Source organism: Vibrio sp. TMPB1044, from assembly GCF_030442075.1.
Lineage (GTDB): Bacteria > Pseudomonadota > Gammaproteobacteria > Enterobacterales > Vibrionaceae > Vibrio > Vibrio satsumensis.
In genome coordinates this window covers 168,905-226,575 of record NZ_JAUJED010000014.1, presented here as the reverse complement: position 1 = coordinate 226,575, position 57,671 = coordinate 168,905, and the positions used below count along the sequence as shown (strand labels likewise).

Sequence of the window (57,671 nt, the reverse complement as noted above, 5' to 3'; positions counted from 1 at the left end):
ACTGACATCTCTATTCATGCAACGCAAGTGGCTAAGCGCTACTTAGATGATGGTTTTACAACCGTTCGTGACATGGGCGGACCTGCCTTCGGTTTGGCTCGCGAAATTGAGAGTGGCAATGTTGTTGGCCCTCGAATTTATCCGTCTGGCGCATTTATCTCTCAAACATCAGGTCATGGTGATTTCCGAGATAGAAGTGATCCCGGTTTCACGCCTAATTCGGTAGGGGATATTTCTAACTTCGAAAGAATGGGCATTGGCGCTGTAGCCGATGGCGTGCCTGAAGTACTCAAAGCGACAAGACTGAACTTACGCAATGGTGCTACTCAGATAAAGATCATGGCCGGTGGTGGTGGTTCATCTCGATTTGACCCGATTGATACAACTCAATACTCGGTAGACGAAACCTGTGCCATCGTTGAAGCAGCAAAAGATTGGAACACTTATGTTGCTGCGCATACATTCAATGACCGCTCGGTAAATCGTCTGCTTGATTGTGGTGTTAAAACCTTCGAGCACGGATTCTTTATTAATGATGACACGATGAAGAGAATTGCAAAAGAGGGCGGATACGTTGTTCCACAGATGTGGGGTCTATCACCAGATCTAGCAAAGAATCCGCTTATGCCTGCAGAAAAACTGCCTATGGTTGCTCAGCTTCAAGAGCAATATGGCGACTACGGTCAACGCCTACTGGAAAACAACGTGAAGGTTGTTTTTGCATCAGACTATGTAGGTGCAGATTCGGATGCTGAGCGAGCTCGTCGTTACGAAATTTACTGGAGAACACAAGCGTTTGGTAGCAACTTCGAAGTGCTGAAACAAATGACATCTACAGCTGGTGAAATGTTAGCGATGTCAGGTCCTAGAGGTACAACCCAAGGTAAGTTAGGTGTCATCGAAAAGGATGCCGTTGCAGATATTCTACTGGTAGATGGTAATCCACTGGAAGACATGACGGTATTAGGTGCGACCACCGAGTGGTTTGACGCTGACCCTGAATACAAGACTATCGATACGATTAAATTGGTAATGAAAGATGGCGTTGTATACCGCAACGAAATGTAATCTTTGATTTGATGTTTAATAGTTAGGTAGGGGATTTCCTCCTCTACCTAATTTCGCTTAACGATGTTTTTGTGAGGTAAAGTTTCATGGTTATTTTGAAGCCAATCTGTTCGCTGTTTGTATTGTGTTGTTTGTCGTTTTCATCACTAGCTAACGAAGTGAAGGTTACATACTGGGACGAGTTAATCCCAAGCATGGAGCTGATAGAAGACCCATTTCAAAAGCTCGACCGAAATCAGATGTTCGACATGGCGACTATTGCTCGTTTTAAAGACGCGCAAACTGAAGATGGTTTTGTCGCAAGTGACGAAGCAAAACAGGAAATAGTGGAAGTAACAGAAAGGCTCAAAAAACAGGACGTCGATGTTGAAGCGCTGTTTGTTGCTCGTGAGCAGATTATGAAGCAACGAGAAGCGTTAGGTTCTAAACCAAATAATGAGGTTGTAGGCAGTAAGCATCGAATCCCTGGCTATATCACTCCGATTGAAATGGATGGCACCAAGGTGACTAAGTTCTTCTTAGTGCCTTCTGCAGGAGCTTGTATCCATACTCCCCCCCCTCCTGCGAATCAACTGGTGCTGATAGATTACCCGCAAGGCATTGAATTGGTGAGCTTAATGACACCGGTTTGGGTTGAAGGGCAGTTAATAGGACACCAATCGAAAGAAAATGTGAATTACTCTGACGGTGCAGCCAACGTGCAGTCGGTATATGCGATGAAAGCGGACGGTATCGAACAATATCAGCCTTAACGAGTGTATTTAGTAGGCTCCAATATCTTGTAGGAAGTATTTAAATAGCTCCGTGTCATCAAATGACAATTTTCAATGTGAGTAATAACTAAAATAAAACTAACTTAAAAAGCATTGGTGACATGATGAATTCAAGATTATCTAAAGTAAGTATGGCAATTGTGATGGCGGTTAGCCCAATGAGCGGCGTTGTTTATGGCGCCAACTTCGAAGGCCCTGACTCTGTTGAAAATACAATTGCAGAACAGAAAGCACAAAAGAAATCTTGGAGGGAGTCGTTGGCCGATGATGGCATTACATTTGGAGCAGATTATAACGCTTTGGGTTTAGCCTCTAGCAATGGGTCTATGGGGAACGATGTTGATGCCTCTTCCGGTGTTGCGAGGTTTTATGGCTCTTGGAATTTGGTAGGCAAAGAGACGGGTAATACAGGCGGAATAGTATGGAAAGTCGAACATCGCCATGCCTATTCTGATTCAGCACCCAAAAATTTAGCCTTCATTGATGATACTGACCGATTGTTCAATAACGGTACCAAAGAAGGGTTAGGTTATGTAGGTATGATTGGCTCTGCCTTTAGCGACCAAGGCTTCCGCGTCACCAATTTGCATTGGAAACAAAAGTTTAATGGAGGTAAAACCTCAGTTATCGCTGGGTGGCAGGATGTTACCGACTATGTGGACACATACGCATTAGCGAGCCCATGGTCTGGCTTTAGCAACCTTGCATTTTCGACTGGAGCTGGAGCGATGGGGTTACCTGATGATGGTGTATTAGCCCTTTCTGCTGGGCATATGCTGACTGACAATTACTATGTGATTGCGGGTATCGCCGACGCCAACGGAAAATCAGACGATATCTTTGATGGCCTCAGTACATTATTTGATGAGAGTGATTTTTTCACCACGCTAGAACTCGGTTGGACAGCATCGCAAGACCAAATATTCACTGATAATTTCCACATTACAGCGTGGCACTTTGATGGTGGTACTCGTCATAGCTTGTCTGATGCGACAGGCGGAGGTGAATCTGGTAAAGGTATTAACTTCTCATGGAGTCAATTTGTCACACCTCAAGTAATGCCGTTTGTGAGAGGTGGTTTTTCTGATGGAGATGTTGCTCTGTATGAACGCTCATTGAGTGTCGGTGTTGGCTATTTTGGCCTAGGAAGCGAAAAGAACAACCTTGGTTTTGCGGTTAACTGGTCGGAAATAAATGAGTACGCACTAAAAGGCATTTCGACTGGTGTGTATGGTAATGACGGTGAACAGTTTACCGCAGAACTCTACTACAACATGCAACTCAACGATTTCATCCAAGTGACACCTGATATTCAATACATTAAAGATCCAGCGTTCTCCAATGAAAGCAGCGCGTGGGTGTTCGGTGTTCGTGCAAGAATCTTTATCTAATTCTCCTTGTTTATAATCAGATTTGGATATAGAAAAGTGAGCCTAATCAGGCTCACTTTTTTGTCTTTGGTTTTTAGACATAAAGGTTATGCTTTCTTGGTTTTCAGGGTGTCACCGAACAAGATATTTATGGCTTCTAACATCACAAATCTTAACCCGACGAGAACCACGTAACTCGACAGGTCTTAAAGTCGGTTTGGCGCATTATGGTAAGTAAGGGTTTTAAGAATGATCCAAGATAAGACTCCAATTTAGACAGAGGCGCATATGATTATTCATTTTAGAATCCAAGATGTAGAAGAACTTTGGGGAGCCATAGATTTGGCAACGCTCTTACAGTTGGAACTGAGATCAGTATCAACCACACCGTTAACTCTCTGATTGAAATAGTTAAGTTACCAATTACACTTGAAGCATAAGTTTGAATGGAGTCAACTTAATGCTTTCACCCCAATCGCCGTATTCCTCTTCCATTGCTCTGATCTTAACTGGTTTTTTTCATCCTCGGCCCATGCGTCGAATGAGGCGATTCAACATCGGTTAGAAAAGATATTCGCTGTTTCTATAGCGCTTACTGACAGTGATGCAGTCTCAATTGGTTTTGTGGATTTCGACCCAAACTCGTTTATTAACTTGAACGACAGTGGTTTTGGCTCTGATAAAACTATCGACACTCGAAGCCAAGTCAGTGTCGGCTCTATCCCTTATTCTTCTGTAATGAAAACCGATGATCCCGACCTTGATCTGATTTGGTCTGTGCGAGGGTCGTATGCGCTCTCGGAACAAAATATTGAAATATCATCGGATGTGACTCCTGACCGTCGTGTTAATCCGAATAAAGACTCGGTATTGGGCTTGTATGGTTTCTTCGGCGTTCAAAATCATTTAAACCAACACTGGTCTATTGCTTATGGTTTGGGCGCTCACTTGCTCTATTACCGCAATAAATATGAATATAACAACAGCTACTCTCAGGCATTTCAATCTCAGTTAGATGGATATGCGCTGAACACGTCTGCATGGGCGCTGATTGGCGAGCCGTCGGTGAAACTCCAATACCTACAGAAACAAGAGTGGGGAAGTTGGAATATCTCATCAAGAGCACGTTATTTCTATGGAACAGGCTGGGGCGAAGCCAATGATGGCGACATTGGTAATCCAGAAGGATTACGCTTTATCAATGAAATTGAATTCCGACAGAATGTGGCACTGGATGCTTGGTCGTTAAAGAACCCTCAGATTCACTATAACCTGCGAAGAATCGACGTGGCAGGGGATCTTACTGACCCACTCGATACACACTATTACTATGAGTTTGGTGCAGGTTTAGTGTTCAATGTGCCTTACGATTCTTACTTCTTTGATAATTTTGGTGTTGGGATTAACTTCAACTACGGCAGTTCGCTGAGCGGTGGTAGCTTGCTGTTCTTACTCAACAATTAACATAAATATTTAATCTTAAAAGTACTCATCTAATTTTAATTTGTATGTGTCGTGAAATGGTAAATATTCGCTCGTAAACTTGGTCATCATAGTCGCTCACCCATAGCACGAGCACTCTATGAACAAGTTAAGCTTTGACCGAAAAATACCGTTATACGTGGTATCGGCACTTGTCCTAAACATGGTATTTAGTTTGTGGTTGCTGAGTATCGCTTCTACCACAGCCATGTCTTTTTCGGTATGTATGCTCTTTTTGCTCAGTACTTTCATTACTGCGCGTCTTTATCGATATGAAATGACTCAAAGCAAGAATAGCTTGTCTGAGGCGATTATTGATGGTGTTGCCGGCTTTATTATTCTTGATAGCCAACTGAGGGTCATTCAGGTCAATCAGCAGTTTTCTAGAGTCTCTGGTTATGCGTTTGACCAAGTCGAAGCTCGTCCTATTTCTGACCTCTGTTTTATGAACAACAGTGGTTTGATATCGACCATTGCGACCTCGCTTAAGCAAAATCACAGATGGAAAGGTGAGTTGAGTGGTGTCAGCCGACTTGGTGAACACTTTACGGTTAATGCAGTTGTCGAAAAGCTAACCGAAATATTGCCGAACAACGAAAAATACGTTGTAACTTTTACCGATATTAGTCGACGTAAGGTGCTCGAACGCCAATTAAGAATACTGGTTGAAACGGACTCACTCACAGGTTGCTGGAATCGCCGCCGCTTTGATAAAGAGTTAAGTCACTACTCAAACCTAGCTGATCGCTACGGTCATACACACTCCTGTTTAGCACTGATCGATTTGGATCACTTTAAAGCAATTAATGATAACCATGGTCATGATCAAGGTGATACAGCTCTTAAAGAGGTGGCCGAACTGTTGAAGAAAAACATCAGAGATACCGATATCGTGGCACGAGTTGGGGGGGAAGAATTTGCGATTTTGATGCCAGAAACCAACCTGTCAGAAGCGATTGAAGCTATGTATCGGTTAAAAGAAGTGATTGCTAAAGACACAACACTAAACCTAACGGTAAGTAGTGGTGTGTCTGAAATACAAGCGTATGCCGAAGCGACGTATCGCAGCGCGGATAGGGCGCTTTACCGTGCAAAAGGTAACGGCCGAAATAGAGTGTGTAGTTCCAGTTAGGATTATCTGAAGCCAATTGCACTTGGTTAATCGGTTAGAACTGTTTTACGCGGAAATTGAGCGTTGATAAATCTTAGGCGTAAGGCCGGAAACTCGCTTAAATGCTCTAGAAAAGTGAGAGATATTGGTGTAACCCAATTGGCTCGAAATATAAGTCAGAGTATGGCCTTCTTCCATCAATTCACACGCAACGGAAAACATCAGGTTCTCTTTGATTTTTCGATAGGTGGTGTTTTCATTTTTGAGTTTTCGTTGAAACGTTCTCACGGAAAAATTAAGAAGCTCTGCAGCTTCTTCAAGCGAGAGGTCCTGCTCTTTCATATAGGGCTTGAGTAATTCGTAAACGCTGTCGGTAAAGCTGGTGTGCCACTCAATGATCGCGGGCTTATTGCTTAAGTCTTTGGCAGTAAGGCGAATGGGTAGTTGTAGGATCTCATCAGGGATCATCACAGCGGTTGAATTATGGTCAACAAAAAGCTGACAGTGACTTGGAAGCAGTGTTTTGACGATATCAGTGTCATGTCCTTGTAAACGTACTTTGCTTGGCTGCCAAGGTGACTGAGAGAGAATCGTTATTAGTTCAATAATGTAAGTGATAGCAAATACCTCTCCCCATTGGGACATGGGTGAATTATCTGCGGGGGCAGTTCGACAAAACCAACTCTGTCCGTGTTCTTGAATGAAGTCGACTCTACTGCCGGGAGAATCATAAGAGAAAATCGTGCTGATATGCTTTAGCGAATCTCCAATGGTTTCAAATTCGGTAAATTGATGCAAGACGTATGGGATGATTCTTCGCCTAAAGGCAAGGCCAAGTATGTCCGTAAATCGAGATACGCCTAGTTGTGATGAGGTCAAATAAATCAGTCGCTTGATTGATTCTGAGGGTACAAAGTCACTTTCTGATTCAATCAGATCGGGTGGTAAGCCCGAGTCTTCAAGTAGCTTGTGTAGGTCTAATCCATAGTCAGTGAAGATTTGGACTAAGATCTTAGCATAACTTGTTTGTATTACCGGTACTTGGTAGTGACTAGAGGTCATGAGAATACAATCCTGTATATATTGTCGCATTATTAGACGAGCATATCATTTGCAACGTTTTATTTACTAAATCTAACCTTATTTACTTGAGTTTTCCATTGCTAGGTTTATTTTTAAAGTATTAATTTTATTGATGTTAGTTATCTAGAAGGGAGTCCCATGTCAGAAGTTGAAGGGAGCAAGCAAGAAGCCAATGAAGAAGTTGTCGAACAAACAAATGGAAAAGACAAAGTAAGAAAGATAACAAATTACCTACTGTTATTTGTGGCGTTTATGTTGATCTTCAGTGTTATCTCAGATCGCATCATCCCTATTACTGACAATGCTCGTGTAAAGGGCTATATCGTTCCTATAAAGCCTGAGGTGTCGGGTAAAGTGCTAGATATCTTAGTTCAGCCGAACCAACTGGTTAATCAAGGCGATAAGTTAGCCATTTTGGATGAGTCTGATTACCGAATTGCCGTACAACAAGCAGAGCAAAATCTAGAGATTGCAGGCCAAAATGTGGGAGCTCAAACCGCTAGCATTGCTTCAGCTCAAGCGAAACTTACTTCAGCGATCGTTGAAAGACAAAATACTAAACTACAAGCAAAGCGTGTTTTAGAGATGGCCGACAAAGGTGTCGTTTCTAAATCAGACGCAGATAAAGCGCGAGCAGCATTAGCGACGTCTCGAGCAGCAGTTGTGAATGCGGAAGCTGACCTTGATCGTGCAAAGAAACAAATGGGTAAAGAAGGTGAAGAAAATAGCCAAGTGAAAGCGGCGTTGCTGGCTCTTGAACAAGCTCAATTGAACTTAGAGCGCACCGTAATTACCGCACCGACACAAGGTGGAGTTTCTAACTTTAGCTTATCTGAAGGTTTTTACGCTTCAGCAGGTCAACCGATCATGACTTTTGTCTCAACGGAAGATATTTGGATTGAAGCTTATTATCGTGAAAATAGCCTTGGCAACGTAACGGTCGGTGATGAAGTCGAAGTGGCATTGGATTTTGCTCCAGGACAAATTGTGAAAGGTCGAGTGAGCAGCATCGATTGGGGGGTTGATTGGGGGCAAAATGATCAAGCAGGTAAACTTGCTCAAGCTAGCCAACAAACGGGGTGGTTACGTCAAACACAGATGCTTCCTATCACCATAGAGTTTGAACGAGATGAGATGCAAGGTATGCTCCGAGTTGGTGGGCAGGCGGATGTGATTGTTTATAGTGGTGATAACTTTGTATTCAACGCAATAGGCAAAGTGTGGATTCGTTTGATTAGCGTGTTGTCTTATGTCCGATAAATCGATCCCTGACCAACAAACACAACAACGGATCCTGCGGTATACCGTTGGGGTTACGTTAGCTGTGTTTTTGGCTGCGTGGATTAACTGGCCGCTCGCATTTGTAGCGCCAGTGTTCACCGCTAAGTTTCTAATTGATAAACCAAGCCTTCATAAGGAGACGGTCTATGAACTGCTTTTGGCGGTAGTAGTGACCATGGGGTTAGGGTTATTGTTGTCGCGAGGAATTACCCATTATCCAGTTCCATTATTGATTTTGGTGGGGCTAGTGATGCTTTGGGGTTACTACTTATTTGTTGACCCTAAGTGGAATCTGTTCGCAACCATATTATTAATTGCTGTACTGATGTTGCCATTTATGGCGATTGATAACCCTGGAGTCTCGGTATTATTAGCATCTGGCTTGGCCACCTCTGGTGTGGTTTCGGTGACTATTTTTGCGCTGGTTCATATATTTTTCCCTGAACCGAAAACTGAATTCTCCGGCTTTGCGTCGGCGCCATTCAACAGAAGAGAGCGTTGGTATGCAGCTTTCCGCGCCATGATTATCTCTTATCCTGTTGTGTGTTTTTTCTTTATATTTCAGATATCTGAAGCATTGCTAACCATGATGTTTATTGCATTATTGTCACTAATGATTACTTCGGAAAAGTCGGTCAAGTTGAGTGCATTTCTGGTGATCAGTAATGGTATTGGGGGTTTACTCGCGATAGCGGCTTTTTCAATCCTTTCTATTGTTCCCAATATTATCTTCTACTCTTTATTCATAGGCTTGGTTGCTATTGTGATTGCCAAAAAGATCTACACGGTTCCCGAAAAAGCGCCGATTTTCGCCACTGCATTTAGTACGTTGCTCGTACTGGTTGGTAGCACATTGATGAGCTCAGGCGACATCGATAGCAACACTCTTATACGCATATTCCAATTAGTATTAATTGGCATATATATGATTTTAGCTTCTCTATTCCTAGAAACTCGGAATTGGAAGTTCCTACAAAATCAGCCTTAATTCTGTCTAACAAGGACGTCTCATGAAGTTAACCGATGATTTTTCAAAACAGGCGATAGACGCTGCCATAAAAATTGCAGCGATTGCCATGCTCGTGTATTGGTGTTTTTCGATTTTGCGCCCATTCATTCTTTTGGTGGTGTGGGGGGCGATCATTGCGACTGCGCTGTACCCTGTTGCTGTGGCGATTTCAAATAAAACGGGGATATCGAAAGGTAAAGCCAGTGCATTGCTGAGTTTTATTGGTGTTATTCTTCTGTTTATTCCTTTGGCCGCGCTTTCTTCCGGTATCTATACCAGTGCTTCTGACCTGATGACGGGGCTTCAAGATGGCACATTGTCCTTGCCTAAACCGAAAGAGTCTTTGCAAGAGATTCCGTTGATTGGTGAAAAAGTTTATGCGGTTTTAGTTCACGCTTCATCCAACATAGAAAGCGTGTTCATCAAGTATGCGGAAGAGCTGAAAATATTCGCGACCAAAGCAGCGTCGGTTCTGGGCTCATTGGGAGGTGGTTTCATTCAATTTATCATCTCGACCATCATTGCCGGTGCATTCATGAGTAATGCTGATAAATGCCAAACAGGTGTGACTCATTTAGTGGCGCGTTTAACGGGTGGTAAAGGTGAAGAATTGGTGCAGCTCTCTAAATCGACGGTGCGCAGTGTTGTGCAAGGTGTGATTGGTGTGGCTGTGATTCAATCAATTATGTCGGCAATCGGTTTGGTGATTGCAGGCGTGCCTGCCGCTGCCATATGGGCGCTAGCTGTGCTGCTAGTTGCAATTATCCAACTTCCACCGATTCTTGCTCTATTACCTGCGATTATCTACATGTTCAGCGTTGAATCGACGTTGGCGGCGAGCTTGTTCTTAGTGTGGTGTATTTTAGTCAGTGGTAGTGATGCTATCTTGAAGCCAGTACTGTTGAGCCGTGGCTCTCACATTCCAATGTTGGTTATCTTATTAGGTGCGTTGGGCGGAATGGCGATGTCAGGAATCGTCGGTTTGTTCGTGGGTGCTGTGATATTGAGTTTGACCTATGAGTTGATGATGGCGTGGCTAGGACTTGAAGATAAAAACCAAGCAGAAACTGAAAAAGACCAAGAAGAGACAGAGGAAAAATAGATGAAGCCAGTCTCGAAAGACGACAACTTCTACTTCTTGTTTTATGCATTGTTAGTGCTGTTTTTTGGTTGTGCGGTGATGCAGCAATTTTACCCACAAGGTCAGAAAACAATACTATTTCTCATCATAATTACTTTAGCGTGCTCAATTGCTGGTATCCATAGAGAGCGAGCCTTGTATCGATCTTGGTATGGTCTGTTGTTGATAACAGCGTCCGTATCAGGTGTATTTTCGTTTTTGGAAGGTTATAACCTGTCGATAGTGACGTTATTGGCGTTGGCTGTGTTCTTGTTCTCACACATTTACTCGGCGTTAAAACAGGTGATGAAAGCAAAAACGGTAACCCCCAATCACATTATCGGATCGATCTGTATTTACTTATTGTTGGGGTTTGCTTGGTCGATTATCTATTTGTTGATTTTGGAAATCTTTCCTAGTGCATTTTACGGTTTGGAAGAGCAAGTCTGGTTAACGAATTTGTTCAATGCGATGTACTTTAGTTTTATCACTCTGACCACCGTTGGCTATGGAGATATTTCACCGGCTTTGCCTATTGCTCAGTTCTTTGTGTTTATGGAATCCATTATCGGCAGCTTTTACTTGGCTATCATGGTGGCGAGTTTGGTGAGTGTTCGACTTACACAGTCTCAATCCCAATAGGTCACATACAAACAAGCCCGGCAATTGCCGGGCTTGTTATATTTTTACGATCTTAAAAATCTATATGGGCTACGAATCTTAAGCTTCAGAACCTTGAATCTTTTCTAATTCAGCGATAGTCGTTTGCGATACAAGCTGACCATCCATGTAATAGCTAACGTTTTGACCATCTTTGATGCCAGTCAGAGTTGCCGTTTCACCAGAGGTATATACGATGTCCATTTGAACTGTGTTCTCGTCGATCTTAATCATCTCACCTGTTTCAATTGTACGATTGTTTGAAATTGGCCCTACAGGCGCTTCTTTAAGGCTCGGATCAAGGTCATCGTTCACTTTGAAGTGAGTGTCAGTTTTCGTATCGAATACGTGTGGTGCACCGCTGATTGGGTTTTTACCTGTCCAGAACTCGAGGGAGTTGAATACTACGTAATCTGCTGCAGTTGTAATACCGTACACAGGTGCTAATAAGAAGTTTACACCTGCACGAGCATAGCGGTTATCGACAACTTCAACGTTAAATTTCATTACTTTCCCTGTTACGGCGTTACTGCCGATACAACCAGTTAGCGCAGAAGCCAAAACCGTTAGTCCTACAATTTTAAGTGCAATCTTTTTCATTTTAGTACCTGTATAAGTTAGAAGTCTGTTTCGTTGGAACAGGTGTAGTATGGTTTTTATTCGATTATGAGTTTTACCATTTAACGCCACTGATGATAGAAAGTTGGTCTCAAATTTTAGGTAAAGAAATAGACATAAAAAAAGCGCACCCTAATAGGGTGCGCTTTTTGGTGTTTAGATAAGTTGTAATGAAAACAACGACTCCAATAAAGGATCACTTCATCACATAGGTATAAGCCGATACGATAAGCCAGCGGAAAAATCGAAATAAAAGGGTAGTGGCTTTAAAGGCAAATTTGGTAATTGAGAGCATTGCTTCTGCACCAATGGTCACGCACTTATGCAAATCGGATTCTTTATATTCTGAATAGGTCATGTGTTTTCTCATTTCTCGCGGTTGTCTTTCATATGTAAGTAATGACTCCTGTCTGGCGATGTACCCTGTGCAACTAATGTACGAATATTCATCGATAGAAACTTACCATTTAGTGCCAAATAGTGTGAAAACCAGCCAAAAGATAAAGGGTAGAGATAAATTAAGTACGTACCTAGGTGTAACTCATCAAGTTACCTAAAAACTGTGACTAATAATGGTATGATCGTGGGTTCAGCACCATAAGTGATAAAAGAATAGGAAACAGAATGACTCACCTTACCGATCAGCAAGAAGCTGCAATGGCGACGTTTAAGGAAAACTTACACCTTCCAAATGGTGGTTTTCATAAACTGATTATCGAGCTAAGTAAGGAATATCAGCTGCCTTTCCAAAAGGTGCGTGCGGTTTTGAAGAAAGCTCAAAAAGACGTCGAACGTCAAATACGCGAAGATTTTGCGAGTATCGATGATGGGGTTCTTAGCCAAGAGAATTGGGTGAACATTATTAAGTCGAAGCTTGTTGAGTTAGCGGAAGAAAACCAAACGGTCATGGATAAGCTGCAACAAAATCTGAAGTATCAAAAAGTGTTGTCGGCAACCAATGGTTCAATCGCAAGTGAAGACGAACGTGATGAGTTGATTGAAGAATTGATTCAAGCTTATGAAAAAGAGGTATTCAAACCTTTACTGGCGATGCTGCATACAACAAAGCTGTATTGGAAATTAATGCTGGTGGATGAGACATGTAAGATGAATGAGGAGAATCGTGAGAAATTCAGTGATTACCCTCAACACATGCAAGCTGCAGAACACTTATATACTCTTGATCAGAAGTTAAGGTCGATGCCGTTAACTTATTAGTCCATGAGTGCACTGATAATGACTCATTGGTGATTCAGAGTTTGATATAAGTTGGTTTCAATAGAAGTACGATAACCTAGCTAGCGTTAGCCGCGTGTGAAATGCAAAAAGGGCTAGGTTTCTGTTCTGTTCTGTTTTACTTCTACTCTATTTTGTTCTGCTAGAGCGAATTGAGGGTGACATCTTTTACATCTTTGGGACTAAACGGTGTTTCTTTTTGTAGCCTATGGGAAATGCTATAGGAGTGTGAAATGTCCTAGGGTGTTTCCGTTGCCTGAAACAATAGTTCCGATGCTTTCTCGTTCATTAAATTCAAAGTCGATGAGATAACTGTGATGTTGTAGCTTGGGCAATATGTGGCGGTGGAGTATATCGCTATTGAGCTGTCGAATCTCTGTGACCCATGAAATTTCTTCTTTGTGTAAGTCTATTTTAATCTTGAGCATTTATTACCTTTTAGTTTATTGACTGATTTGTCGCGTGATAGTTGGTACCAATGGGTTTGTCGTGTTGTTCTGCGTGACATAACTGTGCCTTGTGTTTATTACATTTATATTTAAGTGATCGATCTATTTTGACTTCGCTAACAAAAGAGCGAATGACGATAGATCGGTAGTGAGGATCGAATTTAAAAGCTATTGAATGACTATCTAGGTGAAAGCTGACGCAGAGATGGTGTAACGAGGAAATCGAGAACTGTCTTTGAGGAACTTGGACTTACTTTAGCATTAACAGCTCTATAGATTAGAGCCAAGTGAGGCACTATACGCCTAGTTTTTTGAATTGCAACCCTATTTTTAATTTAATTTAAAAATATGTTTGAATGATTTTCCGTCGCTTATTGAGAGTTAAATGAGCGAAGGACAGGTAATTCACCATGATACCTGACCGATGTTTGGCTTTGCACCGCTTCGTGTTCTTTGTCATTAGTGGTTTTATTTACTCAGCTAATTTAGTGGTTGTTAAGTCTCTGTTATATATAATTTTTACATTGTAAATTGCAATTCGTAACTCTGAGGTTTAGCGTTGTGATTAGGAGATTGAACGTCGTAATTCTGTGATTTAGCTTTGTAATTACAGGGGGGGCGGGCACTTTTCCCCATCAGTTTATTCTTCAGATTGATGATCATTTTCCTCTGCACGTCCTTTTGCTATTTCTGATTCCTAATATCTCTCCTACGCATAATATGAATACTCACTTTTACATTTCTGAATAATAAAGTTGTTGTGTCTCCAGTTTAACGCAAATATAATTGATAATAGTTCTCACTTGCGTTACGGGTTTGTTATCAAAGTAATGACAGACTTTAAATTATCGTTATTTAGCCGTTGTGTACGCCTCATGCTCACCTATGAGTAATGTGACTTTCATTGTCATGAGTGGTGGTTAGTATCAATGGCAAAGGAAGAAACATGAAGAAAACAATCAATTCAGTTCGCCAGTTGTTAAGCGGGCTTGCCATCGTTCTTGCATCATCATTCCTGATGACCGCTCAAGCGAAAACCGTGACCATTGAACACGTAAAGGGCACGGCGCAGTTTACTGAAGTACCACAGCGCGTTGTAGTACTTGGCTTTGGTAGCTTGGATGTGCTTGAACAAATTGGTGTACAGCCAGTTGGTGCGCCTCATAGCTTGCTGCCTGATTACCTAGCTTCGTACAAAGAAACGACAGCAAATACAGGATCATTGAGTGAACCTGATTTTGAAGCTATCTACATGTTGAAGCCTGACATCATTATCGCGGAAAACCGCATGCTTAAGGTTTACGACAAGCTGGCACAAATCGCTCCAACGGTCATGTTCTCTATTGAAGGTGATAAATACTGGGCTGATGCTCAGCAAAACTGGCGCGCGCTAGGTGACATCTTTGGTAAGCAAGCTGAAGTAGAAGCGATCATTAAAGAGACTCAAGGTTCAATCACTGCTGTAAATGACAAAGTAGCGTCTGACGAAACTTCAGCAATGATGCTAATGAACAACGGTAACAACATCGCGATGTTTAACAAAGGCAGCCGTTTCTCAATCATCTTTGATGACTTTGGTTTCGTGGAATCAAAGAGTGCGACAGTGGCTCCAATTAAAGGGACTCACGGCAACCTAATCTCGTTCGAATACATTGCTGACGCAAAACCTGAAGTGCTTTACATTCTTGACCGCGAAAAAGCGATTGGCAAATCAGAAGGTCGCGCACAACAGCTGTTTGATAACCCATTAGTTGCGGCGACACCTGCGGCGCAGCAAGGCAACATCGTTTACCTTGATTCAAGTGCTTGGTATTTGGCTGGTGGTGGCGTGACAGCGATTCACCGAATGTTAGGTGATATTGAGCGTACGATTCAATAGTTACTAATCATCAGATTTTCGGGCTTATAAGAGCGTTCTTATAAGCCCTTTTTCACTTTTCATACGGACTCAAAGAGCCCTACCTTTAGTATTATTTCTATGTTGAAACCCATTGCCGCTGCTGTATTTCTTGTTGTGTTATGCGTTATGTCATTGATGATTGGAGTCGCTGAGATCAGTTTTAGCGACTTCTTCAATGGCAACCAACACGCCAACTCTATTTATGTTGTTAGTCGAATCCCTCGATTGTTCGCGATTGTGCTTGCCGGTGCGGGCTTGAGTGTCGCTGGCTTGATCATGCAACAGATCGTGCAAAATAAGTTTGCCGCGCCTTCGACTATGGGCACCATTGACTGCGCCATGCTTGGGTACATAGTCGGTATTCTAGTGCTAGGCAATGCAGCGCAATGGAGCTACTTAGGTTTCATTTTCGCGTTTGCGGTTTTCGGAACCATGCTATTGGTCCGTTTTCTACAACACCTGAAGTTCAAGAATGCGGTGTTGGTGCCTTTGATTGGCATCATGTATGGCAACGTTGTTTCGTCTCTAACAACCTTTATTGCTTATAAGTACGACTTAGTACAAACCATGTCGGCATGGACAATGGCGAACTTTGCGAGTGTGTTGCAAGGCAGCTATGAAATTCTTTACCTCGCAGTGCCTGCTTGTATATTGGCTTACTACTTCGCGAGTCAGTTCAGTGCGGCGAGCATTGGCGAGAGTTTTGCAAAAAACATCGGCCTGAATTACCAGAAGATCGTTTTCATTGGTGTTGCGTTGGTGGCTATCTGTGCTTCTTCTGTAGTGATGATTGTTGGTGTCATCCCTTTCCTTGGCCTTATCGTGCCAAACATTGTATCCCTGATGATGGGCGACAACATGAAGAAAATCCTACCTTGGACAGCCTATTGGGGCGTTATCTTGGTGTTGGCTTGTGACCTGTTAGCTCGAATCGTCATCTTCCCTTATGAGATTCCAATCTCGATGGTAATCAGCATCTTCGGTGGCTTGATTTTTATCTACCTAATCATGAGAGACAAGTCGAATGCGTGATTCAGTAAAAATTGCGATTCTGGCCATCGCGTCTTTGTGTATGGTGGCCGTTTTTGTGGGACAGGGGCTAACGTGGGATAACTACGAGTTCTTTTTGTCTCTGAGACTACCCAAATTGCTGTCGATTGTATTGGCGGCGGTAGCAATTTCAGCGTCGTCACTGGTTTTTCAAACCATCACTAATAATCGAATTCTAACCCCATCCATCTTGGGTTTTGACAGCTTGTATATGCTGGTGCAAACGGTACTTCTGTTTGTGTTCGGCAGTGCTGGTTTTTGGGTGATTGATTCAATCGCAAACTTTTCGATGTCTGTGACCGTGATGATCTTGTTCTCGTTTGCTCTGTTCCATTTCTACTTCAAGAGTAAGCGAAACAACGTGTTTACATTGCTGCTGATTGGCATCGTGTGTGGCAGCGTATTCTCTAGCCTTTCAAACTTCCTAGCGATGTTGATTGATCCGAATGAATTTGCAGTGCTGCAGAATGTGATGTTTGCAAGCTTCAATAATGTGAAAGGAGAACTGGTTTATCTCAGCCTTATTCCATTGGGTTTGAGCTTACTTGGCCTGTGGCTGTTGGCTCCTAAGCTTGATGTACTTTGGCTTGGTGTTGATAACGCAACAAGCTTGGGTGTGAACACCAAGCGACTGACTCAGATTACTTTGGTTATTGTGTCAGTGATGGTCGCGGTATCGACTGCTTTGGTTGGCCCCGTGCTGTTCTTTGGTTTAATCACCGTGAGCTTAGCTCGTCAGATATTCAAATCTTATCAACATCGTGTGCTTATCATCGCAAGCAGTTTGTTAGCGGTAGTGCTATTGGTTTCAGGCCAATGGTTTATCGAAAAAGTAATGGCGTTTGAAACCACAGTGAGTGTGATCATTAACTTGGTCGGTGGTTTGTATTTTATGTTCTTGTTGTTACGCACCAGAATTCAGTAAAGGTAGTAAGTAGTGATTAAATTAACAGGTTTAACTAAGAAGTATGGCAAGTCACTCGTGGTTGATGATGCCAGTGCTATGTTCCCGAAAGGAGAAGTGACTTCTATCATTGGCCCAAATGGTGCGGGTAAAAGTACGCTGCTTTCTATGGCGAGTCGCTTAACCGAAAGTGATGCGGGCGAGGTCGTTATTGGTGATAAATTACTGGCTGAATGGGATACCAAAGAGTTGGCGAAACACCTTGCCGTCTTAAGACAGTCAAACAACATCAATATGCGATTTACGATTCGTGAGTTGGTCTGTTTTGGTCGTTTCCCACATTCTCAAGGCCGCTTGAAAGACGAAGATCATAAGATCGTCGATACGGCACTAGAGCACCTTGGCATTACCGACATCCAAAACAAATACCTTGATGAATTGAGTGGCGGTCAGCGTCAAATGGCGTTTATCGCGATGGTTGTGGCGCAAGATACGGATTATGTGTTCTTAGATGAACCACTGAATAACCTAGATATCAAACACTCGGTTGAAATCATGCAGACGCTGCGTCGTTTAGCGCATGAGTTTAATAAAGCGGTGGTTATTGTGATTCACGACATCAACTTTGCTTCTTGCTATTCAGATAACATTGTCGCGATGAAGAAAGGAAAAGTGGTTAAGTCAGGTAAGGTTTCGGAAGTGGTTGAAAAGTCCGTGATGGAATCGATCTACGAGATCCCATTTGAGATTCGCGAGTTCGATGGTGTTCGAATCTGTATGTACTACTCAGGTCGTTAGGTTCCTGAGTCGATAGATTGTTCTAGTTTCGAATGCCGATATGGACATCCATCTAGCGACCAAAATGAACACTAAGGTAAGTTACTCGATGAATTGTATAAAGTTTGTACGACGAGTTTCTGACATGCATATCAACTCACCGTTAGTTTGATGTCACTCGAAGATCTATCCTTCATTTTTAACAAACATTTGTCTTTTTCATGTTGAGAGGTACGAAAAGCCATCTACACTATGATTATAACTGTTTGATTTTTATATGAGGTATCAATGAGTCGTAAGCCTATAGTGTTAGTCGTGGATGACACCCCGAGCAACTTGGACGTGTTAACTGCAATACTCAAAGATACTTATCAAGTAAAGGTTGCGATTAACGGTACCATCGGTATTAAGATTGCCAAGATGGTGCCTCAGCCTGATCTTATTCTCCTTGATATCATTATGCCTGACATCGATGGCTACGAAGTGTGCCGTCAATTAAAAGCTCAGCCAAATACTGCGCATATCCCCATTATATTCGTTACCGCGAAGATTGGCCCTGAAGCTGAAGTGAAAGGCTTGTCCTTAGGTGCAGTTGATTATTTAACGAAGCCAATTACACCTGAAATTGCACTACAACGTGTAAAAACCCATATTGCTCTTTATGACCAGCAACGTGCGTTGTTTAGTCAGGTGAAAGAGAAAACTCAAGAGATCAATCTGGGTAAGCTAGAGACCCTTAACATATTGGGTAGGGCGGCTGAATTTAAAGATAATGAAACCGGCATGCATGTAATGCGTATGAGCCATTATTGCGAAATATTAGCCAAGGCGTTAGGCATGACAGACGAAGATGCTGAAACCCTGCGTGACGCGGCTCCAATGCACGATATTGGCAAGATTGGTATTCCAGATAGTGTGTTACTCAAGCCTGGTAAATTGGACGTCGACGAATGGACCATCATGCAGAAGCATGTCGAGTATGGTGTTGAGATCCTTGGAAGACAGAGCGACTCCAAGTTGATGCGAATGGCTATTCAAGTCGCGCAGTATCATCATGAAAAATGGGATGGCAGTGGTTATCCAAACCAGATCGCGGGTGAAGAAATTCCTTTAGTAGGAAGAATTGCTGCGGTGGCTGATGTATTTGATGCACTGACGGCAGAGCGTCCTTATAAAAAAGCGTGGAGTGTCGATGAAGCGCTCGCTTTGTTTGAAGAGCAAAAAGGTAAACACTTTGACCCTCGAATTGTCGATTTACTGTTTGAAAACCTACCTCAAATATTAAGTATCAAAGAGAAGTTTAAAGATGAGTGAGCGCTTAATGTCGTCGCTATATCGTTTTGTTGTTTCTCTTGTGCTCGTGCTTTTGGCGTGGCCACTGCTTATTCGTAGTGCTCATGCTGATGAAGCGACGGACGCCCAACTAAACCAGTGGTTAGCAGATAAGCCAACCGTAACTTTTATTACCCTTACCGACCATTACCCATATTCCTTTATTGATGATGACGGACAAGTGTCTGGGATCATAAAAGATTGGGCATTAGACCTTGAGAATAGGTTTGGTGTTCATGCTCGATTTATCAGCGTGGGATCTCGTGTTGAGGCGAAAGAAGCCTTGTTAGACGGACGAGGAGATATCTTCCCATTTCAGCAATTTGACCCTAGTGAAGGTGGACGGTTTCTTGCGAGTGAACCGTATATTCCTTATCAGGTTGCTGTGATTGTTCCTATTGACAATAAGATTGATACTAACTTAGATCAAAATCATAAGCGTCGTATTGCCATGGTTAATGAAAACATTGATTTGGAGCGCGCAGGAGTGAGGTTGAGCTCTGTTGAGAGAGTCGACTTTGAAAATGTTATTGATGCGGTACGAGCTTTAGGGGAAGGCGATGTTGAAGGCATTGTAGGTGAGCCAATTACCACCATGGATCTGGCAAAAAAAATTGGTGTTCATGATTTAGCGGTCAATTATGTTCTGGAGCACTGGAAAAGGTTAGAAGCATCAATGGTGGTCCGAACCGATGAAACAGAGCTGCTGACGCTAATAAACAAGCAGATTGAAACCTTCGATGTGGACAATAAGAACCAGATTCTATCAAAGTGGTTAGACAGTTCTCCTTATCGAGTGCCATTAAAGGGCGTATTCGGCTTTGGTAACCCTCCGTATATGTACCCAGACAGCACCGCAGTCGGACTAGAACACGACATTCTTCAGCGTGCACTTAATGATATGGGATATAAGCTAGGTGACGTTGTCACTCTTCCTCCTAGCGCCGCTAGAAAGGCCATCGATAACAATAATTCTATAGCCTTTGTTTCTGGTGTTCAGTTTGATGATCCTAATGTGCACTTTTTAAGTGATAACGTTCTTAATGTTGAGTTTGTTCCTGTTTCACTCGCTCGACGCAAACTTAACCTCCAATCCCAAAAAGAGTTGTCATTGGGGGCGCTACTGTTTGACGAGACCTCCCCAATTAAAAACTCTGTTGAAGTATTGAAGGGCAAGTTAGACATTGATCGTGTCGAAGACTACGAAGATCTTGAATCGGCATTCTCACAGCTTAGGGCTCAAAATGTTGACCTGTTAATGGTTGAACGCAGAGTACTGGAATGGTTTATCACCAATACTCGTTTTATCGAAATGGCAGAGCTAACGTTACATGACGATTATAAGATTGAGTATCCGATCTATGTTGACTTTAAGAGTGAAGAAATCAGAGATAGTTTCAATGCCGCGATTAAAAGGCTTAAGCAGGCGGATGACGGCTTAAACCAAATTATCGAGATGCAGGTGCAGAGTGATTTAAGCCAAGTCCTTAAAAAAGCGAATATTATCGCGCAAATATCTGCGTATTTTATCGTCAATGACCGCTTTGAAGAGTTGATGGAAGTGTTTGAAATTTTCGACACGGACAGTTCTTTTCAGGTGATCACCGCACAAGCGGATAACAATAGTCGCCCGATCAAATCTTGGTACATAGGCAACCTAGTTGATGAATATGGAGAGAAGAAAAATACCTCTCACTTTTCATCAGTCACCAAGGTGGCGAATTATAGAACCAAGGGAGGGAGTACCAACTCTGGTTCGATGACTTTCTATTTTGATACTAAATCACTAGAACGAAACCACGTTTATTTTCCTGCGGTCGAGCAGTTTGATTCGTTTGGTGAATCGGCCAAACGCTATATCGCAGATGTGTATCAAGCAAACAATTTAATTGGCGAGATTTTAAATTTAAGCCCAAAAGAAAGACAATGGATCAAAGATAACCCAGATGTGAGGATAGGTATCGATCCAAACTCTCTCCCTTATGAGGCGGTATCAAATACCGGAGAGTATATCGGGATGATTGACGATTATTTAACGCTTATTGAGCAAAAAACAGGGTTAAGTATTAACCATGTAAACGTTGAAAGTTGGTCTGAGACTCGAAGCTTGGTTGATCATCATGAGGTGGATCTGGTCTCTGCTGCTCAAGAAAATCGCTCGTTAGGGGATAACGTCAAAGCAGCTAAAAGCTTGTTTTCAAGTCGTTTGGCCATTGCATCGAGAAGAGACGTTAGTAGCTTGGTACTTGAAGAAGCTGATGGTTGGAAAATCGGCATCTTGAAGAATGCGGCAAATACTAACGCGATTTTAGATAAGTACCCGAACGTTGAATGGGTAAAGGTAGATTCTACGGAAGACGGGCTCAACAGATTAGATAATAAAACCTTAGATGGCATGATCGATACGGTCGATGTCCTCAACTATCTCATTGACTCATTTGGTCACCGAGAGATTGGAATTATCGGTCGACTCGATTTTTTCCTCTCACCAACTTTACATGTCACCAAGTCTCAACCTTTGCTTTTTACTATTGTAAATAAAGCGATTGAGGGTATTTCTGCTGAAGACCATCAGAAAATCTCCGCAAAGTGGGCGGCACCAAAGGCAATAGAAAGAGTTGATTACGAGTTGGTTTACACCATCTCGGCTTTTTCTTTGATCATTGTGTTACTTATTGTTTTTTGGAATCGAAAGCTCGCTAAGCAGATCAGCATCGCCAATGATGCAACAGAGGCGCTTAAGAAAGCTCAGGAGCAACTTTACAATATGTTGAACAGCTCTCCAATTGCCGCTGCTGTTGTACTTGAGGAGAAGGCTCGTTATGCAAACGACACTGCGAAGCGCTTATTTGGGGTTGAAGATCGAGAACTGTCCTCTATCGATGTGGCCTCTATTCACGACTCTTTAGATGTTCGTGACAAAATCCATAATGAGCTTAGCCTCAATGGCAAGGTTGAAAATAGAGAGTTGGTACTTAGGAAGTCTGATGGAACCCGCTTTGTTGCGTTAGTCAGTTACTATTTGTTTGAGTTAGATGGTGAATTAGCAACACTGTTCTGGGCTTTTGATATCTCTGAGATGAAGCGTCTAAATGAACAACTGGAAGAAGAAAAAGAGAGAGCCGACTTGGCTAGCCAAGCTAAATCTGAGTTCCTAGCCAATATGAGCCATGAGATAAGAACACCAATGAATGCCATTATTGGCTTGTCTTATCTGGCTATTGGCGAAATATCTAATCCTGTCGCTCGAAATTATATCGAAAAAGTGCATCGTTCAGGTCATTCGTTACTCAGCATAATCAATGACATCCTTGATTTCTCTAAGATAGAAGCAGGGCAACTTGTTATTGATAACATCCCGTTTGACCCCGTGACGACCTTTAATGATGTGATTGAGCTGATGGAGTCGAAAGCGGCTGAGAAGCAACTCAATTTGTCGATGGTTATAGACCCGGAGTTAGACTCGTCGTTGCGAGGTGACCCATTGAGGTTGTTCCAAGTCATTCTTAACCTTGTTGGTAACGCGATTAAGTTTACCGAAAAAGGCAACGTAGCGTTAACTGTGGACCTTGTCGAGTCTAACGATAACAGCCTAACCATGAAGGTGAGTGTGGTGGATACCGGGATAGGCATCTCGGATGAGAATCTGCACAAGCTGTTTGAAGCCTTTAGCCAAGCGGATAGCACAACGACCCGTCGGTTTGGTGGTACGGGGCTTGGGCTTAACATTAGCCAGAAATTAGTGCACGCGATGGGCAGTCAAATTACTGTGGAGAGTGTTTACGGGCAGGGCAGTGAGTTCTCATTTGTGCTGACATTGCCACGAGTAAGCGCGGATGAGTTAGCCGACTTTAAAGCCCAAGAGCTGCAGTTGGATTATCAGGTTGAGTTCAAAGGGCAAAGAGTACTATTGGTTGAAGACAATGAGCTGAACCAAGATCTAGCCTTAGCATTTTTCAGTCGTTCTAAATTGAATGCGGATCTTGCTGAAAACGGAAAGGAAGCGCTGGAATTAGCTCAAAATAACGACTACGAGATAATCTTTATGGATCTTCAAATGCCGATTATGGATGGCTTTGAAGCAACCCGTTTGATTCGCGAGTTTGATACAGATGTACCGATTGTTGCAATGTCGGCCAATGTGTTTGCCGATGCGAAACAACGAGCGAGGAAAGCGGGTGTAACCGACTTCTTGGATAAGCCAATTGTTATTGATAAAGCGATGTCTTTGATTACGAGGTACATTGTTCCTGAGGTGCTAGTAGAAGGTCGAGCGCCATCTGACTCGTCTTCACATACGAAACAGACTGTTGATTCTAATGAGAGTGCGGTATTAAGCTCTGATGCCTCAATTGAGCCACCTATTTTCTCTCAGTCGAGATTTGAGCAACTGACTTATCATGATGTGAGACTGCAAGCCAAGATGCTTAATAGGTTCTGCCAAGGCGCGCCAGATACGATGTCGGAAGCTTCTGATAACTTAGTACAAGGCGATTGGGAAACGTTAGAGCGTAATCTTCATACTTTAAAAAGTATGGCTGCTTCGATTGGTGGATTACGATTAGCTGAACGACTCAGTGATTTAGAACACAAGGCTCATAATAAGGCGTGTAATGAGCAGGATCTTAAACAAGGTGAACTTGAGCTAGTTGAGCTGATTAAAGAGCTCGAGAGCAGCTTTGATATGCCTTGCGCTGAAGACGCTGATGCGGCATGTACTCAGGAAACCGAGCTAAGTAGTGATGAAGCATTGGATTCACCTCTTATCACGCAAGAGCAGCGCACTAAATTGTTATCACTGCTCGAGGCTTATGATAACGATGCAACTCAATATGTGACTGAGTTACAGGCACAGTATCCGCATTCTGTTGTTCTTAAAGATGTTCGAAGTGCGTTAGATAACTACGACTTTGAAGGAGCTAAAGAGGGGCTTGGCGCTTCTGAGTAGCGGTCTTTTATAAATATCACTTCAACATTAAAGCCTTTAGCTCTTACAGTGAAATAACCAACTAGCTAAAGGCTTTAAGTCTATTTGTACCGAACTAATTACTGACGTTTTGTTTGATTAGCTCGATCACTGTGTTGTATCTGTGTGGTAGTTTTCGGTTCCGCTTCTGAACCAAATACAGTGTTTCTTCAACTTCCACTTTTGGCGGGACAACATACAACTTATCGCGTTCTGGAAAATGCTCTACAGCGCCCGCAGGTAAAACCGTAAACCCAAGCCCTTTCGATACTGGCAGCAAGATCTGGTGAAGCTGATTGATGTAGCCAGATCTTGGTATTTCATTAACGTTGATGTTCGCGAGATCCTTGTCTCCACACAGATCGAAATACAAAGACAGGTAGTGAGCAGAATCTGGATGCGCAATAAGGCCAATGTCGTGCAGTACTTGTGGTGTTATCTCTAAGTGAGCCAGACTGCTGTGAACGATGAGGCAGAGTGCTTCTTTACCAATGACTTGGCTCTGATAGTAACTGTCGTTTGGGGAGTGCCTAACAATGCCGATATCGGTGGTGCCTTGGATCAGGTCATTCAATATCTTTTTGTTTGGAGCCGCTTCTAAGTTAATGCTCAGATCTTGGTGTTGCTGCTGAAGTTCAAGAAGCTTGGGGTACAGACGTAAAGAGAGTGAACCAGAGCAAGACAGGTGACATTGTCCAGCATAAGGATTATCAAAACTCAGAGATTCGAATAAATCTTCTTGGTCTTTTTCTAGCTTGAGCGCATAGCGATACATAATCCGACCCTGTTCGGTCAGCTCGAAGCTTTTATTTTCCCGAGATAGCAGGTCACAATTGCAAGCTTGTTCAAGCTTCTTGATGTGCTGGCTCACTCCTGGTTGTGTCATGTACAACTTTTCTGCGGTTTGGGTGAAATGTCCAACTTCAACCAGAGTCTTAAATGTCTTGAGCCAAAGTGGATTAATCATACTCACCTTTAAATTCCGTAGCTCATAAATCAAAGAGCTTCTAAGTAGCAAAGCTCATGAACAACAAAGCTTATGAATAACAAAAAATTATTATTATCTTAAGTCATGATAATTTCAACGTTCAGAACGTCAAGCCGAGAAGAACACGGTATCTTTGGTGGAATATTGTTCGAGTTATCAAGAGAATGGCCATTTACTTGAATTCATCACACGTAACAAAGTGTTGCGACTTTGTTGGATTTTTGGTCTAGTGACCCACTGTGCTCATATTTAGGAACGAAGATGAATAGAAATGTTTGGCTGCTCTCACTGTGTCAGGCCTTATTGATGACAGGGAATATATTACTGATCTCGGTGATTGGCTTGATAGGCAAGCAGATTGCACCCAGTGTCAGCATGATTACTCTGCCTGTTGCCTTACAGTTTTTGGGCTTAATGGCAGCCACCATTCCTGCATCTTTAATTTCAGGCAAGTTAGGGAGAAAGCGAGGATTTAGTATCGGTAATGTTGTGGGTATTACCGGAGCAAGCCTTGCTACTTACGCGTTATCTCAGCAACATTTCTATCTGTTTTGCTTCGCCACATTTTTGCTCGGGATAGGTATAGGTTTTGGTACGCTTTATCGCTTCGCTGCAATTGAAGTGTGCGACGAAAACGCGCGACACCGTGCGATTTCAATATCAATGGCTGGTGGAGTATTGGCGGCGGTACTCGGGCCTAACTTAGCGATCATGTCTCAACAATGGTCAGCAGATGGTTTGTACATCGGTGCTTTTGCTTCGCTGATCGGCTTGAACATCTTAGCTTTAGCCTTGTTACAAACAATTCAGTTTCCTAAGGTCTCTTTTAATCGCCAGGCTCCCAAAGCCGATCCTTTAAGTGTGATCGTTAAAGCGCCGAACTTTATTGGTGCTGTGTTTGCGGCCATGGTTGCTTACGCCGTAATGAACATTTTGATGACTGCAACGCCATTGGCGATGATTGGTTGCGGATTCGATTTTACTAAGGCTGCTGGTGTCATTGAGTGGCACGTGTTGGGTATGTTTGTACCTGCTTTCTTTACGGGTTCCCTCATCGAGAAGTTCGGCTCAAGAATGATGATCCTTGCGGGTGGTGTGTTATTTGTGGTGAGCATTGCCATCAATATCCATGGCGTATCAATTTGGCACTTTAGGGCGGCGTTGGTGGTACTTGGAGTAGGTTGGAACTTTATGTTCATCGCTGCAACAGGGTTGTTTAGCCAGTCTTACCAGCCTCAAAATAAAGCTAAGGCGCAAGCATTTAATGAATTCGTTGTGTTTGGTTGTGTCACCGTTACGGCATTGCTTTCTGGTTGGCTAGAATCGACCGCAGGGTGGCAGAACCTAAATATCTACGTATTACCATTCGTGTTAGCGGTTATCTTACTGTGCGCGTTCAGCGCACGTAAATCACGTATTCAAAAGCAGCCTGTATAACGAGTATCGAGTGTGAATCAGTAAATCTATTGCTGCGAGCAAATTACGATTCCTTGGAATACAGACAAATAAAAAGCCCTACCATGTCGGTAGGGCTTTTGCTTACGGCTTAAATAATAACGTTTTCTTAAAACTGCTGTCTTGGCTTATATCCTATGACAACAGTACTTAAGCTTGGTTTATCAGTACGTACGTTATTGGCGACGTACTTGTTTCAATGACTTGAGGTTGGAGCAACTTACAGGTCGACCATAATGGTCTTCGTCGTAATCCCGCCTTGGTCATCGATTATCTTCAATGTCACTTCGTGCTTTCCGTATGAAGGAAAGATAGAAGTGAATGTGCGACCTCGTTTTACTTTTCCATTTGGAAGCGTCCACTCGGTATCAACAATACGACCATCACTGTCTGAACTTGTTGACCACATGGTTACCCAGCGTCCCAAGTGGATGTACTTAGCGCTTGCTTCCGGTAGGGCGTTTGGAGATGCAACACTCACTACAGAACTGAATGAACCAGTGGCACCTTTGTCGTCAACAACGGTCAAGCTAACCGTGTATTCACCGGCTTGCTCGTAAGACCAAGTAGGTGCCACTTCGTTGCTTGTTGTGCCGTTACCAAAGTCCCATAGATAACTGATGATCTCACCATCTTGATCAGAACTGAAGTTACGTGAAGAAACGTTCAGGCCAGTAACATTGAGCTCGAAGTTCGCAGTAGGGGCGACGTTATGTTGGCTTACTTTAGATAAGCGCACCACACCGTATTCGTTGTCGTTACTCTGATTCAAAATATCAACGGCTAAGCCAAACTGCGTCAGGATACGTCCTGAATCAGGCGCTTGAGGAGACGTGTAGTCTTGGTCGTCAGAGAAGCTAGCGTTACCAAGCAAACTGGTATCTTTAAGTACATCATTGTCGCTGTTCACAAGACGCATTGGGGTATGATCTTTGAGTGAGAACGCAGCATCTCGAACTTGGTAGCGTGTTTGAGCAATTTCGCCTGAGTTTTCCCATACCATGGCGTTTTGGTCTGCGTCTACAACACCTAACCAACCTTCACCTGGGTGCTTGCCAACCCAGTTATCGGTAAGAGATTCGTCTACATACCAAATGATCAGACCCGGGTCGAATGACATCAATTGACCCATGCGTTTGATGTTAGCTAGGCCTTCATCAACGTCCATGTGGCTGCGCCATTGCAGTAGGTAGTAGTGCTGAGCTTGATGGAATCCATTACTCAGTTTGTAGCCATTAAGGGCGAAGGTGGAGTTGTTTTCACCATCGTCTATCTCAGTCACTTCACCATCGACAACCAAAGTAAGGTTATCCAGATAGAAACCTTCCATCGCCAAGCCACCATCTGTGATGTACTCAAATGAAAGCTCTACTTCTTGGCCTGTCCATTGTGAAACGTCAAACTCAGCATCAATCCAACCGCCAGACTCACCACCAATCGCAGGGACTAGGCCCGTATTGTATGGATCATCCATTGAGGTGATGTTGCCTGCGATGGCTTGTTCATTCACGAGCACGCGCGCAAAGTCGTAATCTTTCTCAATCTCATACCAAGTTTTGAACGAAAGCAGTGCAGAATCACCGGCTGGAATCACCAACTTACGTGTCATGCTGTTTTTCAGGTCATCGCCTTTTTGAGAGTGGAACGAATACTCACCAGCAAACGGTTTTAAACCTTCGATCTGTTTTTCTGGAAGATCCACTTTAATCATGTTCGGACGGCTGTTATCCGTGGTTTGGAACAGCGTATAAACCTGTGGGTTGTCTTCTAGGTCATCAATCGAGATTTGATCATCGTTAATCCAACGACCGCCAATCGATTTTTGTAAGAAGTGTTTTGCCCAAGAGCTGAATGCTGTTGGTTGTGTGCCACCGATTTGACCAGCCCAGCTGCCTGAGGACATGATTGACCAGTAAGATACTGGTTCACCCTTGCCTGTGTATTGTGTGTCGTATTCGTCTGGCAGACCTAAATCATGGCCATACTCGTGAGCACAGACACCCGCTGCCGCGTCAATCGGTTGAATGGTGTAATCAAATGCTGCGTATTGGCCACCAAAGCGGTCAGGAAGAGAGCTAGAGGTGCCTTCAAGTACATGTGTGCGACCAAGATTGAATCGGTGAGACCAGATAGCATCTGGGCCTAATATGCCACCACCGGCTTCTTCGCCAACAGATGCGTGGAACACCATTAGGTGATCAATCACACCATCGGGTTCACGGAAGTTTCCGTCACCGTCGTAATCGTAACGATCTTCGATGTCGTAATCGGCTAGGTTGATACTAGGATCTTGAGCCAATTGATTCAGCGCTTCGCGAACCAGTTCTTGTGCGTTGAGATCGTTGTCGGTCGTCGGGGAATTACCACCATAGAATGACGCAGGCTTAGAGGCGCGATACCAACCAGCCGCTTGACCTGCAACGCTGTAACTGTCACCCGATTCGCTTTGGTAATACTGACGCATCGAGATTAGGTTTTCGCCGTTTGGCCCTGTGTAGCCAGAGTTTGAAAACAGCAACTCTTGATAATGTTCTGGGTTGTAGCTCTCGTAGAGCATTTGGGTGTGCTCTTCGGTCAGCTTGTTGTCATCCCAGTTTAAATCAGGGAAATCGACCAATAGAGCGAGTACTTTATCGGTACGCTTGGTGCCGAGCTCTAAAGCAAATACGCTTGCTTTTTTAACGCCAGACCCTTTTTCGATGGCTTTGAGTATTTTCGCTCGTTGTTCTAGCGCTTTTTTACCGAATTGAGCATCGCCTTTAAAACCGGAATTGATCTTATTTTTCAAGTAACGGTCAAGAGCATCGTGTTTTGCAACATTGGTTGCATCTTGATCGACTAAGCCTTGTCTAACTAGCATTTCGATAAGTTTGTCTTCATTAACAACGCCTAAATCAATAGGTGTTTTTGCATAACTACTGACGCTAAATTGAGTAAGCATTGCTGAAGCCAACAATGTTTTTCTCATCATTTTCATTATATTTCCTTTTTATATTTCCATGTCGATATCAGTATCAACTGCCTTATTCGAATCAGCTGTCCGAGTCTGGCCTAATACACTCTTGTGGTGTCTTATTTAACTGACGTGTGTTTGCTGTATGTTTCGTACTTTCTATTTCTTTTGTATTGGTTGTCTCTTTTATATTTTTTGAATCAAACTGAGTGCTCTTTACTTTTTTAGCGTTGAGATAGATACGCAAAGCTTTTTGATTGTCTTCATAGGTTAAGCCAGGACAGATTACGCCTCTTTCAATCAATGACTTGAGTAACAGTTCATCATTCTCAAAGGTGGAAGCCTGTGACAGTGAGGAAAAAGATAAAACCATTAAAGCCATTGTTTTATGTGACATTTTTATATCAAGCCATCGGTTTTGATTATGCAACAAAATATATTTATAAAATTAACTAATCAAACTAATAATCATTACAAATAATTATCCGTTCCGGTTTCAACATTAAGAGTTAATATCAAATAAGGATTGTTATTTATATTATTGTTAGTTATTTAGTAAGGTTGGGTGCATTAATAGCTGATAGTATTAATATTTAATATCAGTATTGGGTAAATGGTTATTATACTTCAGAGCGCTTTATGTAAGGCGTGGGGTTATAATTAATCAAATGAATGTTTTATTGTCGGTGTTAAAAAAATTCATGTAATAATTGAGTGTTTAGTAAATATCCAGTCTCAAATTATTTTCACTCGAAATATCAATAATTAGGGTGCTGAGAATGGTTTTCAGTGTTTCAAGGGCGTGAAATTTAACAATAGCAGAGTTGGTCGGGTTGTCACCGCCTGCTTGCTTAAAGCGAGTGAAACGGCTGAGAGAAGAGGGCGTGATAGTTGGTGATGTATCTATCATCAACCCAGAACTGACTGGCAGTAAGATGACTTTGGTTGTATCCGTGGAAATGGAGCGTGACCGAGGGGATATTTACCAAATCTTTCGCCATTCTATTTCAAAGGCAGAAGAGGTCACGCAGTGCTATCAGATATCAGGCAGCTTTGACTTCATGTTGATTGTGACGGTCAGAGACATTCAAGCCTACGAAGACTTTGTGGAGCCAGTACTGCGCAAAGATCTGAATATTCGTAAATTCCATACATCTGTCTCAATGAGAACCGTGAAGTTTACCACTGCAGTAAACTTAGATGAGTCGTGACTGTTAGCTTGAGAAGGTATGTGAAGTTATTAGCTTTGTGAGGTACTTAGCTATTGTTTGTATAAATAGCAGGCATTTACACAAAATGTGACGTTCACATTTTGTCATAACTTTAATAATTGTATATATTCCTCGCCTAAAATAATAATTAACCTAAGTTAATATAATGACTGTCAGCTCATCTTCTCAATCTCGTGAAACGCTTCTAAGCGAAAACGAACAACTTGTCTCTACCACTGACTTAAAAGGCGTGATTACGTACAGTAATGATGCTTTTTGTCGCATAGCGGAATACAGCCAACAAGAATTGCTAGGGCAACACCACAATATCGTAAGACATAACGATATGCCGAAAGCCGCTTTTGCAGATATGTGGGTCAACCTAAAACAAGGTAAAGCGTGGCGTGGCATCGTAAAAAACAAAACCAAATCCGGTGGGTTTTATTGGGTCGATGCTTACGTTACCCCAATCTACGAGGGCGGCAAGGTGAGTGGTTATCAGTCTGTTCGTGTTAAACCGAAGAATGAGTGGGTGCAGATTGCAGATAAGGCCTACCAAGGCTTATTGAAAGCTGAGAAATCTGGCCGCCAATGGTCATTACAGATCAGTGACAGTGTTCGTTACGCAGTTTTGTTAGGCTCTTTGGCCGCACCTCTGGTTTCAAACCTAGTCGAAGTAGGGCAAGTGTCGCAATGGCTTCTGAGCTTGCTTCCAGTTTCAGCATTAGCACTGCTTTTCCGACAAGAGCTCATTGATACTCCACTGCAGTTAAAAAAGCTGCAATCGAAATTCGATAGTGTTAGTCGCCTTGTCTATTCAGGTAATAGTCAGTTCTCTGTTGCCGATTTTCACTTAAAACTGTTGTCTGCACGTATTCGCACTGTACTGGGTCGTATGACAGATTCAGCTAAGCCATTACAAGATTTGGCAGATAATTTAAATGCCACGTCATATGAAGTATCAGAAGCCTTAGATCAGCAAACAAAAGACATTCTTCAAGTACGAGAGGCGACTGAAGAGGTTGAAGTAACCGCAAATGAGGTCTCTTCTCGCACAGAAGAAGCACACCAGATTGTTGATGTGACTTTGCGAACCTGCGCTGGCGCTAAAGAAAGCATTAATCAAACTCATCAAAACTTAGAGAGCCTAGCTTCTCAGGCTGAAAAGGCGACTCAAACGACTTACCAACTGAGCGACCAAGCACAGAGCGTGAGTAAGATAATGGAAGAGATTGGTGGAATCGCCGAGCAAACCAACTTGTTGGCACTGAACGCTGCGATTGAAGCGGCTAGAGCGGGCGAGCAAGGACGAGGCTTTGCTGTCGTTGCAGACGAAGTGCGCGCGTTGTCGGGTCGAACCTCAAAGGCTACGGTTCAGATCAAAGAGAGTATTGATACCATGCTGGCAACAATTGAAGGCTGGCAAAAAGATATTCTGGCGAACCGTGAGCAAACGGACGCATGTGGTGATGTTGCGAAGGTGAGTGCAGAGCGCTTGTCTGAAGTCGAAAACCTAATGCAATCCATGAACGAATTGATGCAGTCTGTTGAAAACTCAGCTCACAAGCAACGTACTCTTTCGAGTGAAGTTAACCTTCACATGCAATCTATCGCATCGACCGCAGAACAAAACTTGGTTGCCACACATTCTGTTAAAGATCATTCAACAGAGCTAAAAGAGCAAGTGAATGAGTTCTACCAACTGGCGAAGCGCTTCGAAGAAAAATAGAATCGCTGCCACAGATAATCTGAATCAGACTTAACAGAAAGCCTTGTATAATATGCAGGGCTTTTTCATAGGTGAAAAGTGGCGGTTAGAAAAGCTTTGAAACAAAAATAAAACATCGTTCAATTGTGATTAAGTTACACTTCCCATATTCCAATTAAAAGACAGAGCATCAGCATGCGCCCCCTTATTGTTACCACCATTTGCTTAAGTTTTATTAGTGCTCCTTGTATAGCCTCAAAAGGAGCGAATTACCTTTATACGGGGTATCAGAATACGAGGGTGAGTGACGATGGCTTTCAAGATTACTTTGATGGTGCCTACAATAACTCAGGAAGTAAGCAACTTTATGGTGGCTATTTCGGTGGAAACTATGCATTAAACGATGCTTTCTTCTTAGGTTTTGATTCGTCCGCGACGACACGCTCTTCAACGACATTGTCTGACCTATCCATTCACTTGGGTCTGTACCATTCTGTCAGCCAACAAGTTGAATTGTATGCCTCTGGTGGTGTGAATTGGGTAAGACCGGAAAGACGCTCTTCGTGCCGTAATGACACCATTTGGGATCCGTGTGATCGAGAGACTATTAAAAATTACGATGAGGGTTTTATTGGTGAGGCGGGGGCTGTCGTATCACTCAATGATCGTTGGTCACTGCAACCTTTTTATCGCTATTCAGATACCCATCAACATGGTCTAAATAACTTCGGGATTGTGAGTTCGGTTGATATTCTTTCTTGGCTCGCTGTCGACGCTGGATATGACCATACTTATAGCAAAAACCTAAAGCAGAATACGATTCGAGTGGGTGCGCGGTTTACGTTTTAACGGCTAAAAGCGCAAAGATACAAAAAAGCCCCGCATTTTCATGCGGGGCTTTTAGTATGCTTCAACCTATTTAAAGGCGAGACAGTGTCTTCAAGATTAAGCTAGAAGCTCTTTCGCTGTGTTTACTACGTTTTCAGTAGTGAAACCAAACATCTTGAATAGCTCACCTGCTGGTGCAGATTCGCCGAACGTTGTCATACCGATGATCTTGCCACCGAAACCAACGTACTTGTACCAGAAGTCAGCGATGCCAGCTTCTACTGCGATACGAGCAGTAACGTCAGATGGAAGTACAGACTCACGGTATTCAGCGTCTTGCTTATCAAACGCGTCGGTTGCAGGCATAGAAACTACGCGTACTTTCTTACCTTCAGTTGTTAATTCAGCAGCAGCGTTAACCGCTAGTTCAACTTCAGAACCTGTTGCGATAAGGATAAGCTCTGGCTTGCCTTCACAATCTTTCAGGATGTAACCACCCTTAGCGATGTTAGCAACTTGCTCAGCGTCACGATCTTGTTGTGCAAGGTTTTGACGAGAGAAGATAAGTGCAGAAGGACCATCTTTACGCTCGATTGCCAGTTTCCAAGCCACTGCAGATTCAACTTGGTCACATGGGCGCCATGTGCTCATGTTTGGAGTTAGACGTAGAGAAGCGATCTGCTCAACCGGTTGGTGAGTAGGACCATCTTCGCCAAGACCGATAGAGTCATGCGTGTAAACTTGGATGTTCTGAGTTTTCATCAGAGCTGCCATACGCATAGCGTTACGAGCGTATTCCATGAACATTAGGAACGTTGCGCCGTATGGTACGAAACCACCGTGCAGGGCGATACCGTTCATGATAGCTGTCATACCGAATTCACGTACACCGTAGTGGATGTAGTTACCTGAGAAGTCGTTTGCTTCAAGAGACTTAGAACCAGACCACATGGTTAGGTTAGAAGGCGCAAGGTCAGCAGAGCCGCCCATGAATTCAGGTAGCATAGCACCGAACGCTTCTAGTGCATTTTGAGATGCTTTACGTGATGCGATGTTTGCTGGGTTAGCTTGAAGATCAGCGATGATTGCCGATGCTTTCTCTTCCCATTCTGCAGGAAGATCACCGTTTACGCGGCGTTTGAATTCAGCTGCCAGCTCAGGGTATGCTGCTTCATAAGCTGCAAGTTTCTCGTTCCACGCTGCTTCCTTAGCTGCGCCTGCTTCTTTCGCATCCCACTCTGAGTAAACTTCCGACGGAATTTCAAAAGGACCGTGCTCCCAACCTAATTCTTTACGTGTTGCTGCAATTTCTTCAGCGCCTAGTGGTGCACCGTGACAGTCGTGCGTACCTGCTTTGTTTGGAGAACCAAAGCCAATTACTGTTTTAGTACAGATTAGAGTAGGGCGAGGATCTGCTTTAGCCGCTTCAATTGCTGCGTTGATAGCGTCAGAGTCGTGACCATCTACTGCTGGGATTACGTGCCAGCCGTAAGCTTCGAAACGCTTAGGTGTATCGTCAGAGAACCAACCTTCAACTTCACCATCGATGGAGATACCGTTGTCATCCCAGAAAGCAACCAGCTTACCAAGACCTAGCGTACCCGCTAGAGAGCATGCTTCGTGAGAGATACCTTCCATCAGACAGCCGTCACCCATGAATGCATAAGTGTAGTGGTCTACGATGTCGTGGCCTTCTTTGTTGAATTGTGCCGCAAGCGCTTTCTCAGCCATTGCCATACCAACAGCGTTAGTGATGCCTTGACCTAGAGGACCAGTAGTCGTCTCGATGCCTGGTGCATAACCGTACTCTGGGTGACCCGGAGTCTTAGAGTGAAGTTGACGGAAGTTCTTAAGATCTTCAATTGAAAGCTCGTAACCTGCTAGGTGAAGCAGAGAGTAAATCAGCATAGAGCCGTGGCCGTTAGACAGGATAAAACGGTCGCGGTCAGCCCACTCTGGGTTTGCTGGGTTGTGGTTTAGGTGAGAGCGCCAAAGTACTTCAGCGATGTCAGCCATACCCATAGGTGCGCCAGGGTGACCAGAGTTTGCTTGTTGTACGCCGTCCATGCTTAGAGCACGAATAGCGTTAGCTAGATGTTTGCGGTTCATAGAAACTTCCGAATAAAAATTAAGATAAACAAATTGATAAAAGTAGGGGAACTGAACGTTCCCCTATTTGAATTTGGTAAGAGTGATTACAGCTTAGCTGCAATCATTTCTTCTAGTTTGCCTTGGTCAACTGCGAAGTTGCGGATGCCTTCAGCTAGTTTCTCAACAGCCATTGCGTCTTGGTTGTGATCCCATAGGAACTCAGCGTGAGTCATCGCTGCTGGACGCTCTTTAGTACCGTTAGAGTCGATTAGCTTCTCTACTACTTCACCTTCTGCTGCTTCTAGGTCTGCTAGAAGTTGAGGTGCGATAGTTAGACGGTCACAACCAGCAAGTTCAAGGATCTCGCCGATGTTACGGAAGCTTGCGCCCATAACAACAGTTTTGTAACCGTGGTCTTTGTAGTAGTTGTAGATATCTGAAACAGAGATTACACCTGGATCTTCTGAAGCTTCGAAATCACGACCTTCTTTCGCCTTGTACCAGTCCATGATGCGACCTACGAAAGGAGAGATTAGGAATACTCCAGCTTCAGCACAAGCACGAGCTTGAGCGAAAGAGAATAGAAGCGTTAGGTTACAGTTGATGCCTTCTTTCTCTAGGATTTCAGCAGCGCGGATACCTTCCCAAGTTGAAGCCAGTTTGATAAGGATGCGGTCGTTCGTGATGCCAGCGTCGTTGTACATTTTGATAAGCTGACGAGCTTTAGCAACGCTGCCTTCCATGTCGTAAGAAAGACGAGCATCAACTTCAGTCGAGATACGGCCTGGAACTACTTTAAGGATTTCTTTACCGATGTTTACGTTAAGCATGTCACAAGTGTCTTGAACTTGCTGTGCTTTGTCATCGCTTTGCGCTTTAGCGTATTCGATAGAAGCATCGATTAGAGGAGCGTACTCAGCAATTTGAGCGGCTTTAAGAATTAGAGATGGGTTAGTTGTTGCATCTTCAGGAGTGTACTTGCTGATAGCTTCAATATCGCCAGTGTCAGCTACAACAGTTGTTAGTTTACGAAGTTGCTCTAATTTATTGCTCATTTTGATCATCCTATGTATCGCATAACACCCCTTTAATGGGAGAGGTGCGGGCATTTGCAAGCTAACTAATGAAGTTCTCAATGGTTGTACCAGTGAGCCAAACTTACATTAATTTAAATTTTTCTCCGAACGAACATTTGCACAGAACATTTGATCGCTCGATGAGTAAATGATGTAGCCATATTTATCCGATCTAGCACCAAAGTCAACGGTAAATAGTCCTGTATGGTGACTTCAGTCAAATATATTTCGCTCTAGTAATCATGGGGTATGCGGGCAAACGTTTAACGGGCATGGGAAGGTGAATTAATCAACAATAAAACCAAGGCTATCACCGTGAACAAATGTTCCTTGTCGTTACATATGTTCGCAGTGTAAACTTGTGTATCACTTGCTGATGCATCGAACATTTGTTCTCAAAGTAGGTAAAATAATTGTTAAATATAGGTTGCGTGGTATATGAGTAAGAATATCCAAGATGTTTCCGAAGAAAACACTGATCTCCTCACTGAAGTGGCGGTTGCTTATTATCAGGATGGCGCGACACAAGAAGAGATCTCTAAAAAGTACTCTATCTCTCGTGCAAAGGTTGGTCGAATGCTCAAGCAAGCCCGAGATGAGGGCATTGTTGAGATCACCGTGAAATACCACCCAGTATTCAGTGCCAAGATAGAACAACGCTTAATTGAGCGCTTTGGTGTGAAACGCGCACTTGTGGCACTAGATCAACCGAATGAAGAGAAGCAGCGACTCCAAGTTGCAGGCTTAGTGTCTAACTATTTAACCAGTACCTTGAAAAATGGCATGGTGGTGACAGTAGGCCAAGGCCGAAACGTATCGTCTGTTGCTCACCATACTGGTGTAATTACCCCTCGTGATTGTAAGTTCGTGTGTGGCATCGGCGGTATTCACCCAAGAGGCGGTATGTTTAATGCCGACCACATATGTAGGCAGCTAGCCAAAAAGTACGGTGGGTCTTCTGAAACCTTATACGCGCCCGCTTATGCAGAAAACAAAGCACAAAAAACGGCATTCATGGAAAACAGCACCGTTAAGCAAACACTCGATCTAGCCCGAAAGGCCGACGTTGCATTAGTCGGTATCGGTGACATGAGCGAAAACAGTTACATGGTTGACCTAGGTTGGTTTACCGCAGGCGAAGTGGTTCAATCTCGTTTATTACAGGGCGTTGTTGGTGACTTTGCTGGCTATGACTTTTTTGACGTTCACGGTAAAGCGGCAAACACCGTTATGAGTGATCGAGTGATCGGTTTGGGGTTAGAAGAGTTTCGCCCAATCGCAGAGGTGATTGCGATAGCTGCCGAGAACAGTAAACCATTAGCTTTATTAGGTGCGCTAAGAACGGGCGTGGTTGATGTTATAGCAACCAGTGTGAGCAATGCTTTGACGGTTTTAAACTTAGATGAGCAGATGAAGCACGCTGAGTTAGACGAAAATCGTTAAGGTACAAGTGTTATTGATAAGCGAAAGGGAGCCCGTTTGGGCTCCCTTTTTGATTCATCGTGTTATTCGTGAGCTTGGTGAGATCAACTGACAGCTATGCCGTTGATTCTGGTAGCTCTATTGTCTCAACCTGAGTTGGTGCTAGATATTCACACAGCTCATCATAAGGAATAGGGCGAGAGAAGTAGTAGCCTTGCATCAAATCACATCCACAGGCCTTTAGAATCGAGAAGTGTTCGTTTGATTCTACGCCTTCTGCCAATACCACCATGCCGAAGTTTTTACCGATTGCGATAATGTTTTGCACCATAGTCAGTGACTGCTGGTCTATAGTTATGTTCTCAATGAAACTCTTATCAATCTTAAGTTCGTCGATAGGGAGTGCTTTCAACATGCTCAACGATGAATAGCCGGTACCGAAGTCATCCAGAGAGATCTTAATATCGTTTTCTTTGAGTGCTTCAAACAGTGGTTTCACTATAGCTACATCTTCAATGAACAAACTCTCCGTTATCTCTAGCGTTAAACAGCTTGGAGAGAACTGATACTTTTCAAGCGTAGCGAATAAGTGGTCAGAGAACGACTTATGGGAAAACTGACGAACAGATATATTGATCGACAGCCCGATCTTTTGTTCGGTTGTTCGGTGCAAGTGGGTGATCTGCATAATGCTGGACTCAATAATAAAAGTACCCAGTTTTTGCATTAAGCCTGTGTTCTCTGCTATCGGTATAAAGACATCCGGCGGAACAAAACCCAATTCGTCATCAATCCAGCGAACGAGTGCTTCTACACCGTGAATACTCTCATTTGCACGAACCAGTGGTTGGAAAACCATGAACAGTGTTTGTTTCTCGATAGCGATGCGTAGCCTTTGTTCTACTTTCATTCTGTAGAGGTGAGCGTCTTGCAGCGCCGTGGTAAAAATACTGTATGAGTTCTGTTGTTGCTTCGCTTTGTACATTGAAATATCGGCAGAACGGAGCAAGCTATCCAAATCTTTTCCGTGTTCGGGGAAGCGAGCAATACCAATACTGCAGCCGAGCAAGAACTGGGAGTGTTCTACTTCATAAGGTTGAGAAAGTACTTCAATAATCCGCTCGGCGAGTCGTTTAATCTCAGATTCGTTCGTTAACGGTGTTAAGAATAGAAACTCGTCGCTGGATTCACGCACCAACAAACTGAGTCGAGAACGGAATCTCATCAAACGTAACGCAATCTGTCTGAGTACCTTGTCCCCGAAGTCGTGCCCGTGAGTATCATTAACACACTTAAAGTTATCGATATCGATAAATAATAGCGAAAATGGCTCTGAGTCATCGTCAATCCATTTGCCAATATTTTTACGCATGTACAAACGGTTTGGTAGAGAGGTTAATGGGTCATGGTTCGCCTGATAAATGAGTTGGCTACGAGTGCGTTGTTCATTCTTGGCAATCGACTTAACCAAAAAGTAGAAACCGAACTGAAGAAAAATAAAGGCAACGAACAGAATGCTGAACTCTTGTATGAATATGCTATCGACGTGAGTTAGGTCCGTACGCCCTACCACCCATAATTTGTAGTTTGGGATGTATTTCGCGCTTATTAAAGAGTGGTATTGTTCATCGTCTACGACAAAAGAGTAGGTTTCTTGCCCATTCATCGCTTCTTGCACGCTAATTCCGAAGTGGTCGGTAAAGGTGCGTGTAATACGCTGTATGACATCTTTGCCTACTGGAGAGGAATACGCACTCTCAGATTCGATATCACTCGAATAAAATTGGCGATAGCTGTCTGTCCTGAGCAGGCTTAGTGTATTGAAACTTCCGGCGTGAGCATTATTTTCAAATACGATCGTGGCGTCTAATCGTAGCCCGGCGGTCATTACTGCATCGGCTTTCTTGCCATCGATTGAAATGGATTTTCTCAGTGGGATAACCAAGCTATTCAGCGATTCTTGAAAATAGGTACGGCCAAGCACCATGCTACTGCTAGATAGGGCGTCTAAAAAGGAGTCTCTCGTTGGTGCGTATTGCAGCAAATTCCTTTGATTCGCAAGTTGGAGATTTGAGCTGATCGAGAGGTAGTCACCGTCGGTGTTCAACAAGCCAAACGCTGCTATCGCAGGGTGGGTTTCAAGTAGTTTGTCTAAAATGGGCCTAATTTGGATAGACGCAGTACGTGTGAAATCAGACTGTTGAGCCAGTTGATGGCCGACCACTTCTAACAAGGCTTCTTGACTGGTCAGCAGTGAGTTGACTGAGCTAGAAAAAAGCTCAACTTGAATGTGTTGCTGCTCTATGAAGTCGTCTCTGTTTGCTTTCCAGTTTGTTACTCCCAACACGGAGAAAAGTATCACGGTAAGCAGCACGATCATAGCGTACAGCGACCAGATATTTTTCTTAAATAGAGCCATGAGATGCCTTTTGTTGGTTACTACTATTAACAGAGAGCAAGTGACAAACTATTGGGTCGTCAGCGTGATTCATGCAACGAAGGATACAAATATCCACAATGAAAGTATTAATGATTAAATAGTGTAACGACTATGAGCAGAGATTCTTGAGTGAAATATTAGTATTCATAATTTTGATAACGATTAGTTTATGATTAATCACAAGTTATGGTTAGCAAGTTGATGTGGATTACCAATCAAACAGTGTTAATCGAGTCTTAGCCTCGAGCGAACATAGTGTTAACTGCGGCACAAAGGCTTACTTCATGAGATGTGAGGTCATCATTATCAGCAAGCTCTTTATGCATGCGCAGTATATTCTAACAGTGGCAGTAAGCGAAGTTGAATTACTGGTTTGTTACGGCGATAGGCAGGCTTTCGTTAGCGCCCCATTCTGTCCATGAGCCATCGTAAACTCCCATTTCACCCGAGTATCCCGCCAATTTAGCAGCCAACAAAATGATGCAGGCAGTCACACCTGAACCACAGCTAAAGAACATCGGTTGAGTTGGCGTTAAGTCTAACGTAGAAAAGATTTCTGTAAGCTCGCTCTGTGGTTTCAACTTACCGTTGTTCAGCACTTGTGCGAATGGTAGACAAACTGAGTTTGGAATATGCCCGCTGCGTAATCCAGCTCTTGGTTCAGGCACTTCTGAATCAAAACGAGCTTGAGATCGAGCATCTAGAATATTGGCACTCTTGTTTTCTGAATAGCTTAGGACTTGCTTTGCATCCACAAAGTAGTTTTCTTGAATGTTGCCTTCGAAATTGCCTGGTGTTACTTCAGCTCTGTACGATGTGTCCGTCGCGTAACCCGCTTCAATCCATGCTTGCAAGCCACCGTCTAAAATGTGTACGTTGTTGTGTCCCATTGCCATAAACATCCACCATGCACGGGGCGAAGCGAAGGTTCCGGAGTTATCGTACACCACAATCGTGCTGTCTTGGTTGATACCAATTTCACGTGCACGAGTGTTGAAGTGTTTTTCGGAAGGGAACATGTGAGGAAGTAGGGTATGTTTGTTGCTGAAGTCTTTGTCGTAGTCGAAACGAATTGCTCCAGGAATCATTTGTCCTTTGATCTTTTCAGACTCACTTGGAATTTGAAATTCGATACTGGCGTCTAAGATGATGATGTTGTCTTGCTCTAACAAACGTTGTTGAAGTTGTTCTGGAGAAATGAGTGGCTGATTCATTCTTATTGTATCCATTCTTGTTGTAGTTATAGCTGTTGTTATATCGGCGGCTAAGGTGCAGCTCTACAGTGGATGAACTGATAGCTGCTTTGTCCGGTGATTTGGTTACTTAATGTATCAAGCGAGACTACAGAATCAATAGGGCAGTCCGTGGTCGGTGCAATAGATACGCGGAATACACTGTTGTCTTGAGTTTGAACAGTAAGATAACGCCTGTGTCCATCTAATGACTGAGTGAGTGTATTCGAAATCACTTTGGCTTCAATACGTTGCCCCGTCTGTGACGTCAGCGGAAAATGGGTAAGGGCAACTAATACGCCGACACCGCACATTAAGATAAATAGACCTATTTTTAACTGTTTCATGAGAGTAAGTCTTTGAAGGTTATCTTGAAAATATAAGTTAGATTCGAAGTAAAGTGAATGAACTCTAATTAGATAATTTTCACTTTTATTGGTTTGGAGCGATCAAAAAAGTGAGCATTGCTGCTCACTTTTGTCTGTAGATATTCGAATCTAAACTTTCATTACCACACAATCTGAGAATTGCTGCTCGATACTACTTTTTGTAGAGGTGGCTGACCATCGTAAAACCAAATCTCTACGAGAAGTGAATCGTGGCTGACTGGGCTCGTGAAATTAGAGGCAAACACACCATTGTTTAATGATCCTGCAATCACTTTGCTTGAGTAGTCTGGTTTCAATGTCGAGTCGTCACGAGCACTAAAACGGCTATACACGGTAACAAATGAACGGTCTATTGAAATACTACTGATGTCGATGTCGATATCAAACTGCTCTATAGAGCTGTAATCAAAACCGTCGGGTACAACTAAATCACTCATAGTGTAAGTGGGTACCGCTGCTGCACTGGCTACTGGAGACGGTGATGGCGTTGCTGGTGTTGCTAGCGTCGCCGGTGAAGACGGTGAAGGAGAAGCCGTGCTGCCGCCCCCGCCACCTCCGCCCCCACCACAACCTGCTAGTAGGAGTGGGGCTGTAGCTAAAACTACGGTCATTGTTTTCTTCATGTTCCAAGAGCTTTGTGCAGACATATTATTTTCCTTAGAGAGGTTGCTTCTCAACTCAACGTTATGATGTTCGCGATTATGTTTATCTTTGATACTCATGACGTCTCTCCTTATGGCTCGTAACATTGGTTGTCTGCTGGTGATGCGTACCAAGTCTGGTTATTTTTACCGCTTGACTCTGCCCACTGCTTAAACTCTGGGTAAGCAGTTACGATATCCACGTATTCTTGCGGCCATTCCCATTCATCGTCTGAAGTTATTATCAGTGCCCATGGATGATTCTCTGTCGTTTTAAAATATTTTCCTGTTGCTGGGTTGCTATCATCGACGCCTAATCCTGCCTCAAAGAGGTTTATGGTATCAAAGGCCTCGGTTGGCGCTTGGTCTGGCAAATGAACCTCCCAGCTGCGTCCTGGATGTAGAGGTAGGTTTTCACCGTGATAATGTCCAGGTGTTGCAAAGATGAATGGGTCGTAAGGCATATCAGTCCAACTTGCTGTGCTAACACCATCACCCGCTAAGGTAATACCAACTTGGAAGGAGAACTGCTCGTCTTCTTTACATCCATTGCTGGTACGGTAGAAGTTACAAGCGGTAGTGATTTTCTCAGTTAAGTCGTTTGCAATGACAAATATTGCCTCGCTGCGTCCTTCTTCAAGATCTAGGTCTGTGAATACCCCGTTGTGTTTCATGTAAGAGTTACCACTACTCACTAAACTTGGGTCTAGGTTCGGAAGTCGAACAGCAAAACCGTTTCTATAGGTAGCGCCAACAGCAGCTAGGCGACCGTCGATGGTGGATTTAACTACTTTGCCATCTTTAAGGATTTCCGTTATGCGATAGAATAGGACTGCGTCATTCATATCGTAATCGGCTTTGTACGGCCAGTTATCTTCGTAGGCGAGTGTTGCGTAGCCAGAAGCACTAGGGAAGTAGCGAGCTGTCGCACCATCATTCAATACGTCGACTTGAATATCCACTACCTCACCGGAGGTTGAACCGCCGAAGTAGCTTAAGTTGGTTTGTTGACTGAATCTGAATCGAGCCCATGTGGTACCAGTCAGTGCGTTGATATCGACATTTAGGAATAACTCATTTTCACCAGCATCTAACAGGTAATCTGTAAATACTTGTTCGTTGGCACCATCGAAGCTACCGTCTTGGTTCCAGTCGATCCAAGCCGAAAGGTAACCGGTTGTTGAAGCTTCAATTACCACTTTTGAATCAAGCCCGGCTTCAAGCGCAGTAACAAAACCGATACCACCGTTAGCCCACTCATCGTCCACTCCAATAGTTTCATCTGATTGTGGAGTGACATAACCATCCAAGTCTGCATCTGGTGGTGTTGTACCCAACCAAGTGATGCCATCAAGCTCATGTCGAGGACCATTACTCGCCAGTAACGTTAGGTAGCTGTCTGGAGCATCACCGAAGTCGATGTTTGAGTCTTCATCCACAACAGGTGCATTAGCACAACGAGCACCATCATTTTGACCAGAAATTGGGCCATTCGGTACAAATTCATCGGCTGGAACAATACCTGCTGCGATATTGGCAGCGTTGTCGGGAGATAGGTTGATTCGGTAGATCTTACCGTCTTGGTTTCGAGATACGTAGTAGTAGCCATTGACATCAAAATAGCCAGCACCGAACGTACCTAACTCACCGGTATCGCCGATGTAGGTTTCGGCTCCTGTGGTTGGGTTGAATTGGTACAGGCCGCCCGAGTTATTATCAATACCATATAGAGAGCCATCGCTTGGGTGAAAGGCGAAATCAGTCAATTTTACGGTTGCTGGGCTGCCTACAATTTTGTTAACGGTAACAGTCGCATTTGGATCGGCATCTAAAGGCGAAAGGTCAACGGTGAACAGCCCCTTACCTGTGCGGTATAGGTAGTAAACATGGTCGTAGACATCGCCTACATAAAAGGTGTGATCGGTTGGTAAGCCGCTGGTGTTGATGACCTCTGCTTGGAAGTCTTGGCCAAGACGCACTAAGCGTTTGTTGGTGGTGTCATAGCCATAAATATATCTGTCTTGAAAGTCAAAACCGACACCATTGATGTTGGCATTCATGCCTGTATCGTCTTCTAACAGGGTGGTTGAGCCGGTAACTAGGTTAACGCCCCAAACCTCAACGGGTTTCGACTGAAATAGGTATGCCTTACTAGGGCAGGTATCGAATGGCGCTGCGTTGGCGACCAATGGCGCACTTAATAGCAAACTTAACGTTGTGATTCTCATATCTACATCCTTGTCATGGAAGGTATAGATACTTTTACAAGTTACGTGCCAATTTTAAGTTATTGATTTTAGATAGTTTTCATTCTTAACTCTTCAGCGGAAATCTGTTTTCTCAAAATGAGAATTCAAATGAAACTGATTCCTCATGAAATGTTTCAATTTGAAATCAGGAATGTTTGGACTCAAGTTCAAATATAAAAAGCCCCGACATTGGTCAGGGCTTGAGGAGTTATAAAGTAGCTATCTTACTCGTGATTAGCTTAACCACACACCGAACAATTCGGCATCTTCATTAAATTCATCTCACGCCAACTGTGAGACATGGCATCGAGAATCAAAAGTTTGCCTTGCTTTGGTTGTCCAAACTTAGCAATAACTTTAATCGCTTCCAAAGCCTGAGCCGCGCCCACCATACCAACTACTGGCGCCATCACACCGGCTTCGACACAACTTAGTGCCGCATTGCCGAACAGAGCGCTTAAGCATTGGTAACACGGTGCATTTTCATCTTGATAAGTGAATACGCTAATCTGACCTTCCATACGAATCGCAGCACCAGAAACCAATGGCGTTTTAGATGCGTAGCATAAGCGGTTAAGTTGATTACGTGTTTCAACATTGTCGCTGGCATCAAGCACTAACGAATGCGCTTCGATTAGGTTCGCAAGCGTTTCGTCATCGAGCCTGTGATCGACAGTCTCAACTTTTAGGTGTGGGTTTAACACCTGTAATGATTCGGCGGCTGAAACGACTTTCTTTTTACCAATATCAGCATCGGTGTGAAGCACTTGTCGCTGCAGGTTTGAAAGCTCGACAATATCGTCGTCGATCAGTGTCAGCTTACCAATGCCCGCAGTCGCGAGGTATTGAGCAGAGGCACAACCAAGGCCTCCTGCACCCAACACTAAGATTGAGCTCTGTTTCAGCGCTTCTTGGCCTTCAAAATCAAACTGCTTAAGAATGATCTGGCGATTGTAACGAAGCATCTCTGCGTCAGACAGTATTTCCATCAGTAAGCCTTGTTAGTAAAGCGTCGAGTTAAACAATTGAATCTGAACTGTTTCGCCCACTTCAACACGGCCACGCTCACGCTCAAGTACCACAAAGCAGTTTGCTAGGCTCATTGAACGGAAAGCGCCAGAGCTTTGGTTACCTGTTGTTTCTACTACAAATTGACCGTTTTCAATCGAGTAGATACCACGTTGATAGTCAGTACGGCCTGGGCCTTTTTTAAATGCAGATTTAGTAATAGCAGGGATCGATTCTGGCGCTGTCCATGCAGTGTGACCTGCAAGTTTAGCAAGCATAGGCTGAACCAAAACATACATCGTCATCATCGCTGATACTGGGTTACCCGGTAGGCCACAGAACCAAGCGTTGTCTAGTTCACCAAATGCGAACGGCTTACCCGGTTTGATAGCTAGTTTCCAAAAGCCGATTTGACCAAGTTCTTCAAGGATGTCTTTGGTGTAATCGGCTTCGCCAACACTTACGCCACCGGAAGTCACGACAACGTCTGCCAATTCTTGAGCTTTCTCGAAGGTTTCTTTAAGCGTCGTAGGGCAATCAGGGATGATGCCTAGGTCAATCGCTTCGCAACCAAACGCTTCAATCAGTGGTTTGATACCGTAGCGGTTGCTGTCGTAGATCTGACCATCTTCAAGAGGCTGACCTAGCGGTTTTAGCTCATCGCCAGTAGAGAAGAAAGCGACTTTAGGTTTGTGTGCAACAGTCACATGGCTCACACCAAGTGAAGCGATCATTGGAATGTCGCGAGGCGTTAAACGTTCACCGCGGCTAAGAACGATGTCACCTTGTTTGATGTCATCACCGGTAGGGCGAATATTGTTGTTCAGTCTGATGTCGTCTTGCTGAATTTCGATGCCCGCATCGGTTTCGCGAGTATTTTCTTGCATGATGACTGCATCGCACCCTTCTGGGATTTTAGCTCCTGTCATAATGCGAATACAGGTGTTGCTTGGCCATTCGCCTTCAAATGGCTGACCTGCAAAAGATTTGCCTGCTAAGGGCAGTACTTTACCGTTTTCTAGGTCCGCTAAACGTAGCGCGTAACCGTCCATTGCTGAGTTATCAAAAGGAGGTACGAAAATAGGGGAGAGGATATCTTCAGCAAGTACGTAACCTAATGCATCTGCCAATGGCAGCGATAAGGTCGTTTGAATAGGTTTAATTGGTGATAGTAGCTTATCTAGTGCTTCTTCAATTGGCATCAAGCCCGGAGCGTCGCAACAGCCCATAATTGAATTCCTTTGATCGTTATTATTTTATTTGATGGTTGGCATCAGAATCGGTTTTGAGACTAAAAAGTTCGCCAACGAAATTGCAGTCACTTTAGCATAGTTTAAGGTCCGTAAATAATGACCTCCCTTAAAATATGGGTGTAATTATTCAAAATTCCGAGTATCCTTGTCTGCCATCCAAAAGGGGTAATAAAAGAGGAAGTTCAATGTCAGGTCTTAGCGAATCAGCGAAGTTGGTTAAAGATGCGCTAGCAAGCCGCGGATTAGAGACACCAATGAGTCCTAACCAGGTTAGCCGAGAAGAGAAAAAGGAACGAATCGAACACCATATGCGTGAGATTCTAACTCTCCTTGAACTTGATCTTACGGACGATAGTTTGGAAGAAACACCGCAACGTATTGCTAAAATGTACGTGGATGAAATTTTCTCTGGTTTGGATTACGCCAATTTCCCTAAAATTACCGTAATCGAAAATAAGATGGGTGTTCGTGAGATGGTACGTGTAAAAGACATTACCGTGACCAGTACTTGTGAACACCACTTAGTGACGATTGATGGTAAGACAGCGGTAGCCTATATCCCTCGTGGGAAAATCATCGGCCTTTCAAAGATTAACCGTATTGTTCGATTCTTTGCTCAGCGCCCGCAAGTTCAAGAGCGTATGACACAGCAGATCCTTGTTGCATTGCAAACGCTATTAGAAACCGATGACGTTGCTGTAACCATGGATGCGGTTCACTACTGCGTGAAATCACGTGGTGTAATGGACGCAACCAGCGAAACGACAACAACAGCACTGGGCGGTATTTTTAGATCAAACCCAGCAACGCGCCACGAATTCTTGCACGGCCTGCGTTAATACGTTTCGTTATTTGATAAGCTCGATTTAGCCTCAGAAAATCGACAACCAAGATTTTAAGCCTCGCACTCGCGGGGCTTTTTTGTACTTGTAGTAAAGTTAATTGCAATGACTGAGAATGTCGTCATTCCCTAGAGTCAAGAATGAGCGAGTAGGGAATCTGCTTTTATGCTCAGAGGTGATAGTGCAAGCGGTGGTTGGAAATAGATGCGCTCTACACGGTGTAAAGCGCAAATTTGGTTTCAGCTGGTGGAATGCTTAAGAAAGGTTAAACAAACGCTTTAAGTGGTGAACAATACCTGACGGTTTGTTCTCTGCTTGGTAGATGTTCAAGCCATCATAAAAGCTCGCCATGAACTCTACGCGAATCTCATCGTCAGTGCTTCTCGATAAGCGAGACAGCAGTGTAGCGGCTACAGCAGCATGATCATTGGCTAGGCTGTAATCCATTCCTAGCCGTCCTTGAATGAACAACCACAAATGAGTCACTAATTTTAACTGTTGAGCGTTAGAGTTTTGAAACTTGTCGCTGTGCTCTGTGCCTACTGTGTTATCGAATACATTTTGCATCGCCTCATTCGCTTCTTTATTGCTTTCAAAGCGATAGCTTGCATCGATATGTACCTTGGTTAACAGACCAAGCAACGTCTGACGTGCAGAGTTGTCCGGCTTATTCTCACAAGCGTGTTTAAACAGAGCGTGGTTTTCGTCGATAAAAGTCGTTAGCTCTTTCTCGAAACCTGTCGCAATCGCGGCTACTGAGTCTAAACCAGACTCTTTCAAACAAGAGTGCAGCTTGGTTTTTACTTGCTGATTTGCTTCAAGTTTCTGCTGATCACTAGTTGGAAGCTCAGTCATTACTCTGTAGCTCTTCCCACGTTACTTCAGCCGATTGAGTATCGCTGTTAACGAAAGCAGAGTTGCCAGTCAGCATCACTGAAAGATCCATCGTGCGTTGTGTCATCGCTGCAAGCTGCTCAATACCATCGTTGTCTAGACGAACGATCTGAGCTTTCAGGTAACCGAATTTACCTTTGTTCTGCTCCCACCACACGTTTGATTTAGTGTTGAAGCTGAATACACGCACTGATTTAGATAGGCGAGTTGCTTTCTTAACACGCTCTGGATCGGGTTCGCCGACATCAACCCATTCTAGGATTTGATCATCTAACGATTTCTGCCATAAATCGGGTTCTTCAATGCTAGACAACCCTTTAGTGAACTCAAGTTCAGGAGAGGCATTGATACAGAAAGCCATGATTCTAGCCATCATTCGCTGTTCTGTTTCAGAAGGGTGTTGTGCAACCGTTAGATTAAAAGAGTCGTAATAGTCGCGATTCATATCAGTTAAAGAGATACGAAACTTGTAGATTGTGGGTTTGAGAGCCATGTGATGTAAGGGTTCCAATCGGATGAGGTGTACTATAGGTGTACCAATGAGTTTTTTGAAATCACAGCCTATAGGTAAGTTGTGCCTAGTATAAACGAAGTAGAGCAGTTAGCTAGCAAGATGAGGCTTTCGGTACACCCCAATTATTTTAAGCGCTTATGGCGACCTAACAAGAAGGGGATCACATGACAGTAAGGTGAATTTCGTCAATCAAGTCTTGGGCTGAAAGTAGTACTTCTGACTCTTCGGTACTTAGTGGCGTGTTTGCTTGCTGCAGCGCGTACAAGTAATCGAATTTTACGAAGAAGTCGTAGAGTAACGGAGTGATTTTGCTATTGGTTGCGTTTATATATTGCTCTAGTGTTTCGTTCGAACAGTATGCTTCTTCATCGCCTCCTAGTGCTCTGACAATAGACACACGAACGAAATGGAAAAACGGTTCTAATTCTGGTGGGTTAACGACCATTCTAGCTCCTCTTATTAATTCAGTTTCATTCTTAAATGGGCATTGAAAAATCTGCAAGCGCATCTACTCCAGGAGGCGAGTGACTTAACAAAGATCGAGCCTTAGTACAGTGCGCACTTTGTCTGCTTGTGTTCAATTGTGCATATCTCCTTGGATCAGTGCAGCCTCTTGTATTTAGAGGTTTTATCATTGAAGTATCGCGAAATGAGTAAGAATTACATTTTTCGAGAGTTAGATTGCAAATGACAAGAACTGAGCATTAGTGAAGATTGGGAATAGTTCAAAATGTTATACGACACTATGGAACTACCGCCAGGACAAGTGGTGAGGCCACAACAAATATTTGCAGGAATAGCGCTCTTGGGCATTCAATCCGAATTGGAAATTAAAAATTCTACGTATCTACTCGGGTTAGCTAGAGCAATAGCAAACATCAAAAAATAAGATTAGAAAAGTATGGCCATTATGGGGTGCGCTAAAAGTTTAATCATGAACGACTAACGGGACATAAGTATTGTTGATAAAGTAGCTTCGACTGGAGCGAGAAACGCCTTGTTGGATTAACCAGTCCTCCTTTTGGGTCATATCAAGGGAAAGAAGCCGGACTTATTTAGTTTCGGCTTTCTTTTTCATAATGGGTTTTGAAACGCTTTGTTTGGATTGTGATAGATGATTTTGTAGGTTTTTGATATGTATTTTAATAAATTATCGTAGTTCTGGTTGATATGTTCTTCTATATCCTCCGCCGTTATAGCCAGCGAATCTTCAACACTTTTAATCACCATTGAATTATCCCAGTTCATGTGAGAACTACTCAAAGTTATAGCAAATGCCTGCATTCTACTATGTTGCCAAATAATGAAATTGCATGCGTTTATGCAATCTTCAAAACCGAGTGGTTGATGAAGCTGAAGACGAACCAATAAAGACTTTATACGACTAGCATTTTGACCACTAGGTTCAAGCGCTGCAATTATCTGTTTTGACAAGTCATCTCCAAATTCATTTATTACATAAACAACTTCTGGATGAGGAAGTGACTTATCTAGATAAATATAGTCTTTATGTGATTCAAACCGGATATGACTCAACTTTACAAACTGTGTAGGGACTGCAATATGACGGATATATTCATTGACTTCCGCAATCAATTCATCGAACAAAGCGTTTACTTTCGCCGATTTCTGTTGAATTTTCCAAGATGAGAGTGCCAAGTAAGCTATAGTCGCGGTAATTAACCCTGAGACGGCTTGAACGATCCCATTCCAATTCCATTTTAAAACCACCAACCAAATATCTTGCATGTTTTTCCTAATTTTGTCCCGATTTTAAATTCGCCCCAGAAGAACTAAGTCGTTCCATTGTTGCCACTTGATTCATCTGAATAGAAAGTAATTCAGCTTGATTAGCTCTAATTGAATCCACGTTATCAACTAAGCTTTGTTCAATTTTAACCATGTTTCCTATTAAATTTACCTGTTGTTCATCTTGAGTAGTTAGTTGCTCAATAGATTTAACCAAACTAGATATAGTATCCACATTTTCACTCATACGGTCGACAATGTCTTTTTGACCTAAGTAAAGATTATTGATACTGGAATAGATAAGATCATTTTGATTGTAGAATGTCATGAATTGTTGAGAACTTGCATGTAACCCATGTAAGTTCATAGTGACAAAAAGCATCAGTGTAGGATTAAGGCATGAAGCTAGGTTGTTTTGAAACCTAACAAGATCTGAATGTCCATTATAAGTTGTGCGTTGCTTCGAAATGCGAAAAAGTATGGTTCCAAAATTAATTAGATAGGCTAAGTACGCAAGCAAATATAAATTGTTAAAAATGCACACTACACCAATGAGGTTTGCTATCAATGCTAAGTGCGTAGGGTCAGAAAGTCGAACTACCTTAGTGTGGTTTTTGAGCCAATCAAAGATCGTTGCTAAGGCTCCAATTACCGGTATTAAAATTGTTAATGAAGTAAAACTGTCGGTAAACAGGAAAGATAAATCATCTAAAGTCGGCACAGTCGGTTGTCCTAATTAAAGTTGCCTCGTTGGTACGCTATATTACAATGCTTTAACTCCGCTAGCATCATAGAAAGAGTTATAAAAATATGAGCTATTGAACCAGAGTAAAGAAACCCAACGTTGGTCTAATACGGCCAAGCATTGGGAGTTTTTTAAACAGTTCCCTACTAAAATTCAGCCTCTTGCGTCACGACCGTCTTCATCTTCAGCGGTACGGAATCGCCAGTATTTATCTGGCTTTACCCAAACCACTGTATCGGCATTTAACTTTTTGAAAGCAGACAGTATCTGTCGACTAAGAACAAGATTTCCATCTGCATTTTCCCGCAATAAGCCCTCAGCATTAGATTTAACAAGAAAATCGACAGCATCATCTTGGTACAGACACCCTTGACCTTCTAGCTCTAGCTGCATCCAATCAGCAGCTTGCTGAACATTCATAAGCTATTCACTCTTGTACAACTTTGATTAATGAATCATGCGGAAAAATACCATTATCAAGTTTTTTGCCAGCAAACCACTGGCAACGATAATCTTTATCAGCAGTGTAAACTTGTTTAATTGTCATATCTGGACCACCAGATTTTAACTTTACGATTTCACCAACTTTGTATAATGAACCATTAGACATAATCATCTCCTTTTAATGCAATTGATTACACATTATATATGGTGGCGGAATAAAAATTTTCAAGTAGTTACTTAACAACTGCTATTAACTAGAAAGTTTGGATATATTTGAAAATATGGAACTATCGCATAGGCTTGCAACTAAAGCAGGGTCGTGTGAGTGTTGATAGCTATGTCGAATTTGCCTCCGTGATACAACTCGGGGATTTACAGCGAACTGCATTCGAAAAGTGGATAACTTTGAGTAAGGCAAACGGTTATGAACAGATGCTACTTAATCTGACCAGTAAGAGATTTTTTATGTAATCTCAAACATGGAAGCTAAAAGCTTGTTGCCATATTCCCCACATCTAAGTTCAAATCTGTGCCTTTTTCACTTTGCGCTTTCTCAATTGCAACCGGCTTATCCGATTTGATGGTGAGTGACACTTCAGATTTACTTTTCACGGTTTGGTTACCTAGAGGACTATAAGCTGTGCTTTGCTTAATAGGCTGAACCCCTCCAGCTTGATAAGCGTGGTATCCCTGCTCGGTTTGGGTTCGCTCAGTTTTGTTTTGGGTTTCATTGGTCGTAATGCCAAGTGTTGCGCTTTTATCTTCAATACGGTTGAGTTTAGCGGCTAAGTTATCGACTTCTTGACCAGCTTCATCAGTTTGAATTTTCCACCCATCGGGGATGAGCGCATCTGGCAGTTTGTTGATCAGCGCTTTGAATTTACCCCATAACCAGCCAATGCCGTCACCAATCCATTTAATGACTTTGTCTAAGCCAATGAACTTATCGATTAAATAAGTAATCGCGATTACTGCAGCAGCAACAGCGGCCACCATAAGCCCGATAGGGTTTGCCAGAACCGCCGCATTTAAAGCAATCAGAGCCACTTTCAAAATGGCGACCGTCGCCAGAATCCCTTTAAAGTTTTGCGCTAACCAAATAAGCCCTTTACCTAGCAGTTCAAAACCTTGATAAAGACCATCTACGGTTTGGATAAGCTTTTCGATGAAGTCGGTTCGCCAAGCTGCGTTCTTAAACTTCTCAGAAAACTGGGTGAATGCTTTAGTCGCTTTTTCCATGATGGGGGCAAGTGCTGCAAACTTCATAGAGCGAACGCTTTCTTCGATTTTTTGCAAAGCATCGTTGTAGGCTTCCGCTTTCGCCGCATCTTCTGCAGTCACACCGCCACCCAATGCATTAAGTTCTTTTCTTGCTGTCGTTAACCCTTCAGTGCCTTCACGTAACATGATCAGCATTTTACGACCGTCTTGTCCAAAGGCCGCGTCCGCAAAGGCCATTTGCTCTTGCGGCGTTTCAAGCTGAGAAAACTCTTCAAGGAGCATTTCATAAGCCTGCTTAGTGTCTTTCGCGCCTTGTAAATCTTTATGCAGCGCGTTCTCACTCTTCTTGAGGTAAGAGCCTAACGCACCAGCCCCCGTTTTTTGCAGCACGCCAAGCCGCTTGGTAAAGCGAAGCATAGAGTTAGACAGGGCATCAGAGCTTACCCCCGCATGTTCAGCTTGGGACTGCATGGCTTGGAGTTCTTGAATGGGTAGGGTTAGGGTTGCCGATGTCTTTGCTAGGTTATCCATTTCACCTGCCGCGCCATTCACTTGTGTTACTAACCCAGCAAAGCTCAAACCACTTAACAGCGCGGCTCCTTTTCCTGCCGCTGCAGCGCCGACCTTGGGAAATTTGATGGAACGGCTCAGCTTTTGAATCGGGATCATGACTCTTTGTAAGGTGGTATAACGCTTACTGAGCCTGCCAATTTCCTTACCGTGTTTCTTATAACTTCGATTCAGTCGGTCGTACTCATCATCGAGATTCCCTGTATTTACTCCTGTCTTTTTTAACTGGGTATCGAGCTTCTCTAAATGGGATTTGTAACCCTCTTGCTCAGTGTTCAGTTTGCTCAGCTTAGCTTGCTGCTTTGTGATTTTCTCCGTGAGCGCAGCGCTTGGGGATTCAACGCCTGCTGCTTTTACTTTTAACTCCTCAAGCTTTTCGCTGACTGCAGCAACAGCAATGGCGTTCTTGTCCATTGCTTTTCGTGACGTTTTTAAAGAATCAATCATCCCCATTGCTGCAGAGTCATCAGCCTGTGTTCTCTGTACCTTTTTGATGGACTTGGCGTAATAGTCACTCTCGCCACTCATCCCTTTGAGAACAGCTGAAGTTTTATCTTTCATATCCATGAGAACAGACAGTTTCATTTTCATTCTGGATAGCCTTTTGTTGATACAAAAAAGAGAGCTCATTCGCTCTCTTGTGGTGTTTGTTCGTGCCTTTGTCTGGCCAGCTCTCGAAACAGTAATAGATCGTCGTAGCTGAGTTTGTCTATTTCGCTTGGGGGCCAATGAAACACAAGGGCGATATCTGCGTAATAGTCTTCAACTCGATCTATTACTATTCCGTCGCGACGAAAAAAGAGGCAAGCGTCGTGAGCAAAGGCGCCCAGTTCTCTGGAGGCATATTGATAATGTCACGCTCGTTCAAGCAAGAGATGCGAGGTAATAGGGTTTGGCCCGCGTCAAACTTCATGCCGCATACATCTATCAAGCTTAATCCGCGCAAATGCCCAGAGTGTGGCTTGCTGATATCAATATGCGTAAGCGATTTACCATCTTTTTCAATAGGCGAGGCCAACTCCGCGACCTTGACTTGTGACTCGTCTTTAATGGGGTTGGTCATAGCCAAGCTCCTTTTGTAATACTTCAAGTTTCTTCTTCACGCCGCCTTTTTGTGGGTCTAGCTTCATCACTAGCTCAAACAGGTTGTGCGCCTTTTCTTTGTCGCCTGCTTCAAAGTGCCAGTCACCGACAAGGCGGAACATTTTCACTTTGAGTGGGGCGTTAGTCGCGAGTTCGCCAGCCAGTAAATCACTCACGGCTTTGAACAGGTATTCACGCTTGTACGCTTTCTTTTCAGTGTGCGCTTTGTGCGTGTACTTAAAGACGTAATCACAAAAGCCTGTTTGACCGTTCACTTTAAAGTTAGCCGGTGTTTCTAATCCGCCATCGATGGCCGCTCGAAAGTCATCGTGGATCTCTTCAAACTGGCCAAGGTCAAAGTGCCACATATAAAAGCACCACATCACATCGAGGTTACCGTAGTCGCCTTGGTGGGTATCCAGTAGCTTTTCAACCAATGGTCGGTACTTGTTAATGAGCGCTTGTTTGTACGGATCTTTCTCTTTCGAGCCAGACAAGGTGCGCAAGTAGCTTTGGTCTTGCTTAAACACGAGTTGCGTTTCTTCCCAGGGCTTATCAGCAAAAGCGGTGCGAACGGCTTGGCTTACTGTTGACTCGTTCATAGCGTCAACACTGTCGATAGCTTCAAAGGCTTCAACCGGTTCTGGCTTTGCCTTCTGAGCCTCTCGTTTCATCAGTATGGATAACATGGTCTTTCTCCTTACTGTGGGATGAGCTCGTCGCCGTTAAAAAGCACTTCAAGCTGGCCATCTTTTACCGCAACGGTAAGCGGGTCGACTGTCCACGCGCCTTTCAAGGTGTAAGCGCGGTTCGTGTTCGTTTCTAAGGTGATGTCTTCACCCACAAAATCAGCAATGGCTTTCTCATCGGTGTCTTGAGCGTGAATGATGGTGCATTTGATGAAAGGCGCATCCGAGAATTGTTCAGAGAAACCCAAAGGGCCATCGTCACCCATTATGGTTTCGCGCTTCATGTTGCCGAGGCCATATTCCGCACCTTCTTTGATGGGAAGGCGTCCCAATGAACCGGCGTTAAGGACAGCACGGCTAGTAATTTTTGTTCCCATGACTTACTTCCTAAATTGAATTTTGCCTGCAACGATAATCAAACCGTTCACGAACTGCGGTGAATCTTGGTAGTTGACGCGCTGCTTGTTGGTTTCATCGAGCTCGACAATGAGCGACTTTTTGTAGCCATCGAAATCTTGCACGATGCCTTGGTATTCCAAATCTCGATACAAGGTCAACAGCTTGGCTTTGAACATGGTCGGCGTCACAATCGGCTGACCTTTGGCAAACTTGGTACCGTCTTTCGCTACTTTGTGGCGAGGGTAGACACTTAAGATCAATGAACGCTGTTTCTGACGAAAATACATGGCGGTTGCCGGTGTCATGACATCAAGGTAACTGTTGTCCGTTACGCCAGCTGCGTTTTCTGTGTAAGCGGTAACGGCGCGCTCGACTAACACTTCCTTCGCCGAGTTCACCGTGTACGTACTCAACCCTTCATACAAAAAGAGGTTACGTTCAGCCCAGTCCCATTCTTGCTCCGCCAGTGAGTAAACACCGTTCAACTTGAGCGTTTGCAGGGGTCGACAAGGGTCGATGGCCAATGACGGGGCGATTTGACCAACCCATGCGCCAATCGCTGCCGCGTCAGACAATGGCGCTTCTGCAGAGTCACCCAAGTTATTGATGGGTAGGAAGTTGATTAACGCGCAGTTGCTTGTTGGTGCAAAGGTGATGATCTCTGCGTGTGTGCCTTTCTTGGGTAGATACGCGATGCCTGGTACTTGCTCTAATGCGCCATATCGCTCTTCAAGAAAAGTCCCTAACTCACGAATGGTGGTGCTGTCATTCAATGAGCACATGATGTGGTGATATTGAACATCACCCAACGCGGCTAAGGCGCTTGCGGTATCACTATCTTCAACACTGACCGCAAAGATAGGCATGGTCTTATCTTGCTTACGGAAATAGGTGATCATTTCCACTATGTCGCTATTGGCACCAAACGAAGCTGCAGCAATCGTCTCATCCATACAAAGCGTGACTTTGTTTGGTGCGACTGTGGCATCACTGACCGCATTACCGATCGCCAAGATAACTTGCAGGTCTTCTGCGCTGTTTGCCAGGCTATTATCAATTTCAATGTAGACACCGGGAACGCGAGCGGTGCTTGGTACTTCAGCAAAACCAATACTCATTATTTAGTTTCCTTCTTGGCTGTGGGCTTGGCTGTTTTATCGATGACCACGATACTTTTTTCAGCGAGTCGACGTAGCCAGTAAGCGTTACGAGGTTTATTTTCACCTGTCGCTTTCAGTGGCTCTCGGGTTGTTGGGTCTTTCACGATCAAACTTGTTTTCGCTGGCTTAATCTTGAAAGTGGGTAGCGCCGTTTTCTCGATTTCTTGTTTATCCATTACGCTGCATCCTCTAGTGCAAAGTGTTCCGCTGCCATGGCGAGTAACTCTC

The 57,671-nt window shown here is 43.5% G+C and carries 51 protein-coding genes and 2 pseudogenes (2 of these 53 running past the window's edge); 23 read left to right on the top strand and 30 right to left on the bottom strand.

From position 1 onward, the window contains the following. From QQ041_RS09220 to QQ041_RS09200, 5 genes are all read left to right on the top strand, one after another. Positions 1–1,068, top strand: partial view of an amidohydrolase family protein gene (locus tag QQ041_RS09220; RefSeq protein WP_285953687.1) — the 3' portion only. Its footprint begins 309 nt before the window's first position; only the last 1,068 of its 1,377 coding nucleotides appear in the window; its start codon lies off the left edge, out of view; its stop codon occupies positions 1,066–1,068. An 86-nt stretch (positions 1,069–1,154) separates the two neighbouring features. Continuing rightward, entirely contained in the window at positions 1,155–1,820 is a 666-nt protein-coding gene (locus tag QQ041_RS09215) for a DUF3299 domain-containing protein (protein ID WP_285953686.1), read from the top strand. Between the two features lie 122 nt (positions 1,821–1,942). Continuing rightward, positions 1,943–3,232, top strand: a complete 1,290-nt coding sequence (locus tag QQ041_RS09210) for a carbohydrate porin (protein ID WP_285953685.1) — start codon at positions 1,943–1,945, stop codon at positions 3,230–3,232. A 528-nt stretch (positions 3,233–3,760) separates the two neighbouring features. Continuing rightward, positions 3,761–4,675, top strand: a complete 915-nt coding sequence (locus tag QQ041_RS09205; protein ID WP_353057834.1) for a Solitary outer membrane autotransporter beta-barrel domain — start codon at positions 3,761–3,763, stop codon at positions 4,673–4,675. A 118-nt stretch (positions 4,676–4,793) separates the two neighbouring features. Then, a complete protein-coding gene (locus QQ041_RS09200; protein WP_285953683.1) occupies positions 4,794–5,825 on the top strand; it encodes a sensor domain-containing diguanylate cyclase in 1,032 nt (343 codons plus the stop codon). Between the two features lie 45 nt (positions 5,826–5,870). On the opposite strand, the gene QQ041_RS09195 is transcribed toward QQ041_RS09200, so the two are convergent. After that, positions 5,871–6,866: an AraC family transcriptional regulator gene (locus QQ041_RS09195; protein ID WP_146490810.1), complete on the bottom strand. Its 996-nt coding sequence runs from the start codon at positions 6,864–6,866 to the stop codon at positions 5,871–5,873. A gap of 159 nt (positions 6,867–7,025) precedes the next feature. Here QQ041_RS09195 and QQ041_RS09190 point away from each other — a divergent pair, with 159 nt between their 5' ends. From QQ041_RS09190 to QQ041_RS09175, 4 genes are read left to right on the top strand one after another with little or no spacing between them, the layout of a single operon-like run. Continuing rightward, on the top strand, positions 7,026–8,147 hold the full coding sequence (locus QQ041_RS09190; RefSeq protein ID WP_285953682.1) for an HlyD family secretion protein: 1,122 nt from the start codon (positions 7,026–7,028) through the stop codon (positions 8,145–8,147). Next, positions 8,137–9,156, top strand: a complete 1,020-nt coding sequence (locus QQ041_RS09185; protein ID WP_285953681.1) for a DUF2955 domain-containing protein — start codon at positions 8,137–8,139, stop codon at positions 9,154–9,156. Before QQ041_RS09190 ends, QQ041_RS09185 begins: the two co-directional genes overlap by 11 nt. 22 nt (positions 9,157–9,178) lie before the next feature. Next, the gene (locus tag QQ041_RS09180) at positions 9,179–10,279 is read left to right on the top strand and encodes an AI-2E family transporter (protein ID WP_285953680.1); all 1,101 of its coding nucleotides are present in this window, start codon (positions 9,179–9,181) and stop codon (positions 10,277–10,279) included. Further along, entirely contained in the window at positions 10,280–10,939 is a 660-nt protein-coding gene (locus QQ041_RS09175; protein ID WP_285953679.1) for an ion channel, read from the top strand. Between the two features lie 78 nt (positions 10,940–11,017). On the opposite strand, the gene QQ041_RS09170 is transcribed toward QQ041_RS09175, so the two are convergent. Next, a complete protein-coding gene (locus QQ041_RS09170; RefSeq protein WP_285953678.1) occupies positions 11,018–11,557 on the bottom strand; it encodes a DUF3332 domain-containing protein in 540 nt (179 codons plus the stop codon). 642 nt (positions 11,558–12,199) lie between these two features. Between QQ041_RS09170 and QQ041_RS09165 the strand changes: the two genes are divergently transcribed. Further along, the gene (locus tag QQ041_RS09165) at positions 12,200–12,793 is read left to right on the top strand and encodes a hypothetical protein (protein WP_146490804.1); all 594 of its coding nucleotides are present in this window, start codon (positions 12,200–12,202) and stop codon (positions 12,791–12,793) included. 236 nt (positions 12,794–13,029) lie between these two features. On the opposite strand, the gene QQ041_RS09160 is transcribed toward QQ041_RS09165, so the two are convergent. Continuing rightward, complete coding sequence (locus tag QQ041_RS09160; protein WP_004731601.1) at positions 13,030–13,239, bottom strand: hypothetical protein; 210 nt, start codon at positions 13,237–13,239, stop codon at positions 13,030–13,032. Positions 13,240–14,206: 967 nt separating this feature from the next. Between QQ041_RS09160 and QQ041_RS09155 the strand changes: the two genes are divergently transcribed. From QQ041_RS09155 to QQ041_RS09130, 6 genes are all read left to right on the top strand, one after another. Beyond that, positions 14,207–15,139, top strand: coding sequence for a siderophore ABC transporter substrate-binding protein (locus tag QQ041_RS09155; RefSeq protein ID WP_285953677.1), 933 nt, complete (start codon positions 14,207–14,209; stop codon positions 15,137–15,139). 99 nt (positions 15,140–15,238) lie between these two features. Next, positions 15,239–16,192, top strand: coding sequence for an ABC transporter permease (locus tag QQ041_RS09150; protein WP_146490802.1), 954 nt, complete (start codon positions 15,239–15,241; stop codon positions 16,190–16,192). Further along, positions 16,185–17,135, top strand: a complete 951-nt coding sequence (locus QQ041_RS09145) for an iron chelate uptake ABC transporter family permease subunit (RefSeq protein WP_285953676.1) — start codon at positions 16,185–16,187, stop codon at positions 17,133–17,135. Before QQ041_RS09150 ends, QQ041_RS09145 begins: the two co-directional genes overlap by 8 nt. Positions 17,136–17,147: 12 nt before the next feature. Next, positions 17,148–17,912: an ABC transporter ATP-binding protein gene (locus QQ041_RS09140; protein WP_016793443.1), complete on the top strand. Its 765-nt coding sequence runs from the start codon at positions 17,148–17,150 to the stop codon at positions 17,910–17,912. Positions 17,913–18,179: 267 nt separating this feature from the next. Further along, the gene (locus tag QQ041_RS09135) at positions 18,180–19,205 is read left to right on the top strand and encodes an HD-GYP domain-containing protein (RefSeq protein WP_285953675.1); all 1,026 of its coding nucleotides are present in this window, start codon (positions 18,180–18,182) and stop codon (positions 19,203–19,205) included. Then, positions 19,198–24,171: a transporter substrate-binding domain-containing protein gene (locus tag QQ041_RS09130; protein ID WP_285953674.1), complete on the top strand. Its 4,974-nt coding sequence runs from the start codon at positions 19,198–19,200 to the stop codon at positions 24,169–24,171. Before QQ041_RS09135 ends, QQ041_RS09130 begins: the two co-directional genes overlap by 8 nt. Positions 24,172–24,265: 94 nt before the next feature. On the opposite strand, the gene QQ041_RS09125 is transcribed toward QQ041_RS09130, so the two are convergent. Beyond that, positions 24,266–25,156 (bottom strand): LysR family transcriptional regulator, encoded by an 891-nt coding sequence (locus QQ041_RS09125; RefSeq protein WP_285953731.1) that lies wholly within the window; start codon positions 25,154–25,156, stop codon positions 24,266–24,268. Between the two features lie 282 nt (positions 25,157–25,438). Between QQ041_RS09125 and QQ041_RS09120 the strand changes: the two genes are divergently transcribed. After that, the gene (locus QQ041_RS09120; protein ID WP_285953673.1) at positions 25,439–26,614 is read left to right on the top strand and encodes an MFS transporter; all 1,176 of its coding nucleotides are present in this window, start codon (positions 25,439–25,441) and stop codon (positions 26,612–26,614) included. Between the two features lie 238 nt (positions 26,615–26,852). On the opposite strand, the gene QQ041_RS09115 is transcribed toward QQ041_RS09120, so the two are convergent. Both QQ041_RS09115 and QQ041_RS09110 read right to left on the bottom strand, forming a co-directional pair. Continuing rightward, complete coding sequence (locus QQ041_RS09115) at positions 26,853–29,609, bottom strand: immune inhibitor A domain-containing protein (protein ID WP_285953672.1); 2,757 nt, start codon at positions 29,607–29,609, stop codon at positions 26,853–26,855. A 55-nt stretch (positions 29,610–29,664) separates the two neighbouring features. Further along, the gene (locus tag QQ041_RS09110) at positions 29,665–29,982 is read right to left on the bottom strand and encodes a hypothetical protein (protein ID WP_285953671.1); all 318 of its coding nucleotides are present in this window, start codon (positions 29,980–29,982) and stop codon (positions 29,665–29,667) included. Positions 29,983–30,364: 382 nt separating this feature from the next. Between QQ041_RS09110 and QQ041_RS09105 the strand changes: the two are divergent. The 3 genes and pseudogenes from QQ041_RS09105 to QQ041_RS09095 all read left to right on the top strand — a co-directional run bounded on the left by QQ041_RS09105 (position 30,365) and on the right by QQ041_RS09095 (position 33,353). Next, positions 30,365–30,796: pseudogene (locus QQ041_RS09105) on the top strand (Lrp/AsnC family transcriptional regulator). Positions 30,797–30,962: 166 nt separating this feature from the next. Further along, complete coding sequence (locus QQ041_RS09100) at positions 30,963–32,525, top strand: PAS domain-containing methyl-accepting chemotaxis protein (protein ID WP_146490795.1); 1,563 nt, start codon at positions 30,963–30,965, stop codon at positions 32,523–32,525. 279 nt (positions 32,526–32,804) lie between these two features. Beyond that, positions 32,805–33,353 carry a hypothetical protein gene (locus QQ041_RS09095; RefSeq protein ID WP_261383428.1) on the top strand — a complete coding sequence of 183 codons (549 nt, stop codon included), beginning with the start codon at positions 32,805–32,807 and terminating at the stop codon, positions 33,351–33,353. A 96-nt stretch (positions 33,354–33,449) separates the two neighbouring features. Here QQ041_RS09095 and tkt read toward each other — a convergent pair whose 3' ends face one another. Continuing rightward, positions 33,450–35,441, bottom strand: coding sequence for a transketolase (gene tkt / locus QQ041_RS09090; RefSeq protein WP_285953670.1), 1,992 nt, complete (start codon positions 35,439–35,441; stop codon positions 33,450–33,452). Between the two features lie 86 nt (positions 35,442–35,527). Then, positions 35,528–36,478: a transaldolase gene (tal, locus tag QQ041_RS09085; protein WP_146490793.1), complete on the bottom strand. Its 951-nt coding sequence runs from the start codon at positions 36,476–36,478 to the stop codon at positions 35,528–35,530. Positions 36,479–36,937: 459 nt separating this feature from the next. Between tal and QQ041_RS09080 the strand changes: the two genes are divergently transcribed. Beyond that, a complete protein-coding gene (locus QQ041_RS09080) occupies positions 36,938–37,942 on the top strand; it encodes a sugar-binding transcriptional regulator (RefSeq protein ID WP_132969104.1) in 1,005 nt (334 codons plus the stop codon). A 94-nt stretch (positions 37,943–38,036) separates the two neighbouring features. Here the strand turns inward: QQ041_RS09080 and QQ041_RS09075 are convergent, their stop codons facing one another. From QQ041_RS09075 to moeA, 7 genes are all read right to left on the bottom strand, one after another. After that, a complete protein-coding gene (locus QQ041_RS09075; RefSeq protein ID WP_285953669.1) occupies positions 38,037–40,340 on the bottom strand; it encodes a bifunctional diguanylate cyclase/phosphodiesterase in 2,304 nt (767 codons plus the stop codon). A 386-nt stretch (positions 40,341–40,726) separates the two neighbouring features. Continuing rightward, on the bottom strand, positions 40,727–41,575 hold the full coding sequence (locus QQ041_RS09070; protein ID WP_285953668.1) for a sulfurtransferase: 849 nt from the start codon (positions 41,573–41,575) through the stop codon (positions 40,727–40,729). A gap of 50 nt (positions 41,576–41,625) precedes the next feature. Next, entirely contained in the window at positions 41,626–41,940 is a 315-nt protein-coding gene (locus QQ041_RS09065; protein WP_171369036.1) for a hypothetical protein, read from the bottom strand. A 161-nt stretch (positions 41,941–42,101) separates the two neighbouring features. Then, entirely contained in the window at positions 42,102–42,704 is a 603-nt protein-coding gene (locus QQ041_RS09060; RefSeq protein WP_285953667.1) for a hypothetical protein, read from the bottom strand. 11 nt (positions 42,705–42,715) lie between these two features. Beyond that, on the bottom strand, positions 42,716–44,851 hold the full coding sequence (locus QQ041_RS09055; RefSeq protein WP_285953666.1) for an LruC domain-containing protein: 2,136 nt from the start codon (positions 44,849–44,851) through the stop codon (positions 42,716–42,718). Between the two features lie 260 nt (positions 44,852–45,111). Further along, positions 45,112–45,861: a molybdopterin-synthase adenylyltransferase MoeB gene (moeB, locus tag QQ041_RS09050; protein WP_285953665.1), complete on the bottom strand. Its 750-nt coding sequence runs from the start codon at positions 45,859–45,861 to the stop codon at positions 45,112–45,114. Between the two features lie 12 nt (positions 45,862–45,873). Then, positions 45,874–47,109, bottom strand: coding sequence for a molybdopterin molybdotransferase MoeA (moeA, locus tag QQ041_RS09045; RefSeq protein ID WP_285953664.1), 1,236 nt, complete (start codon positions 47,107–47,109; stop codon positions 45,874–45,876). Between the two features lie 209 nt (positions 47,110–47,318). Here moeA and folE point away from each other — a divergent pair, with 209 nt between their 5' ends. Then, a complete protein-coding gene (gene folE / locus QQ041_RS09040) occupies positions 47,319–47,972 on the top strand; it encodes a GTP cyclohydrolase I FolE (protein ID WP_017061725.1) in 654 nt (217 codons plus the stop codon). A gap of 258 nt (positions 47,973–48,230) precedes the next feature. Here the strand turns inward: folE and QQ041_RS09035 are convergent, their stop codons facing one another. From QQ041_RS09035 to QQ041_RS09025, 3 genes are all read right to left on the bottom strand, one after another. After that, the gene (locus tag QQ041_RS09035; protein ID WP_285953663.1) at positions 48,231–48,830 is read right to left on the bottom strand and encodes a hypothetical protein; all 600 of its coding nucleotides are present in this window, start codon (positions 48,828–48,830) and stop codon (positions 48,231–48,233) included. Continuing rightward, the gene (locus QQ041_RS09030; RefSeq protein ID WP_017631131.1) at positions 48,823–49,362 is read right to left on the bottom strand and encodes a YaeQ family protein; all 540 of its coding nucleotides are present in this window, start codon (positions 49,360–49,362) and stop codon (positions 48,823–48,825) included. Before QQ041_RS09030 ends, QQ041_RS09035 begins: the two co-directional genes overlap by 8 nt. A gap of 181 nt (positions 49,363–49,543) precedes the next feature. Then, positions 49,544–49,828, bottom strand: a complete 285-nt coding sequence (locus tag QQ041_RS09025) for a hypothetical protein (protein ID WP_285953662.1) — start codon at positions 49,826–49,828, stop codon at positions 49,544–49,546. 189 nt (positions 49,829–50,017) lie between these two features. On the opposite strand from QQ041_RS09025, the pseudogene QQ041_RS09020 reads away from it, so the two are divergent. Next, positions 50,018–50,272 (top strand): annotated as a pseudogene (locus QQ041_RS09020) (hypothetical protein). 185 nt (positions 50,273–50,457) lie between these two features. Here QQ041_RS09020 and QQ041_RS09015 read toward each other — a convergent pair. The 12 genes from QQ041_RS09015 to QQ041_RS08960 all read right to left on the bottom strand — a co-directional run. Beyond that, positions 50,458–51,132, bottom strand: a complete 675-nt coding sequence (locus tag QQ041_RS09015; RefSeq protein ID WP_285953661.1) for a hypothetical protein — start codon at positions 51,130–51,132, stop codon at positions 50,458–50,460. 7 nt (positions 51,133–51,139) lie between these two features. After that, positions 51,140–51,853: a hypothetical protein gene (locus QQ041_RS09010; RefSeq protein WP_285953660.1), complete on the bottom strand. Its 714-nt coding sequence runs from the start codon at positions 51,851–51,853 to the stop codon at positions 51,140–51,142. 177 nt (positions 51,854–52,030) lie between these two features. Then, on the bottom strand, positions 52,031–52,297 hold the full coding sequence (locus tag QQ041_RS09005) for a hypothetical protein (protein WP_285953659.1): 267 nt from the start codon (positions 52,295–52,297) through the stop codon (positions 52,031–52,033). A 7-nt stretch (positions 52,298–52,304) separates the two neighbouring features. Then, on the bottom strand, positions 52,305–52,487 hold the full coding sequence (locus tag QQ041_RS09000; protein WP_285953658.1) for a DUF2158 domain-containing protein: 183 nt from the start codon (positions 52,485–52,487) through the stop codon (positions 52,305–52,307). 320 nt (positions 52,488–52,807) lie between these two features. Next, positions 52,808–54,703: a hypothetical protein gene (locus QQ041_RS08995; protein WP_285953657.1), complete on the bottom strand. Its 1,896-nt coding sequence runs from the start codon at positions 54,701–54,703 to the stop codon at positions 52,808–52,810. Between the two features lie 35 nt (positions 54,704–54,738). Next, the gene (locus QQ041_RS08990; protein ID WP_258182968.1) at positions 54,739–54,858 is read right to left on the bottom strand and encodes a GpE family phage tail protein; all 120 of its coding nucleotides are present in this window, start codon (positions 54,856–54,858) and stop codon (positions 54,739–54,741) included. Between the two features lie 32 nt (positions 54,859–54,890). Continuing rightward, the gene (locus tag QQ041_RS08985; RefSeq protein WP_285953656.1) at positions 54,891–55,175 is read right to left on the bottom strand and encodes a phage tail assembly protein; all 285 of its coding nucleotides are present in this window, start codon (positions 55,173–55,175) and stop codon (positions 54,891–54,893) included. Next, a complete protein-coding gene (gpM, locus tag QQ041_RS08980) occupies positions 55,159–55,884 on the bottom strand; it encodes a phage terminase small subunit (RefSeq protein WP_285953655.1) in 726 nt (241 codons plus the stop codon). Before gpM ends, QQ041_RS08985 begins: the two co-directional genes overlap by 17 nt. A gap of 11 nt (positions 55,885–55,895) precedes the next feature. Then, a complete protein-coding gene (locus tag QQ041_RS08975) occupies positions 55,896–56,261 on the bottom strand; it encodes a phage tail tube protein (protein ID WP_017109406.1) in 366 nt (121 codons plus the stop codon). Between the two features lie 3 nt (positions 56,262–56,264). Then, the gene (locus QQ041_RS08970; RefSeq protein WP_285953654.1) at positions 56,265–57,401 is read right to left on the bottom strand and encodes a phage tail sheath subtilisin-like domain-containing protein; all 1,137 of its coding nucleotides are present in this window, start codon (positions 57,399–57,401) and stop codon (positions 56,265–56,267) included. Beyond that, positions 57,401–57,619 carry a DUF2635 domain-containing protein gene (locus QQ041_RS08965; RefSeq protein WP_285953653.1) on the bottom strand — a complete coding sequence of 73 codons (219 nt, stop codon included), beginning with the start codon at positions 57,617–57,619 and terminating at the stop codon, positions 57,401–57,403. Before QQ041_RS08965 ends, QQ041_RS08970 begins: the two co-directional genes overlap by 1 nt. Beyond that, positions 57,619–57,671, bottom strand: partial view of a phage virion morphogenesis protein gene (locus tag QQ041_RS08960; protein ID WP_285953652.1) — the final stretch only. Its footprint extends 487 nt past the window's final position; the window shows 53 of its 540 coding nt (coding positions 488–540); the start codon falls outside the window, past its right edge; the stop codon is at positions 57,619–57,621. Before QQ041_RS08960 ends, QQ041_RS08965 begins: the two co-directional genes overlap by 1 nt.

Coding starts and splice junctions, on each gene's coding strand:
- QQ041_RS09215 (WP_285953686.1), top strand. CDS start 1,155: ATGGTTATTTTGAAGCCAATCTGTTCGCTGTTTGTATTGTGTTGTTTG.
- QQ041_RS09210 (WP_285953685.1), top strand. CDS start 1,943: ATGATGAATTCAAGATTATCTAAAGTAAGTATGGCAATTGTGATGGCG.
- QQ041_RS09200 (WP_285953683.1), top strand. CDS start 4,794: ATGAACAAGTTAAGCTTTGACCGAAAAATACCGTTATACGTGGTATCG.
- QQ041_RS09195 (WP_146490810.1), bottom strand. CDS start 6,866: ATGACCTCTAGTCACTACCAAGTACCGGTAATACAAACAAGTTATGCT.
- QQ041_RS09190 (WP_285953682.1), top strand. CDS start 7,026: ATGTCAGAAGTTGAAGGGAGCAAGCAAGAAGCCAATGAAGAAGTTGTC.
- QQ041_RS09185 (WP_285953681.1), top strand. CDS start 8,137: ATGTCCGATAAATCGATCCCTGACCAACAAACACAACAACGGATCCTG.
- QQ041_RS09180 (WP_285953680.1), top strand. CDS start 9,179: ATGAAGTTAACCGATGATTTTTCAAAACAGGCGATAGACGCTGCCATA.
- QQ041_RS09175 (WP_285953679.1), top strand. CDS start 10,280: ATGAAGCCAGTCTCGAAAGACGACAACTTCTACTTCTTGTTTTATGCA.
- QQ041_RS09170 (WP_285953678.1), bottom strand. CDS start 11,557: ATGAAAAAGATTGCACTTAAAATTGTAGGACTAACGGTTTTGGCTTCT.
- QQ041_RS09165 (WP_146490804.1), top strand. CDS start 12,200: ATGACTCACCTTACCGATCAGCAAGAAGCTGCAATGGCGACGTTTAAG.
- QQ041_RS09160 (WP_004731601.1), bottom strand. CDS start 13,239: ATGCTCAAGATTAAAATAGACTTACACAAAGAAGAAATTTCATGGGTC.
- QQ041_RS09155 (WP_285953677.1), top strand. CDS start 14,207: ATGAAGAAAACAATCAATTCAGTTCGCCAGTTGTTAAGCGGGCTTGCC.
- QQ041_RS09150 (WP_146490802.1), top strand. CDS start 15,239: ATGTTGAAACCCATTGCCGCTGCTGTATTTCTTGTTGTGTTATGCGTT.
- QQ041_RS09145 (WP_285953676.1), top strand. CDS start 16,185: ATGCGTGATTCAGTAAAAATTGCGATTCTGGCCATCGCGTCTTTGTGT.
- QQ041_RS09135 (WP_285953675.1), top strand. CDS start 18,180: ATGAGTCGTAAGCCTATAGTGTTAGTCGTGGATGACACCCCGAGCAAC.
- QQ041_RS09130 (WP_285953674.1), top strand. CDS start 19,198: ATGAGTGAGCGCTTAATGTCGTCGCTATATCGTTTTGTTGTTTCTCTT.
- QQ041_RS09125 (WP_285953731.1), bottom strand. CDS start 25,156: ATGATTAATCCACTTTGGCTCAAGACATTTAAGACTCTGGTTGAAGTT.
- QQ041_RS09120 (WP_285953673.1), top strand. CDS start 25,439: ATGAATAGAAATGTTTGGCTGCTCTCACTGTGTCAGGCCTTATTGATG.
- QQ041_RS09115 (WP_285953672.1), bottom strand. CDS start 29,609: ATGAAAATGATGAGAAAAACATTGTTGGCTTCAGCAATGCTTACTCAA.
- QQ041_RS09110 (WP_285953671.1), bottom strand. CDS start 29,982: ATGTCACATAAAACAATGGCTTTAATGGTTTTATCTTTTTCCTCACTG.
- QQ041_RS09100 (WP_146490795.1), top strand. CDS start 30,963: ATGACTGTCAGCTCATCTTCTCAATCTCGTGAAACGCTTCTAAGCGAA.
- tkt (WP_285953670.1), bottom strand. CDS start 35,441: ATGAACCGCAAACATCTAGCTAACGCTATTCGTGCTCTAAGCATGGAC.
- tal (WP_146490793.1), bottom strand. CDS start 36,478: ATGAGCAATAAATTAGAGCAACTTCGTAAACTAACAACTGTTGTAGCT.
- QQ041_RS09080 (WP_132969104.1), top strand. CDS start 36,938: ATGAGTAAGAATATCCAAGATGTTTCCGAAGAAAACACTGATCTCCTC.
- QQ041_RS09075 (WP_285953669.1), bottom strand. CDS start 40,340: ATGGCTCTATTTAAGAAAAATATCTGGTCGCTGTACGCTATGATCGTG.
- QQ041_RS09070 (WP_285953668.1), bottom strand. CDS start 41,575: ATGAATCAGCCACTCATTTCTCCAGAACAACTTCAACAACGTTTGTTA.
- QQ041_RS09065 (WP_171369036.1), bottom strand. CDS start 41,940: ATGAAACAGTTAAAAATAGGTCTATTTATCTTAATGTGCGGTGTCGGC.
- QQ041_RS09060 (WP_285953667.1), bottom strand. CDS start 42,704: ATGAGTATCAAAGATAAACATAATCGCGAACATCATAACGTTGAGTTG.
- QQ041_RS09055 (WP_285953666.1), bottom strand. CDS start 44,851: ATGAGAATCACAACGTTAAGTTTGCTATTAAGTGCGCCATTGGTCGCC.
- moeB (WP_285953665.1), bottom strand. CDS start 45,861: ATGGAAATACTGTCTGACGCAGAGATGCTTCGTTACAATCGCCAGATC.
- moeA (WP_285953664.1), bottom strand. CDS start 47,109: ATGGGCTGTTGCGACGCTCCGGGCTTGATGCCAATTGAAGAAGCACTA.
- folE (WP_017061725.1), top strand. CDS start 47,319: ATGTCAGGTCTTAGCGAATCAGCGAAGTTGGTTAAAGATGCGCTAGCA.
- QQ041_RS09035 (WP_285953663.1), bottom strand. CDS start 48,830: ATGACTGAGCTTCCAACTAGTGATCAGCAGAAACTTGAAGCAAATCAG.
- QQ041_RS09030 (WP_017631131.1), bottom strand. CDS start 49,362: ATGGCTCTCAAACCCACAATCTACAAGTTTCGTATCTCTTTAACTGAT.
- QQ041_RS09025 (WP_285953662.1), bottom strand. CDS start 49,828: ATGGTCGTTAACCCACCAGAATTAGAACCGTTTTTCCATTTCGTTCGT.
- QQ041_RS09015 (WP_285953661.1), bottom strand. CDS start 51,132: ATGCAAGATATTTGGTTGGTGGTTTTAAAATGGAATTGGAATGGGATC.
- QQ041_RS09005 (WP_285953659.1), bottom strand. CDS start 52,297: ATGAATGTTCAGCAAGCTGCTGATTGGATGCAGCTAGAGCTAGAAGGT.
- QQ041_RS09000 (WP_285953658.1), bottom strand. CDS start 52,487: ATGTCTAATGGTTCATTATACAAAGTTGGTGAAATCGTAAAGTTAAAA.
- QQ041_RS08995 (WP_285953657.1), bottom strand. CDS start 54,703: ATGAAAATGAAACTGTCTGTTCTCATGGATATGAAAGATAAAACTTCA.
- QQ041_RS08985 (WP_285953656.1), bottom strand. CDS start 55,175: ATGACCAACCCCATTAAAGACGAGTCACAAGTCAAGGTCGCGGAGTTG.
- gpM (WP_285953655.1), bottom strand. CDS start 55,884: ATGTTATCCATACTGATGAAACGAGAGGCTCAGAAGGCAAAGCCAGAA.
- QQ041_RS08975 (WP_017109406.1), bottom strand. CDS start 56,261: ATGGGAACAAAAATTACTAGCCGTGCTGTCCTTAACGCCGGTTCATTG.
- QQ041_RS08970 (WP_285953654.1), bottom strand. CDS start 57,401: ATGAGTATTGGTTTTGCTGAAGTACCAAGCACCGCTCGCGTTCCCGGT.
- QQ041_RS08965 (WP_285953653.1), bottom strand. CDS start 57,619: ATGGATAAACAAGAAATCGAGAAAACGGCGCTACCCACTTTCAAGATT.